At 54.6% G+C, this 57,671-nt stretch carries 55 protein-coding genes (1 of these 55 cut by a window edge); 39 read left to right on the top strand and 16 right to left on the bottom strand.

The genetic code is table 11. The annotated features are described in order from the left end of the window. Positions 1-227: 227 nt before the first annotated feature. The 4 genes from TH5_RS04525 to TH5_RS04540 all read left to right on the top strand — a co-directional run bounded on the left by TH5_RS04525 (position 228) and on the right by TH5_RS04540 (position 4,416). Positions 228-1,472 (top strand): ABC transporter substrate-binding protein, encoded by a 1,245-nt coding sequence (locus TH5_RS04525; protein WP_114120866.1) that lies wholly within the window; start codon positions 228-230, stop codon positions 1,470-1,472. Between the two features lie 78 nt (positions 1,473-1,550). After that, positions 1,551-2,480: a carbohydrate ABC transporter permease gene (locus TH5_RS04530; protein WP_114120867.1), complete on the top strand. Its 930-nt coding sequence runs from the start codon at positions 1,551-1,553 to the stop codon at positions 2,478-2,480. Between the two features lie 2 nt (positions 2,481-2,482). After that, a complete protein-coding gene (locus tag TH5_RS04535) occupies positions 2,483-3,337 on the top strand; it encodes a carbohydrate ABC transporter permease (protein WP_114120868.1) in 855 nt (284 codons plus the stop codon). Between the two features lie 5 nt (positions 3,338-3,342). After that, positions 3,343-4,416, top strand: a complete 1,074-nt coding sequence (locus tag TH5_RS04540; RefSeq protein ID WP_114120869.1) for an ABC transporter ATP-binding protein — start codon at positions 3,343-3,345, stop codon at positions 4,414-4,416. A gap of 36 nt (positions 4,417-4,452) precedes the next feature. Here the strand turns inward: TH5_RS04540 and ddpX are convergent, their stop codons facing one another. Further along, a complete protein-coding gene (gene ddpX, locus TH5_RS04545) occupies positions 4,453-5,010 on the bottom strand; it encodes a D-alanyl-D-alanine dipeptidase (RefSeq protein WP_114120870.1) in 558 nt (185 codons plus the stop codon). Positions 5,011-5,029: 19 nt separating this feature from the next. Here ddpX and tsaB point away from each other — a divergent pair, with 19 nt between their 5' ends. Both tsaB and TH5_RS04555 read left to right on the top strand, forming a co-directional pair. Beyond that, positions 5,030-5,848 (top strand): tRNA (adenosine(37)-N6)-threonylcarbamoyltransferase complex dimerization subunit type 1 TsaB, encoded by an 819-nt coding sequence (tsaB, locus tag TH5_RS04550; protein ID WP_114120871.1) that lies wholly within the window; start codon positions 5,030-5,032, stop codon positions 5,846-5,848. Next, on the top strand, positions 5,845-6,384 hold the full coding sequence (locus TH5_RS04555) for a GNAT family N-acetyltransferase (RefSeq protein ID WP_114120872.1): 540 nt from the start codon (positions 5,845-5,847) through the stop codon (positions 6,382-6,384). The genes tsaB and TH5_RS04555 overlap by 4 nt, the downstream gene beginning before the upstream one ends. Before the next feature lie 104 nt (positions 6,385-6,488). On the opposite strand, the gene TH5_RS04560 is transcribed toward TH5_RS04555, so the two are convergent. Continuing rightward, positions 6,489-6,734 (bottom strand): sulfurtransferase TusA family protein, encoded by a 246-nt coding sequence (locus tag TH5_RS04560; RefSeq protein WP_114120873.1) that lies wholly within the window; start codon positions 6,732-6,734, stop codon positions 6,489-6,491. Between the two features lie 196 nt (positions 6,735-6,930). Here TH5_RS04560 and TH5_RS04565 point away from each other — a divergent pair, with 196 nt between their 5' ends. The 30 genes from TH5_RS04565 (at position 6,931) to TH5_RS04710 (ending at position 40,778) form a co-directional block, all read left to right on the top strand. Then, on the top strand, positions 6,931-7,353 hold the full coding sequence (locus TH5_RS04565) for a Fur family transcriptional regulator (protein WP_062949922.1): 423 nt from the start codon (positions 6,931-6,933) through the stop codon (positions 7,351-7,353). A 164-nt stretch (positions 7,354-7,517) separates the two neighbouring features. Continuing rightward, positions 7,518-8,309 (top strand): GNAT family N-acetyltransferase, encoded by a 792-nt coding sequence (locus TH5_RS04570; RefSeq protein ID WP_114120920.1) that lies wholly within the window; start codon positions 7,518-7,520, stop codon positions 8,307-8,309. After that, positions 8,306-9,208 carry a lysophospholipid acyltransferase family protein gene (locus tag TH5_RS04575; RefSeq protein ID WP_114120874.1) on the top strand — a complete coding sequence of 301 codons (903 nt, stop codon included), beginning with the start codon at positions 8,306-8,308 and terminating at the stop codon, positions 9,206-9,208. The genes TH5_RS04570 and TH5_RS04575 overlap by 4 nt, the downstream gene beginning before the upstream one ends. A 143-nt stretch (positions 9,209-9,351) precedes the next feature. Further along, positions 9,352-10,737 (top strand): tRNA (N6-isopentenyl adenosine(37)-C2)-methylthiotransferase MiaB, encoded by a 1,386-nt coding sequence (miaB, locus tag TH5_RS04580; protein ID WP_167443466.1) that lies wholly within the window; start codon positions 9,352-9,354, stop codon positions 10,735-10,737. Further along, a complete protein-coding gene (locus tag TH5_RS04585; protein ID WP_114120876.1) occupies positions 10,734-11,828 on the top strand; it encodes a PhoH family protein in 1,095 nt (364 codons plus the stop codon). The genes miaB and TH5_RS04585 overlap by 4 nt, the downstream gene beginning before the upstream one ends. After that, a complete protein-coding gene (gene ybeY / locus TH5_RS04590) occupies positions 11,812-12,414 on the top strand; it encodes an rRNA maturation RNase YbeY (RefSeq protein WP_114120877.1) in 603 nt (200 codons plus the stop codon). Before TH5_RS04585 ends, ybeY begins: the two co-directional genes overlap by 17 nt. Then, positions 12,411-13,391, top strand: a complete 981-nt coding sequence (locus TH5_RS04595) for a hemolysin family protein (RefSeq protein ID WP_341866556.1) — start codon at positions 12,411-12,413, stop codon at positions 13,389-13,391. Before ybeY ends, TH5_RS04595 begins: the two co-directional genes overlap by 4 nt. Beyond that, on the top strand, positions 13,384-14,964 hold the full coding sequence (lnt, locus tag TH5_RS04600) for an apolipoprotein N-acyltransferase (protein ID WP_114120878.1): 1,581 nt from the start codon (positions 13,384-13,386) through the stop codon (positions 14,962-14,964). Before TH5_RS04595 ends, lnt begins: the two co-directional genes overlap by 8 nt. A gap of 99 nt (positions 14,965-15,063) precedes the next feature. After that, positions 15,064-15,534, top strand: coding sequence for a helix-turn-helix domain-containing protein (locus TH5_RS04605; protein ID WP_062960265.1), 471 nt, complete (start codon positions 15,064-15,066; stop codon positions 15,532-15,534). Positions 15,535-15,844: 310 nt separating this feature from the next. Then, on the top strand, positions 15,845-17,017 hold the full coding sequence (gene metK, locus TH5_RS04610) for a methionine adenosyltransferase (RefSeq protein WP_114120879.1): 1,173 nt from the start codon (positions 15,845-15,847) through the stop codon (positions 17,015-17,017). Positions 17,018-17,148: 131 nt separating this feature from the next. Further along, on the top strand, positions 17,149-17,865 hold the full coding sequence (gene trmB, locus TH5_RS04615; protein ID WP_167443467.1) for a tRNA (guanine(46)-N(7))-methyltransferase TrmB: 717 nt from the start codon (positions 17,149-17,151) through the stop codon (positions 17,863-17,865). A 228-nt stretch (positions 17,866-18,093) separates the two neighbouring features. After that, complete coding sequence (locus TH5_RS04620) at positions 18,094-18,603, top strand: RNA polymerase sigma factor (RefSeq protein ID WP_231886991.1); 510 nt, start codon at positions 18,094-18,096, stop codon at positions 18,601-18,603. 104 nt (positions 18,604-18,707) lie between these two features. Next, complete coding sequence (locus tag TH5_RS04625) at positions 18,708-19,634, top strand: FecR family protein (protein ID WP_114120922.1); 927 nt, start codon at positions 18,708-18,710, stop codon at positions 19,632-19,634. 194 nt (positions 19,635-19,828) lie between these two features. Continuing rightward, a complete protein-coding gene (locus tag TH5_RS04630; RefSeq protein ID WP_114120881.1) occupies positions 19,829-22,471 on the top strand; it encodes a TonB-dependent receptor in 2,643 nt (880 codons plus the stop codon). 196 nt (positions 22,472-22,667) lie between these two features. Further along, positions 22,668-23,390, top strand: a complete 723-nt coding sequence (locus tag TH5_RS04635; protein ID WP_114120923.1) for a heme acquisition protein HasA — start codon at positions 22,668-22,670, stop codon at positions 23,388-23,390. Positions 23,391-23,506: 116 nt separating this feature from the next. Next, positions 23,507-25,258, top strand: coding sequence for a type I secretion system permease/ATPase (locus tag TH5_RS04640; RefSeq protein ID WP_114120882.1), 1,752 nt, complete (start codon positions 23,507-23,509; stop codon positions 25,256-25,258). Next, the gene (locus tag TH5_RS04645; protein WP_114120883.1) at positions 25,255-26,595 is read left to right on the top strand and encodes an HlyD family type I secretion periplasmic adaptor subunit; all 1,341 of its coding nucleotides are present in this window, start codon (positions 25,255-25,257) and stop codon (positions 26,593-26,595) included. Before TH5_RS04640 ends, TH5_RS04645 begins: the two co-directional genes overlap by 4 nt. Positions 26,596-26,695: 100 nt before the next feature. Beyond that, on the top strand, positions 26,696-27,298 hold the full coding sequence (locus tag TH5_RS04650; RefSeq protein ID WP_114120884.1) for a biliverdin-producing heme oxygenase: 603 nt from the start codon (positions 26,696-26,698) through the stop codon (positions 27,296-27,298). Positions 27,299-27,454: 156 nt separating this feature from the next. After that, entirely contained in the window at positions 27,455-27,994 is a 540-nt protein-coding gene (gene rimP / locus TH5_RS04655) for a ribosome maturation factor RimP (protein ID WP_114120885.1), read from the top strand. Positions 27,995-28,003: 9 nt separating this feature from the next. Next, positions 28,004-29,563 (top strand): transcription termination factor NusA, encoded by a 1,560-nt coding sequence (gene nusA, locus TH5_RS04660; RefSeq protein ID WP_114120886.1) that lies wholly within the window; start codon positions 28,004-28,006, stop codon positions 29,561-29,563. Between the two features lie 19 nt (positions 29,564-29,582). Then, positions 29,583-30,173 (top strand): RNA-binding protein, encoded by a 591-nt coding sequence (locus TH5_RS04665; RefSeq protein WP_062949892.1) that lies wholly within the window; start codon positions 29,583-29,585, stop codon positions 30,171-30,173. Between the two features lie 80 nt (positions 30,174-30,253). After that, positions 30,254-32,914: a translation initiation factor IF-2 gene (gene infB / locus TH5_RS04670; RefSeq protein ID WP_114120887.1), complete on the top strand. Its 2,661-nt coding sequence runs from the start codon at positions 30,254-30,256 to the stop codon at positions 32,912-32,914. A 17-nt stretch (positions 32,915-32,931) separates the two neighbouring features. After that, positions 32,932-33,351, top strand: a complete 420-nt coding sequence (gene rbfA / locus TH5_RS04675) for a 30S ribosome-binding factor RbfA (RefSeq protein ID WP_114120888.1) — start codon at positions 32,932-32,934, stop codon at positions 33,349-33,351. Continuing rightward, positions 33,351-34,277: a tRNA pseudouridine(55) synthase TruB gene (gene truB, locus TH5_RS04680; RefSeq protein ID WP_062949887.1), complete on the top strand. Its 927-nt coding sequence runs from the start codon at positions 33,351-33,353 to the stop codon at positions 34,275-34,277. Before rbfA ends, truB begins: the two co-directional genes overlap by 1 nt. Before the next feature lie 17 nt (positions 34,278-34,294). Then, positions 34,295-34,564 carry a 30S ribosomal protein S15 gene (gene rpsO, locus TH5_RS04685; protein WP_007088414.1) on the top strand — a complete coding sequence of 90 codons (270 nt, stop codon included), beginning with the start codon at positions 34,295-34,297 and terminating at the stop codon, positions 34,562-34,564. A 222-nt stretch (positions 34,565-34,786) separates the two neighbouring features. Continuing rightward, complete coding sequence (pnp, locus tag TH5_RS04690; protein ID WP_097053356.1) at positions 34,787-36,913, top strand: polyribonucleotide nucleotidyltransferase; 2,127 nt, start codon at positions 34,787-34,789, stop codon at positions 36,911-36,913. A gap of 106 nt (positions 36,914-37,019) precedes the next feature. Beyond that, entirely contained in the window at positions 37,020-38,414 is a 1,395-nt protein-coding gene (locus TH5_RS04695) for an NAD(P)H-dependent flavin oxidoreductase (protein ID WP_097053411.1), read from the top strand. A gap of 213 nt (positions 38,415-38,627) precedes the next feature. Continuing rightward, a complete protein-coding gene (gene irrA / locus TH5_RS04700; protein ID WP_097053355.1) occupies positions 38,628-39,065 on the top strand; it encodes an iron response transcriptional regulator IrrA in 438 nt (145 codons plus the stop codon). Between the two features lie 247 nt (positions 39,066-39,312). Beyond that, complete coding sequence (locus TH5_RS04705; RefSeq protein ID WP_097053354.1) at positions 39,313-39,750, top strand: rubrerythrin family protein; 438 nt, start codon at positions 39,313-39,315, stop codon at positions 39,748-39,750. 62 nt (positions 39,751-39,812) lie between these two features. Further along, positions 39,813-40,778 (top strand): serine hydrolase domain-containing protein, encoded by a 966-nt coding sequence (locus TH5_RS04710; protein ID WP_114120889.1) that lies wholly within the window; start codon positions 39,813-39,815, stop codon positions 40,776-40,778. Positions 40,779-40,815: 37 nt separating this feature from the next. On the opposite strand, the gene TH5_RS04715 is transcribed toward TH5_RS04710, so the two are convergent. From TH5_RS04715 to TH5_RS04725, 3 genes are read right to left on the bottom strand one after another with little or no spacing between them, the layout of a single operon-like run. After that, positions 40,816-41,619 (bottom strand): ABC transporter ATP-binding protein, encoded by an 804-nt coding sequence (locus TH5_RS04715; protein WP_114120890.1) that lies wholly within the window; start codon positions 41,617-41,619, stop codon positions 40,816-40,818. Then, complete coding sequence (locus tag TH5_RS04720; protein WP_082832772.1) at positions 41,613-42,674, bottom strand: FecCD family ABC transporter permease; 1,062 nt, start codon at positions 42,672-42,674, stop codon at positions 41,613-41,615. Before TH5_RS04720 ends, TH5_RS04715 begins: the two co-directional genes overlap by 7 nt. Before the next feature lie 5 nt (positions 42,675-42,679). Beyond that, on the bottom strand, positions 42,680-43,804 hold the full coding sequence (locus tag TH5_RS04725; protein WP_114120891.1) for an ABC transporter substrate-binding protein: 1,125 nt from the start codon (positions 43,802-43,804) through the stop codon (positions 42,680-42,682). 189 nt (positions 43,805-43,993) lie between these two features. Between TH5_RS04725 and TH5_RS04730 the strand changes: the two genes are divergently transcribed. Next, positions 43,994-44,782: a class I SAM-dependent methyltransferase gene (locus TH5_RS04730; RefSeq protein WP_114120892.1), complete on the top strand. Its 789-nt coding sequence runs from the start codon at positions 43,994-43,996 to the stop codon at positions 44,780-44,782. 17 nt (positions 44,783-44,799) lie between these two features. On the opposite strand, the gene TH5_RS04735 is transcribed toward TH5_RS04730, so the two are convergent. The 4 genes from TH5_RS04735 to TH5_RS04750 form a co-directional block, all read right to left on the bottom strand. Then, positions 44,800-45,150: a putative quinol monooxygenase gene (locus TH5_RS04735; RefSeq protein ID WP_114120893.1), complete on the bottom strand. Its 351-nt coding sequence runs from the start codon at positions 45,148-45,150 to the stop codon at positions 44,800-44,802. Positions 45,151-45,238: 88 nt separating this feature from the next. Beyond that, positions 45,239-45,694, bottom strand: coding sequence for an OsmC family protein (locus TH5_RS04740; protein WP_114120894.1), 456 nt, complete (start codon positions 45,692-45,694; stop codon positions 45,239-45,241). Further along, positions 45,691-46,323 (bottom strand): GntR family transcriptional regulator, encoded by a 633-nt coding sequence (locus TH5_RS04745; protein ID WP_114120895.1) that lies wholly within the window; start codon positions 46,321-46,323, stop codon positions 45,691-45,693. The genes TH5_RS04740 and TH5_RS04745 overlap by 4 nt, the downstream gene beginning before the upstream one ends. Positions 46,324-46,544: 221 nt before the next feature. Continuing rightward, positions 46,545-48,896, bottom strand: a complete 2,352-nt coding sequence (locus TH5_RS04750; protein ID WP_114120896.1) for an alpha/beta fold hydrolase — start codon at positions 48,894-48,896, stop codon at positions 46,545-46,547. A gap of 294 nt (positions 48,897-49,190) precedes the next feature. Between TH5_RS04750 and TH5_RS04755 the strand changes: the two genes are divergently transcribed. Both TH5_RS04755 and TH5_RS04760 read left to right on the top strand, forming a co-directional pair. Further along, positions 49,191-50,468 carry an MFS transporter gene (locus TH5_RS04755; protein WP_114120897.1) on the top strand — a complete coding sequence of 426 codons (1,278 nt, stop codon included), beginning with the start codon at positions 49,191-49,193 and terminating at the stop codon, positions 50,466-50,468. Between the two features lie 104 nt (positions 50,469-50,572). Beyond that, on the top strand, positions 50,573-51,136 hold the full coding sequence (locus TH5_RS04760; RefSeq protein ID WP_062960252.1) for a CHAP domain-containing protein: 564 nt from the start codon (positions 50,573-50,575) through the stop codon (positions 51,134-51,136). 131 nt (positions 51,137-51,267) lie between these two features. On the opposite strand, the gene bioB is transcribed toward TH5_RS04760, so the two are convergent. From bioB to TH5_RS04795, 7 genes are all read right to left on the bottom strand, one after another. Beyond that, positions 51,268-52,260 (bottom strand): biotin synthase BioB, encoded by a 993-nt coding sequence (bioB, locus tag TH5_RS04765; RefSeq protein ID WP_114120898.1) that lies wholly within the window; start codon positions 52,258-52,260, stop codon positions 51,268-51,270. Next, positions 52,260-52,835: a biotin transporter BioY gene (locus TH5_RS04770; protein ID WP_114120899.1), complete on the bottom strand. Its 576-nt coding sequence runs from the start codon at positions 52,833-52,835 to the stop codon at positions 52,260-52,262. Before TH5_RS04770 ends, bioB begins: the two co-directional genes overlap by 1 nt. Positions 52,836-53,120: 285 nt before the next feature. Then, complete coding sequence (locus tag TH5_RS04775; RefSeq protein ID WP_114120900.1) at positions 53,121-53,759, bottom strand: GntR family transcriptional regulator; 639 nt, start codon at positions 53,757-53,759, stop codon at positions 53,121-53,123. 87 nt (positions 53,760-53,846) lie between these two features. Then, on the bottom strand, positions 53,847-54,593 hold the full coding sequence (locus TH5_RS04780; RefSeq protein ID WP_114120901.1) for a proteasome-type protease: 747 nt from the start codon (positions 54,591-54,593) through the stop codon (positions 53,847-53,849). Between the two features lie 19 nt (positions 54,594-54,612). After that, positions 54,613-55,431, bottom strand: a complete 819-nt coding sequence (locus TH5_RS04785; protein WP_114120902.1) for a transglutaminase family protein — start codon at positions 55,429-55,431, stop codon at positions 54,613-54,615. Between the two features lies 1 nt (position 55,432). Further along, the gene (locus TH5_RS04790) at positions 55,433-56,380 is read right to left on the bottom strand and encodes an alpha-E domain-containing protein (RefSeq protein ID WP_085642849.1); all 948 of its coding nucleotides are present in this window, start codon (positions 56,378-56,380) and stop codon (positions 55,433-55,435) included. Positions 56,381-56,397: 17 nt separating this feature from the next. Continuing rightward, positions 56,398-57,671, bottom strand: partial view of a circularly permuted type 2 ATP-grasp protein gene (locus TH5_RS04795; RefSeq protein WP_062960243.1) — the 3' portion only. The gene runs 130 nt beyond the window's last position; 1,274 of the gene's 1,404 nt are visible here — the last part of the coding sequence; its start codon lies off the right edge, out of view — the gene reads right to left on this strand; its stop codon occupies positions 56,398-56,400.

Below are 57,671 nucleotides of genomic sequence, written 5' to 3' on the forward strand. Positions count from 1 at the left end.
ATTGTTTCCTTGCCCTGTCGCGGATCGCATTCGTTGGCAGATCCAAAATCGTAACGTTTCGGAAATTTCGGCAAAAAAATAATGCCGGATCTATTTCGCCTTATTATGGAAGGGTTTTGTTGATTGACAAGAGTGAATAAAGCGCTTATCAAAAAAATCGAAACGTTACGAATTTTCGACCATCAAGAAGTCGGGCGCGAACGTATCCATTAGGGAGGACATCTGTTATGAAGAAATTTCCAAAGGTCGCAGCACTTGCGACATTTCTGAGCGCCGGTGTTTCTGTCGGTGCGCTTCACGCCCAGACAGCCGAAGTTCTCCATTGGTGGACTTCGGGCAGCGAACAGGCAGCTTTGGGCGAAATCCGTGCCGCTTTCGAAGCACAGGGCGGCAAATGGGTAGATACGCCTATTGCTGGTGGTGGCAATGCGCGCGCGGCTGCTGTCAACCGTATGCTGGGCGGTGATCCGGCGACTGTTTTTCAGTTTTCCATCGGACAGCAATTGCGTGAACTGGCCGATCAGGGGCTTTTGGCCGATGTGAATGCGGTGGCTGACGAAGAAAACTGGGATGAAAAGCTGCCGCCGCTGATCGTTCAGGCGGCAAAATATGATGGCGACTACATCGCGGCCCCGATCAACATCCACGGCGAAAATTGGATGTTTTACAATACCGAAGCGCTTGAAAAAGCCGGGATAGAGGTTCCGAAAAGCTGGCCGGAATTTATTGATGCGGCCAAAAAGCTTGAAGATGCCGATATTGTTCCGATCGGTCTTGGCGGGCAGCCGTGGCAGGAACGTATCCTGTTTAACAGTGTCCTTTTGGGCGTTGGCGGGCGTGAATTTTACGCCCAGCTATACAGCACGCTGGATGATGAACTTCTCGCATCGGACACCATGCTCAAGGTGTTTGAAACATTTGCTGCGCTTAAACCCTTTGTCGATGAAGCAAGCCCAGGCCGCAACTGGAACGAGGCGACCAATATGGTCATTCGCGGCGATGCGGCGTTTCAGTTCATGGGTGACTGGGCCAAGGGTGAAATCATTGCTGCCGGGGTCGAACCGGGTACAACGGTTGGCTGCGCCTTCGCCCCGGCTGTCGATACAGCCTATATCATGACTGTTGATGCCTTTGCCTTTTCCGCCATGGATAGTGACGAAGCCCGGGCCGCCCAGCAAAAGATGGCGCAGGTTATGCTTGAACCCGACGTTCAGATTGCCTTTAACAAGAAAAAGGGCTCGATCCCTGCCCTTCTTGATGTGTCGGGCGACAGTTTTGATGCCTGTGCACAAAAAGCCATGGCAGCATTGCAAGACAAGAAAACCCATCTGGTCAGTACCGGGCTGTTTGGTGTTCCCAGTGCCGTTTCCGGGGCAATTGATGACAGTATCTCCAATTTCTGGAACAGTGCTGACATGAGCCCGCAACAGGGACAGGAAGAATTCCGTCAGGCGATTTCCTACGCCAAGTAAGGCGACCGGAATGACACGGCTTTGCAGGTGCGCCGCTGTCTCATGCAGCGGTGCCTTTACAAAGAAGCGAGATTATTCATGGCCGAACCGGCACAGGGTGCGTTGAAGACTTCGCACGACGGCAGATGGCGCTGGCGTCCGCAATGGACGGCAAGAATGGCGCTGATCCCTGCCATGACGATTACCATCGTCTGTTTCTATGGCTTTATCATCTGGACCTTTGTCATCTCGCTGACGCGCTCGCGTCTGTTGCCGGTTTATAAATTTACCGGCTTTGATCAATATGTACGCCTGTTTGCCAATGAACGCTGGTGGACGGCAATGCAGAATATCGCCATCCACGGCTTCCTGTTTATCGGCGGATGTATTGTTTTCGGTTATTTGCTGGCGATCCTGATTGATCGCGGTGTCAAGGCCGAAGGCATGTTTCGCACGGTCTTCATGCTGCCGCTTTCGATGTCGTTCATTGTGACCGGGGTCATCTGGCAATGGGTGATGAATCCGGGGCTGGGGCTTCAGGATGCGGTGCGCGAACTGGGCTGGACCACGTTTGAATTCAACTGGATCGTGCGTCAGGACCGGTCGATCTATACCTTGGCAATTGCCGGGATCTGGCAGCAGGTTGGGCTGTGCATGGCACTGTTTCTGGCGGGGTTGCGCAATGTCGACCCCAATATCTGGAAGGCATCACGGGTGGATGGCATTCCGGTCTGGCGTGTCTATCTGCATGTTATTACGCCGATGATGCGGACCGTATTCTTTACGGTCTTTATCCTGATGAGCGCGATTGTCATGAAGGCCTATGATCTTGTCGTTGCGCTGACCGGTGGCGGGCCCGGCTTTTCATCAGATTTGCCGGCGAAATTTGTGGTGGATCATATCCTGAATCGTCAGGAGCTGGGTCTTGGTGCCGCAGGTGCGTTCGTTTTGCTCTGTACCGTGATCGCAGTCATTTCCCCCTATATCCATTTTGAATTGCGTAAAGCACGCGACGGCGGGGGGCATTGATCATGCGATATAACCGTCTTGCGCTTTACGCGATGCTGGGGATCGCTGCCCTGATGATTCTGGCGCCAGTCTTCATCATGGTGTCGACGTCGCTGAAATCTATGGATGAAATCCGCGATGGCAGCATCTTTGCGCTGCCAGCAGAACCAAATTTTGATGCATGGGGCGAGGCATGGTTTGGCGATTGCACCCAGACCGTCGGTGAGGATTGCGGTGGTTTGTCATCCTCTTTTCTGACATCGGTCAAAATCGTCATTCCGGCGCTGTTTTTGTCAGTCGGGCTTGGTGCAGTTACCGGTTATGCTCTGGCGGCGTGGAAGATGCGTGGGGCAAATCTGATGTTTGCGGCCCTTCTGGTTGGCATGTTCATCCCGCCACAGGTCACACTTTATCCCTTGATCATTATGGTGCGCGAGTTGGGGATATTTGGATCCATTCCGGGACTGGTTCTGGTGCATGTCATCTGGGGTGTTGCCTTTACCACCATGATGTTTCGAAACTTTTTCAAAACCGTTCCACAGGATCTGCTGAAAGCTGCACGGATTGACGGGGCCGGTTTTTGGCCCTTGTTCTGGCATGTGATGTTGCCCCTGTCGTTACCGATTCTGGGCGTCGCGATGATTTTGCAGTTCACATACATCTGGAACGATTTTCTGCTGGGTCTGACCTTTGGCGGGCGATCCGGACAGCCGATGACGGTTGCGCTTAACAACCTTGTCGGATCGCAGTTCGGCGAAAAGGAATATAATGTGGATATGGCTGCCACCATGCTGACAGCGCTTCCGACATTGGCGGTTTATCTGCTGTCGGGGCGGTTGTTTGTTCGCGGAATTGCGGCTGGTGCAGTGAAAGGATAACGGACATGAACGGCGTTGAATTACGTGGTGTGACCAAGGCCTATGCCGGTCTGACCGTGATGAAGGACATCAATCTCGAAATCGAGGATGGCGCGTTTCTGGTTCTGCTGGGGCCGTCAGGGTGTGGCAAATCGACGATTCTGAACATGATTGCAGGTTTGGAACCCGTTACCGGTGGATCAATCCACATCGCTGGTCGTGATGTGACGGAACTGGAACCTGATGAACGCGATATCGCGATGGTGTTTCAGTCATATGCACTCTATCCGACCATGTCGGTGCGCAAGAATATCGGTTTCGGCCTTAAAATACGTGGCATGCCGAAGGCTGATATCGAAAAACGGGTCGACGAGATTGGCGAACTTTTGCAAATCACCCCGCTTCTGGACCGAAAGCCATCGCAATTGTCCGGTGGCCAGCAGCAGCGTGTGGCAATTGGCCGTGCGCTGGTACGCGAACCATCAGTATTCCTGTTTGATGAGCCTTTATCGAACCTTGATGCCAAGTTACGTGCTGATATGCGTGTCGAACTGAAACGTCTTCATGAACGGCTTGGCCGGACAATTGTCTATGTCACCCATGACCAGATCGAAGCCATGACGCTGGCAACCAAGGTGGTGGTTCTGGACAAGGGTTCCATTCAGCAGGCCGATACACCGGAAAATGTCTATCGCCGCCCGGCCAACAAATTTGTCGCCAGCTTCGTCGGGGCTCCGACCATGAATTTCATTGACGGCAAACTGATACAGGATGGCGATGGTATCGCGTTCGATGGGGGATCGGGTCAGTTGCCTTTGGCAAGTTTGCCGACCCGCGCACATGATCTGATCGGGCAACCCGTGACCTTGGGCGCGCGTCCCGAACATCTGATGTTTGATGATCTTGGGGCCAATGCACGGGTGCTTCTGGCTGAGCCGACCGGACCGGATCAGTATGTCCGTCTTGCGGTTGCCGGATCGGAAGTCACCGCGCGTACCGGCCCGGAACAGCATTTCAGTTCTGGCACAGATGCGCGGATCATGATTGACGGTGCACGTGTGTCGCTGTTCGATCCCGAAAGCGGACGTGCAGTTCTTTAGGTTGCCAAATTCCGCATTCAGGGCATCTACCCGATATTATTTCATCATGCTTTGCGGCAGGGAGCTGTCGGAAAACAGCGGGTATTTGCTGCGTGCGTTAGGTAACTGATAGTGCCACCATTCATGATCGTAATATTCGAATCCGGCGCTGACCATGACGCCAAGCAACAGCAAACGGTTGGCTTCGGCGTCTTTTGAAAGCCCGTCCGCTCCGTGATAGGACCGGATATGCATTTCATCAAACCCTGCCCCCATATCCAGTTCCTTGCCGTTTTCGTCCAACAGCGTTAGATCAATGGCAACACCACGGCCATGTGGCGATCCAATATCGGGATTGGCGATGAAATCAGGATTGGGTGTATGGTTCCAAAGGGCCCGCTGGGCTTCTTGTGGGCGGAAAGCATCCAGAATGCGAATGCCTTTCCCGTGACGTCGTGCCATGGCGACCGCCTTTTTCAGGCAGTCCGCCGCATCGCGATGAAGATAGCAGGCAGGCCGTGAATAAATTGGTGCCCCGGTGAAATTGCGATCCGTGGCATAAACAATATCGATTTCGACATCATATTCTTGTGGCGTAATTTCGATCAGCGCCATTGCCGGAGGCCCCCTGTTCTTGTCGTTTACCGATTACATCAAAAAGATGCTTACCGGTCAGTTGCGTAGCAATTCCCATAGCGCAGATCACACCGCATCGCAAACGCCATCCGGGGCCATTGAAAAAACCGGTCCGACGCTTTTGGCAATCGATACTGCGTCAACATCGCTTTCAACCGCCGTTCTGATAAATGGCGTAGTCAAGGGCGAGCTTTACGAAGACATGGAACGCGGTCAGGCCGAAAACCTGATGGGTTTCATTGCCAAAAGTCTGGATCAGGCGGGTATCGCCTTTGATGAAGTAGATGGCATTGCGGTGACCGTCGGACCTGGTGCCTTCACCGGTATGCGGATCGGGCTTGCCACAGCACGTGCGCTCGGCCTTGCGCGTAAAATTCCGGTGGTCGGTGTCAGTTCGCTTGAGGCGGTGGCTTATGGGGTTTCCGAACGCGATCAGCAGGGACGCAATATTCTGGTTGCACTCGACAGCAAGCGGAACGAGATTTTCGCGCAGGCTTTTGATGGGAAGAAATGTCCGCTCAGTGCGCCGGAATGTGTTGCACCCCGACAGGCTCTGATGATGGCCCCACCGGGCGATACGCTTCTGGCCGGCGATGCTACCCCACGCCTTTTGACTGCGGCTGCCCACGCGCCGGATGCGTTTTATGATTGCACGGCGCCGGGGCTACCGCGAGCCGGGAATGTGGCGCGGATTGCAGCGGCGCGCTGGGGAACGAATGAAAACCTGCCGCCTGTGCCAATGTATCTGCGTGCACCCGATGCGCGCCGTATCGAGGATCAGGGACCGGCAAAAAACAGACCGGCAGACGAAGGATGAGTCATTCTTCCCGCCAGCCGGAACCTGTGGACAGGATTGAAATCGTCCCCTTGACGGCGGCGTTTTGTACTGTTGCCAGTGCGCTTCATGCCGAAGGGTTCGAAGATCACGATCACTGGTCGGCGGACGAGATGATTGCGCTGCTTGATGTTCCCGGTGCTTTCGGATTTCTGGCCTTTGCACCGGGGAACGAGGCGGAGAACCGGCTCGATACGCCGCTTGGTTTTATACAGATACAAGCGGTGCTGGACGAGGCGGAAATCAACACCATCGTAGTTGCCAAAGAAGCCCGCAAACGCGGTGTCGCCAGAAAGCTGCTGTTTGCGGTTTTTGAGCGATTGTGTGCAGCCGGTGCCGGTCGTGTCCTGCTGGAGGTTGCCGAGGATAATGCATCGGCAATTGCACTTTATCGTCATTGCGGCTTTACCGAGATCGGGCGGCGTAAAAAATACTATCGCCGCAAGTCCGGCCGCGAGGTAGATGCGCTTGTTATGGAACGTGATCTCGGAACTTGTGTTTTGGGCTGGAATGCTTGATGCAAGCTGGATGCATTCTATTTTGGTATATCCACATCAAATGTGTGGTTTTGGCTGCCAAGCTGTTATAGTCTAAGCATCGATGACGGCGTACCGGATCGGTTTCATCCCTTGCGGATGGTTAACCGATATGTTTCCGGGGCGTTGGCAAGTTCGACAATATCGATGACTGTGTCGCCCATTTCGGTGACGGAACGCGGAACGTTTTTTAATGGTTCGCCTGCGCCCAGTGTGACCTCCAGAATCTGGCCCCGTGTCATGGTTTCGAGTTTCAGACGGGTGCGAACAAATGTCATCGGGCAGACATCGTTTGTGATGTCGATCTTATGGTCGGGCGTGGTGTCGTCCATATGCTGTCTCCTGATCGGGCACCGGAAACGTGAAGTAGCGTTTCATTGGACAGGAGGCAAGCCGGAGAGAACAAAATATCGCGATTTGTACCTTGCGATATGTGACAGTTTTCTCGATATTTAGCCCACATGAGAGCAAAAGCCTGGGAGCATCCTGGCTTGGGGACAGGCGGAACCGGAAACGAGAAACAAGACTATGCTTGCAGAATCAACCATCGAGCAGAAGTGCATCGACGCGGGTCTGAAAATGACCGGCCAACGCCGGGTAATTGCCCGAGTCCTGTCGGAATCAGAAGATCATCCCGATGTGGAGCTCGTTTATCGCCGGGCGACGGAAATTGACCCGAAGATTTCGATTGCGACAGTTTATCGGACCGTTCGCCTTTTTGAAGAGGCGGATATTCTCGAAAAACACGATTTCGGCGATGGCCGTGCGCGTTACGAGGAACTCACCGAGGAACATCATGATCATCTGATCGACATGCGGTCGGGTAAGGTGATCGAATTTTCGAACGAAAAAATCGAAAAGCTTCAGGAAGAGATCGCCAAAGAGCTTGGTTTCAAGCTTGTCGGTCATCGTCTGGAGCTTTACGGCGTTCCGATGAAAGACGAAAAGTAACCGATTTCTGACAAACCGGTTGCGAAAATCGCAGATTTCAAGCCACCCGCTCGACAAGAGCGGGTGGTTTTCATATTCCTGTTACGCGTTCTTAACAAAGCCTTCACTCGCCCCTGATGCGAAACTTGCGCAAAATCTGCGCAGATGAACGAAAGGGAGTTGCGATGAGCGACGATCGACAGCAGCGGCTAGAGGTACGCCTCGCCGAAACCGAGGACGAAATCCTCGCCAGTCAGAAACTGCGCTACAAGGTGTTCTATGAGGAGCGTGGAGCAAAGCCCAGTGCCGAAATGGCCGCGGCCGAGCTCGACTTTGACCACTACGATCCTTTGTGCGACCACCTGCTGGTAATCGATCACAATCGCGGTCAGGGAGCTGACGGTGTTGTCGGAACCTATCGCCTGCTGCGTCAGTCGGTTGCCAATCAGCATGGTGGCTTTTACAGCGCCGATGAATATCATATCCAGTCGATGCTTGATGCCGCACAGGGCAATGGCGAGATCATGGAACTTGGTCGTTCCTGTGTTGAAGAAGCCTACCGCACGATGCCGACCCTTCAGCTTCTCTGGCAGGGCATTGCTGCTTATGTTTTCAAATACGATATCAAGCTGATGTTTGGCTGTGCATCGTTCCATGGCACCGATCCGGATGCCTTTGGTGATGTTCTGACCTATCTGCATCACAACCATCTGGCACCCGAAGAAATGCGCCCGCGTGCGGTCGAAGGCCGGTACGAACCAATGGCGCGTACGACCATTGATGCAATCGACGCCCGCCAGGCGCTTCGCGATCTGCCGCCATTGATCAAGGGCTATCTGCGATTGGGTGGTTTCGTTGGTGACGGTGCGGTGATTGATCATCAGTTCAATACCACTGACATCTGCATTGTGTTACCGACGGAAAAGGTAACGGATCGTTACTACAAGCATTATGAGCGGACCGCGAGGGTATCGTGAACTGTTATGCGTGTGCAGCCATCCGGCTGTTGGCCTATGCCCTGCTGACTTTGATCCTGATCCCGGTTCAGGTGATGGCGATTGCATTTCGACTGCGATTGGCTGATGACCTGCCGCGGGTTTATCATGCACTTTGCCTGAAAATCCTGCACATCGAGCTTCGGATTTCCGGGGCAGAGTTGATGGACGGGCCGGGTGTGATTGTGGCCAATCACGCATCCTATCTTGATATTCCGGTTCTGGGGGCCTTGGTTCGCGGCAGTTTCATTGCCAAGACCGAGGTCGCCAGCTGGCCGGTTTTCGGAACACTTGCCAAGTTGCAACGATCCACCTTTGTCGAACGTCGCCCGGTTCGTGCACGCGAACAGAATGACCAGATTTCCCAGCGCCTTGCCGACGGGCACAAACTGATCCTGTTCCCGGAAGGCACCAGCAACGACGGTAACCGTGTACTACCGTTCAAATCGACCCTGTTTGGTGTTGCCGAACGTACCATGCCTGATGGGTCGCAGGTAAAAGTCCAACCGGTTTCGATTGCCGCCACCCGTCTTGACGGTGCGCCGATCGGGCGAGATTTGCGGGCATTCTATTCTTGGTATGGGGATATGGACTTGGCGCCGCATTTGTGGCAGTTTCTGGCGCTTGGCAAAGTAACGGTTGAGCTGGTTGTTCATCCGCCTGTGACGCTGGCAGATGCCGGGTCGCGCAAGGAACTTGCCCGGATGTGTGAAACAGCTGTTGCGCGTGGACATCACGCAGCACTGACCGGCATGCATCAGGGTGTTCCGGTTCCGCTGATTGATAATGGGCGTTCGGATGACCTGATCGGTTTTTCGCCGCTGGCCATTGTTTCCGAAGACTTTCGTTTGTTCGGACCTGATCGTCAGTTCGGTTCCTGACCGTTTTGCCATATAATCGGGTTGTGTGAATTGGGTTTCATGTAACCGGAATTTCAGATATCGAAGATGTCCGGTCTGCGGTGTGAGCTTTCGCACCGCTTTTCGGCGTATTCGGGAAAGCAAAAACGGATCCAGAAGTGAGCGTGACGAAGAAGCTTTTTGTAAAAACCTATGGCTGTCAGATGAATGTTTATGACAGTCAGCGCATGCAGGATGTATTGGCGCCGCTGGGCTACCAGCCGGTCGACGACGCCGCAGGTGCGGATATGGTTATCCTCAATACCTGCCACATCCGCGAAAAGGCGGCTGAAAAGGTCTTTTCCGATCTGGGTCGTATCCGCAAACACAAAAAAGCCAAGGAAGCGAACGGAACTGACAAGATGATTGTCGCCGTTGCCGGTTGTGTTGCGCAGGCCGAAGGTGCCGAATTGATGCGTCGCGAGCCGATGGTTGATATGGTGTTCGGGCCACAAACCTATCATCGTTTGCCGGAAATGGTGGCACGCGCCAATCGTGCTATCGGGCGTGATCGCATCATCGATACCGATTTCCCGGCCGAGGAAAAGTTCGATCATCTGCCCCAGCAGGTTTCAAGGCAGGGTTATTCAGCCTTTCTGGCTATTCAGGAAGGATGCGATAAATTCTGCACCTTCTGTGTTGTGCCTTATACGCGCGGTGCGGAATATTCCCGGTCGGGCATGGATGTCGTCAATGAAGCCCGACAGCTTGTTGGCAAGGGCACGCGCGAAATCACCCTTCTGGGGCAGAACGTCAATGCCTATCATGGCGAAGCCCCGAATGGTGGTGAGTGGACGCTTGGCCGTCTGTTACGCGAACTGTCCGAGATCGATGGACTGGATCGCATCCGTTACACCACCTCGCACCCGCGCGATGTTGATGATGATCTGATTGCTGCCCATCGTGACCTGCCAAAACTTATGCCGTTTCTGCATCTTCCCGTTCAGGCGGGATCGGATCGCGTGTTGCAGGCGATGAACCGCAAACATGATGGCGCGTTTTATCGCGAAATCGTTGCTAAACTCAAAGACGCCTGCCCCGATCTTGCGCTGTCGTCCGATTTCATCGTGGGTTTCCCCGGAGAATCCGACAAGGATTTCGAGGACACGATGCAAATGGTGCGCGATATCACCTTCATTCAGGCGTTCAGCTTTAAATATAGTCCACGTCCCGGTACCCCGGCATCGGCAATGGAATTGCAGGTTCCCGAACCGGTAAAGACCGAACGTATCATGCGTTTGCAGGCGCTTCTGGCCGAGCAGCAGCTTGAATTCAACCGTAACTGCCTTGGCAAGGAAATGGATGTCCTGCTGGAACGTTACGGCAAACTAGAAGGACAGCTTGTCGGAAAAAGCCCCTATATGCAGCCGGTTCATGTCAGCGGTTTGCCAGAATCCGCATTGGGACAGATCGTAAGGTTGAAAATCACCGAAGCGCTGCCTAATTCCCTTGGCGGTGAACTGGTCGATGCCCCGGTTCAAAACCGGGATTCTGAAAGGAAAATTGCGTGACTGCCACCTCAGCCAAGGCAAAAAACACGGCAAAAGCCAAGTCTTCGACCAAAGATACCGATCAGATTGAATTTGCAGACAATGCACTTGCTCAGCTTCTATATGGGCCACAAGCCGAAAATCTGACCCGCCTTTCCGAAGGTACCGGTGTTCAGGTTTCCAGTCGTGGATCGGTTGTGACCCTCGCCGGGCAAGGCCCCAAAGTTGCCCAAGCCAAAAAGGTTCTGGGTCAGCTTTATGCGCGCTTGCGCGACAAGGAAATAGATCATGTCGATGTCGAAACGGTTGATGGTGCCATCCGTTTGTCCGAACCCGACGAAGCTGATCCCTGGACCGGGCAGACCAAGGATATGTTTGGTGGATCACGTCTGACCATCCAGACCAAGAAGCGCCGGATTTCGCCGCGATCCAAACGCCAGAAGAATTATGTCGAGGCGATGCTTGATCACGAACTGGTCTTTGGCATTGGCCCGGCCGGTACCGGTAAAACCTATCTGGCGGTCGCAATGGCGGTCCAGTCGCTTATTCAGGGACAGGTTGACCGTATCGTTCTGTCACGTCCGGCGGTCGAGGCTGGCGAACGGCTTGGCTTCTTGCCGGGGGATCTGAAGGACAAGGTCGATCCTTATCTGCGCCCACTTTATGATGCGCTGCATGATACTCTTCCGGGGGACGTCGTGATCAAGCGGATGGAAAGCGGCGAGATCGAAGTTGCCCCGCTTGCCTTCATGCGCGGCCGTACGCTTGCGCATGCCTTTGTCATTCTGGACGAGGCACAGAATACGACGGCGATGCAGATGAAAATGTTTCTGACTCGTCTTGGCGAAGGATCGCGGATGGTGGTGACGGGTGACCTGACCCAGGTCGATTTGCCCGATGGTACCAAATCCGGCCTTCGGGATGCGCTTGAAACCATAGCGGATGTCAAAGGGGTTGCGACGATCAAGTTTGATCAGCGTGACGTTGTTCGGCACGCGCTTGTCACCAAAATTGTTCAGGCCTATGACGCGGCTGATGCCTTGCGGGATCGCCTTAAAAAAGGCTATCGCGGGATCAAGGAAGAAAGTCAGGGTGATGACCGCACCGCTTGATCTGGACCTAGATGTTGAAGCCGGCAATTGGGCCAAGGCCGAGATTGATGCGATTGAAAACGCTGTGCGTGCGGCTCTTGATGGGGCTGCGCATGATGGTGCACTTTGGGAAGAAGATGCCATTCCAACCGATGGAACACTTGACGAAGGGGATGGCGCATCGCTTCTGAGCATTGCACCGGTGGTCGAAGTTGGTGTTCGGCTGTCCGACGATGCATCGGTCCGGATATTGAACCGCGATTATCGCGGCAAGGACAACCCGACCAATGTTTTATCGTTTGCAGCGCTTGAAAATACGGATGATGCAGCAGATTTCATGATGTCGCCTGAGATGCCCCTGATGCTGGGCGATATCGTCATTGCACGTGAAACATGCCAACGCGAAGCCGTTGAACAGAACAAGACACTGATAAATCATCTTGTTCATCTGACGGTGCATGGCACGCTGCATCTTGTCGGCTATGATCATATGGTTGATGATGAAGCCGAAGAGATGGAAGAACTTGAGCGGCAAATTCTTGCCGGACTGGGGATTGATGATCCCTATGAACCGATCGAAGATCAAGATATCGAAACAGGACAATGAACGAGAATAGTCAGCGCGACGACGACCAAGAGAGTACGAGCCCTCGCCAGGGCGGGGAGAATGGTCAGGATTCCGATAACGGATCCTTGTGGGGAAATGTCGCATCGGCATTAGGCCTTAAGCGCGGCAAGCCAAGGAATGGCGAGGCATCGCTTTCCGACACACTTGAAGAACTTGCCGAGCGCAGTGAAGAAGATGACGAGCCCGTCTCGCTTCACGAACGGTCACTTTTTGAAAATATCATCGCACTCCGCGATATGACGGCCGAGGATGTCATGATTCCGCGGGCCGATATCGTTGCGGTCGAAAAAAGCATCACGCTTGACGAGCTTGTTGACGTGATGGTGAAAAAAGCTCATTCACGCCTACCTGTTTATGGCGAGTCCCTCGATGAAATTGCCGGTATGGTTCATATCAAGGATGTGCTGGGCTGTGTCGCTGCCGGCAAGGAATTCAAGCTACAATCCCTTTTGCGTCGGGTGTTGTTCGTATCGCCCGCCATTCGGGTGCTTGATCTTCTGTCCGAAATGCGTTTGTCGCGAACGCATATGGCATTGGTCGTCGACGAGTTTGGCGGCATTGACGGGCTGATCACGATCGAGGATCTGGTCGAGGAAATTGTCGGCGAAATTGACGACGAGCACGACATTGACCAGACACCAAAGCTGATTCGCCTTTCGGATGGCTGCTATATTGCCGATGCGCGTTACGAGGTCGAGGACCTGGAGGAAAAGCTGGGCTTTGGCCTGCTGGACGAGGATGAGGACGAAGATATCGATACGCTGGGCGGACTGGTCTTTTCGCTGGCGGGGCGTGTTCCCGCCCGAGGCGAACTGATCGAGCATCCGACCGGTATCCAGTTCGAGGTTCTTGATGCCGATCCACGCCGTATCCGGCGCTTGCGCATTCACCTGATCCGTACGGAACCGGCAGCGATCAGTGACGAAAGTTCCAAACAGGGCTCATCCAATGATTGATAGACTGGCGGCGCGTCTGGCCAACCTTTCGGGTTGGCGCAGGCGTTTTTTGTGGCTGGTGTCCGGGGCGGTTGCGGTATTGGCGTTGCCGCCTTTCTTCTTTTTACCGGCCCTTCCGATAGCTTTTGCCGTGCTGCTTTGGTCGCTTGACGGCGTTAAATGCAATAAAGGCGCACTTTCGGCGGGTTGGTGGTTCGGAACCGGGCATTTTGCTGCCGGTTTTTACTGGGTCAGTCACGCCTTTCTGGTCGAGCCGGAAATTTATGGCTGGATGATCCCATTTGTCTTGCTCGGACTGGGTGGCGGGCTTGCGATCTTTCCGATGGTTGCCGTTTGGGCGAGCTGGCGGCTGACGCGCGAGATTATCGGGCGTGCCGTGATGCTGGCAGCTTTGTGGGCGGTTGCTGAATTCCTTCGCGGTCATCTGATGACCGGTTTCCCATGGAACCTGCTGGCCCATGTCTGGGCGGTCGATCCGGCTCCGATGCAATTTGCCTCAATCATCGGGGTTTATGGACTATCGGTGATCACTGGCCTGTTTGCGACTTTGCCTGCGACTTTCGTTGCAGGACGTGCCGGGCGATTGACAGCTTTTGCGGGCATCATGATTGCAGTGCTGTTGTGGGGTGGTGGTGCGCTTCGCCTTGCTCTGGTGGGGCCAGCGGATGCCGAGGTTGCCGTTTCTGAAGATTTGCCTGTGGTGCAGGTCGTGCAGCCCAATATCCCGCAGCGTGAAAAGTGGGTACCGGAACTTCAGGATCAGCATTTTGCAAAACTGCTGCGACTGTCGCGTCGCCCGGCCGATATGGCGCCGGACCGCAGACGTATCGTGATCTGGCCCGAAACGGCTGCGACATTTTTTGTCGAAGCCCAACCGGTACGCAGGTTGCAGATGGCGTCGGTTCTCGGACCTGATGATATTCTGGTTACCGGGGCTCCACGAACCTATCCGCGGGATACGGATGAATTCAAAGTTTGGAACGCAGTTCAGGTTCTTGACAGCACAGGAGAGATTGTTGCGAGTTTCGACAAGTTCCACCTCGTTCCGTTCGGCGAGTATGTGCCGTTCCGCGACTGGATTCCGATCCCGAAACTGACCGCCGGGCGCACGGATTTTTCATCCGGAGATGGGCCACAGACACTTGATGTTAGAGGTTTTCCAAGTTTCTCGCCCCTGATTTGCTATGAGGTGATTTTCCCGGGTGCGGTTATTGAGAATTCCAATCAGCCCGACTGGTTGCTCAATGTTACCAATGATGGCTGGTTTGGTAAAAGTGCCGGCCCATATCAGCATCTGGCAGCTGCTCGGTTTCGCAGTGTCGAAGAAGGGCGCCCGATGGTTCGGGCGGCCTATACCGGAGTATCGGCAATGTATGATGCATACGGGCGGGAACTGGCGACACTCCCCTTAAGTGCAGAGGGTGTCATGGTTCACCCCCTTTCGGGGGTGTATAACCATACCACGGTATATTATTTGTGGCGCGATATTCTATTTTACGGTATTGTAACCTTTCTAGCCGTTCTCGTTTTGGGATATAGTAGGTTTTTCAAATCCCTTAAAGCGGCTGTGTGAAGCACCGAACCGCTCCCTGATTGTCCCACCAAAAATAAGAGCGGGTAGGTCGGAGTGAGAGAAGGACAACACAAAATGTCGCCTAAGGATGAAAACACGATGGTCAAAAACACCCGTGGCAGAGGTCGGGGCCGGACCGCAAGTGGCAAGCCGAACCCAGTTGATATTCATGTTGGTGCGCGCGTTCGATTGCGCAGAACGCTGCTTGGCATGAGCCAGGAGAAGCTTGGTGAGGCCATCGGCCTGACATTCCAGCAGGTTCAGAAATATGAACGCGGTGCAAACCGCGTTGGCGCCTCGCGCCTTTATGATTTGTCGCGCGTTCTCGAAGTGCCGGTTTCATTCTTTTTTGATGACATGCCAGACGAGATTTCCTCGAAATCCGTGCACGAGCGTCGCGAAATGTCGGAAAGCCCGGATCCGTTCGATAACGATCCGATGAACCGCCGCGAAACGCTTGAACTTGTGCGAGCATATTATCGGATTACCGATCCGACGCAGCGAAAACGTGTTTTCGAGCTGGTCAAATCAATGGGCATTCTTGTTGCAGACAACGAAAACGCAAAATAGAAAACCCAGAACTATAAATTTGAAAAGCGCATTTATGGCTTCCGGCCAGATGCGCTTTTTGCCCTTATCAGCCCATTTTGATCCTCGAAATGCAATTGACGCGTTACGCTTATGCGTCGATCTTTCTTGACCCGAAAATGTCATTGGGGCAAAACCGCAGTTCGGGTGACGTGCCCGACTGGATACGTGGACGGATTTGGACCGCTTGCCACCACGCAAAAAAAGGCTAAGTGGGCGCTATTGATGCAGGACTGCATCAATGCCCTCCGGTCCAGTTTATGGAACCCTTTTTTCGCCGGAGAAGGTTTGAATGTCTCTTTCCGAATATCTTTTTACCAGCGAATCCGTCTCTGAAGGCCATCCGGACAAGGTTTGCGACCGCATTTCCGATACTATCGTTGACGCGTTTCTTGCGGCTGATGAAGATTCGCGCGTTGCCGTAGAGACTCTGGCAACCACCAATCGTGTCGTTCTGGCTGGCGAAGTTCGCGGTCCTGAAAGCATTTCCAAGGAAGTGATGGTCGAATCCGCACGCGAAGCGATTCGTGCCATCGGTTATGAGCAGGAAGGTTTCCATTGGAAAACGGCCGAAATCGAGTGTCACGTCCACGAGCAGTCTGCTGACATTGCCCAAGGTGTTGACTCTGCTGGTGAGAAAGACCTCGGCGCGGGCGACCAAGGCATCATGTTCGGTTATGCCTGCAACGAGACGGACGAGCTGATGCCGGCTCCGATCCAGTTCTCGCACCGTATCCTGCGCAAAATGGCTGAAGATCGTCATTCTGGAAAATCTGCGGAGTTTGGCCCGGATGCCAAAAGTCAGGTTACCCTGCGTTATGTCGATGGCAAACCGGTCGGTGCGACCTCGGTTGTGGTTTCTACCCAGCATGTTGACGGTCTGAGCCAGGCTGATGTCCGTTCGCTGGTCATGCCTTATATCGAGACGATCCTGCCGGAAGGCTGGATGCCATCGGAAGACGAGATTTATATCAACCCGACGGGCCGTTTTGTCATAGGTGGTCCTGATGGCGATGCCGGTCTGACCGGTCGTAAGATCATTGTTGATACCTATGGTGGCGCGGCACCTCATGGGGGCGGGGCGTTTTCGGGTAAAGATCCGACCAAGGTTGACCGTTCGGCCGCCTATGCCGCGCGTTACCTTGCGAAAAACGTGGTTGCTGCCGGTCTTGCAGAACGTTGCACCATTCAGGTTGCCTATGCGATCGGTGTTTCCAAGCCGCTGGCGCTTTATGTCAACAACCATGGCACCGGCAATGTTGACGAAATCAAACTGGGTAGCGTTTTGCGCCAGTTGATGGATCTCAGCCCGCGGGGCATTCGTGAACATCTTTCGCTTTGCCGTCCGATCTATACCCCGACCTCTGCCTATGGCCACTTTGGTCGTCAGGCAGAAGAAGACGGTCGTTTCTCTTGGGAGCGCACCGATCTGGTTGGTGAACTGAAATCGGCATTCGGTGCCTGATTGGCTAAAAAGCCAAAGCACGATTTGCCAAAATCGTGTGACGTGATATGAGGCGGGCGGCCCCGATACAAATCCGGGGCCGCCCGTTTGATTTTGAGCCATTTTTCAAACCCGTCCTGACAGTTAAGACAATGCGCAACAGCAATCGCCCGTTACCGACCCCGGATCGTCCGAATTTTTATGGTCGTCGCGGCAGCCGTCCGCTCAAGGATTCGCGCCGGGCACTGGTTGACGAGTTGCTTCCGAAAATCGGGATTACCTATCCAGATCAGGCCGGTGTCGATCCGAACGACTATTTCGGGGAAAAGCATGATCAGCTTTGGCTTGAGATTGGCTTTGGCGGTGGCGAACACTTGGCTGGTCAGGCTCAGGCCAACCTGCAGACCGGGATTATTGGAGCTGAGCCGTTTATGGACGGGGTTGGCAGTCTTCTGCGTCATATCGATGAGTGCGCTCTGACCAATGTCCGGATTATTGCGGACGATTCTCGTCCCCTGCTTTACAAGCTGGTTGATGCCTGCTTTGATCGTGCATTCTTGCTGTTTCCGGATCCATGGCCGAAAAAGCGTCATGCCGAACGTCGATTTATTGGCCCCAAAAACCTTGCATTGCTGGCGCGTCTTCTCAAAGACGGGGCCGAGTTCCGGGTTGCCAGTGACGATATGCAGTATATTTCCTGGACGCTGCAACATATGCACAATCATCCGGATTTCGAATGGCTTGCTGAAAGCCCCGAAGACTGGCGCAATCCGCCCGTTGATTGGGTTAAAACCCGGTATGAACAAAAAGCGCTGCGTCATGGTAAAAAATGCAATTATTTGCGGTTCCGGCGTAAAAACCGCTCTTGACCGCCCGATGCAGAAGTTTTGGCTAGCCCGTGCAAAAGTGTTCTCCTTTTGCGCGGGTTTCCTTTGGGTGAACAACATCACCACATAATTTCAATAAGTTGAAATTTTAATTGAGAATGATTGTCATGTGCGATATTTATGTTGTTCCGCTGATATGACGCCGCCGCAAGCTGCTTGTGCCAAATACCTGCATCAAGCGCTCTGCCGATAATTCCAAAGGTCCGAGCCGTGACGCACTGGGATGTCAATATACTGTTCCGTACCTATCGGTCCCGACTGCTGCATTTTGTGCAGCGGCGAAAACTTTCGTGGCATATGGCCGACGATATCGTGCAGGACACGTTCCTTCGGGTTGTAGCCACGCCATCGCTGCCTGATCCGCAATTTGCCCAGTCCTATCTGTTCAGGACAGCGCAGAATCTGGTGATTGATCATTTCCGGCGGGAACGGATACTGACCTTCGTTCAGGAACCTGACAAAGCATTTGAATTCGTTGCCGATGACGCCCCTTCCCCTGAACAGATCGCATGGTCACGACAGGAATTACGACAGTTGCAGGCATCGCTGAATGCTTTGCCAAAAAACCTTCGGACTGTTTTCATTCTCGCCCGACTTGAAGGTAAGACCTATGGTGAAATTGGCGAGCAACTTGGGATTCCGACGCAAACCGCCTTTAGCCGCATGGTCCGCGCTCTGACACTTGTCAAAGAGGCAATGGATAAATCGGAAAAAAATTGAATATCGGATCAGAAATATGCGCATCAGGTTCGTCCCAATAGTCGGGGTGTTTGTGTGATGCGCGCAAAGACCATCTGATCAATGAAGCATGGAATCCGGCATTCATGGCTATGACAGGTGAAAATCACGTCGCAAATCTGCCCGATACTGTAGCGGAACAGGCGATCTATTGGTTTGCCCTGTTGCTTGATGGCAGTGAAACCGAAGAAGATCGTCGGGCGTTTGCTCGCTGGCTTGATGCTGATCCGGCGCATCTTGAAGCTTTTCGCGATATCGAACGGCTTTGGAGCGGCAGCACCAGCCTTAATCTATCAACTGACAACAAGGTCGGCCGACGCGCCTTTATGACGGGAACGGCGGCAGCGGTGGTTATCGGTGCGGGTTGGGCATTCGCTCCGCATCATCCTTTTGCCGATATACGGACTGCGACCGGTGAACGGCATCGTTTTTCCCTTCCCGATGGTGTGGAGGCCGAACTGGCAAGCGACACCGTGATGTCCTATGTCACGCGTGACGGGGTAAACGGTGTCGAACTTCATCGCGGTGAAGCCTGGTTCAATCATTTGGCAACTGGCAGCGACTTTTTTGTTGCGGCTGCCAGTGGCACAAGCTGGTCGCGGGGGGGGAGGCTCGACGTGGCTGCTTATGACGGGGATGTCACCGTAATCGCCGAGCAAAATCCGTTGATTGTTCGTTTGGGTAGTGCGCAAAGGCAATTGGCCGCAGGAAATGCTGTGCGGTATAGCGACTTGCAAATCGGGAGACCTTACGAGGTTGATATTTCGACAGAGTTGGCCTGGCGGAACGGCCAGCTTGTCTTTATGGGGCAGCCTCTTGGGGAAGTCGTTCGTGTTCTGCAGCGCTGGCAGAGCGGCAAGATCATGATCATCGGCGAAGAACTCAAATCCCGCCCGGTAACCCTTGTGGTCGACCTTGAACGGTCAAAGGATGTTCTGCCGGTTCTGGCCAGTGTCCTTTCGATCAGTGTGCATCGGTTTACAGATTACCTGACCGTCATTCGCGCCGCCTGACCCTCTCAAAATTCAAGATCACCAATCAATGTCACTCTTCGGTTCGGTCAGAATAAATTGATAATAAAAATTATTATCAAAAAAATGCATTGAATATCAGATATCTGAATTTCAGTTTCGTCTAACTGAGTAACGAAACAACGAATGCGACGCAATCTCATGAACATGCATTCGTGACTCAGGAGACAAAAAGAATGCTCTCGAACGGGGTGGGTCGGAAGGCTGTTACCGACCTCAAGTTTTTACACCGGCTTCTACTGGCAACATCTTTAACTGGGCTGGTTCTGATACCGATGCAGGTTCTTGCACAATCGCAACTTGAAACAGAGACAGCGCAGGCATCCAATACAGTATTGATGATTGGCGACAGCTTGTATCGTTTCGATATTGCATCGCAAGCCTTGCCTGGGGCATTGCTTGCGTTTTCGCGAATCTCGGGGATAGATGTCGTTTTTGATGGTAGCTTACCTGAGGGTGTATCAGGGATGGCTGTTGTTGGCGAAATGACCGCGGCTGCAGCTTTGGACCGTTTGCTTTCGGGTAGCGGCCTTGTCTGGTTGGCTGTCAATGAGACGGCGGTCACGATCACGCCAGCTGACACATCAGTAAATCAGGACGGTGCTACGATAACGGCCCCGGTTACTGTGATTTCAAGCCAGCAAAATATCGGTTATAACGGGACACCCGACTGGGTCTATGACACGCCGGGTTCCGTGAGCGTGGTCACACGAGAAGCCGTTGAGAAACGTCCGCCTCGCAACACCAGCGATATTTTTCGCGATATGAGCGGTGTTAGTTCAACGACCAATAACCAGTTGCCTGGTTTCGTGCCAAACATCCGAGGGCTACAGGATTTCGGTCGTGTAAATGTCATGGTCGATGGCGCCCGCCAGAACTATCAGCAATCCGGGCATGGCCCGACATCCTATACGTATTTTGACCCTCAGTTACTGTCTGAGGCTGTTGTAGAAAAAGGCCCTACAAGCGGGGTTGGTGGTGCTGGTGTTATAGGTGGTGTTGTGTCGTTAAAAACGATCAATACCGAAGACATTTTGGAAGACGACGATACATATGGTGGTCAGGCCACCGTAACGCATGGCACAAATGAATATATTTTTGCCGGGAATGCTGCCGTATCTGCGCGATTTTCGCCGAAATTGGACGTAACGGCAGCAGTTGCGAAGAAGCATCTTGGCAGTTATGACGCCGGTGCCAGAGACCCCCTATATTCGTATTCCTATTCAGCTGCAGGTAATCGAACAGACGAGCGAACAGACTCTCAGGATAATTATGTCAACTTTGCCCAGAAGCAATATTCTGGTTTGTTGAAAGCCAATGTTCAGGCAACAGAATACCAATCAATTCATCTTGGCTATGTAGGTTATCACAATGATTTTATAACCGGTGTGGGTGCGGATGACACAGCGGCCCATTCCATTAAAAATCAGACAATGACAGGTGAATATAACTGGTCGCCTGATTCAGACTGGATCAATTTCCAAGCTAAGATCAGTTATAACCGTGCTGAAAACGAGCAAAGTCGCGATCCTCGATATAATGCGGACGGGTCTGTGAATTATGATGGTTTTTCTAACCATTTTGAAACTGATACCATCGGTGTGAGCCTCCAAAACACGTCCTACTTTGATTTTTCGCCAGCCTTTTTCGATGTTACCTACGGGGTAGAACATTTTCGCGACAAAACTGAAACCCAATCTGTTCCCTACGGACTTGGTGATGCTGATACGTCGTGGTTTGAAGGGGCAACACCGGCCGGTGAACGCGATGTTTCCAGCGGATTCCTGGAAGTTGATAGTAGTTTCGCAGATACAGTCCGTTTGATCACCGGACTCCGGTATGATCATTATTCCCTCGAAGGTGATACTGTCGCATATCGTCAGGATTTCGGGCTGATTCCGACTCCACCTTTCTTTGGATTGGTCAATACAGCAATTCCGTTGACCGTGGATCAAAGCGAAGGAAAACTCTTGCCTTCGGCGACCTTGTCATTCGAAGCTTTCCCAGCTGTTAAGCCGTATATCAGCTATAAAAAAGGTTATCGTCCGCCGCAAATAATCGAAACAATGATGCACGGGTTTCATGTCGGTACAGAGGTACCTTTTTTGCCAAACCCGAACCTCAAAGGCGAGAAAAGCACTACCAAGGAAATTGGTGTAAATGTGAAGCTTGATGATGTGATCAAGCCGGGCGATGGATTTCGCATGAAGGCGGCCTATTTCAATACACGGGTTGAGGATTATATTGCTCAGGCATTCGTTTACTTGCCAGGGACCTTTATTCTGCCGGGGGTGAATAGCGGCTATGTCAACCTGATCGACCCTGTCGAGTTTCAGGGTAGCGAGTTCGAACTCGCTTATGATGCAGGTAAATATTATATCGGGGCTGCGTATACCTTCACTCTCAATGATCTGACGGGTAATTATGATCCGTTTCCGCTGGGGCAGAATGCAACACCCGGCTCTTCAGGCTCTGATGCTTTAATGGGAACGAATAGAGCGCTGGTTGCTCTTTTTACACCACCACGTCATCGCGTGACTGTGGATCTCGGTGCGCGTTTGCTCGACCGGGATCTGACGGTGGGAATGCGTGCGACCTATGTCAGCGAAGCTACCGGATATGGGGCCTCGTTAGAGAACGAGTATAACGCTCAATACAATCTGTATGACTTGTATGCCAGCTACGAGTTTAACGACAATCTTACGTTGCGGTTCAATGTCGATAATCTGTTTGATGAGGGATATATCGAGTCCATGAGTGCGGGCGGTACTCCCGCACCTGGCAGGACAGCTACACTTTCAATTACAGGCAGCTTCTAAAAAATCTGTTTGGCCAAGCTGATACCCATCCGGCTATGCTTGTATGGTCGGATGGTTAATTGTGCTTATTTAAACTATTGATATTAAATAATTTTTCTCATTAAAGATATTGATTCTCATTTGCGATTGTGGAATTGTTCCTTGGTTTCCGGACTCTGTTGTGCGGAATTTTCCAACATGTGATAGGAGCATGAAAATGGCTGTCCAAATTGATCTGAATGATGCGAATTCAGATGGTACCGGCATCAACCTTCAGGCGTATCTTGCAAGCTTCGATACTGATTTCGAATCCAGTGTCTTCGACTTTGGCACGTTTGTCGGCGGTGGGATTTTTGACGGAACGCAATACTACATGTCAGATGCCGATAGTGATCAGGCATATATTGTTGGCGGTGACCTTCAGTATGACTTCTTTGGTGGTCATGTCTTGAAGGGTGACGTCGATAGCGTTCAGTTTGGTGAAGATGTTTCAGAAAGCGGAGGTTCTGCCAGCCTTGCCGCAACCGATATCGATATTTCGAACCTCGGCATTACCGGTTCGACGAATACCGATGATACGCATCTCGTCGTAAATGGTCTTCGTAACGGCGACAGCACTGCCCTGCGGAACTATCTTGATACGCAGTCTGTTGAGATCAACGGCAGCTCTGGCGCCGATGTGATCGGCGGTTTTGCCGGTGACGACGTCCTGACCGGTAATGGCGGTGCGGATACTTTCGAATTCGACACTTCGGGCAATTTCGGTGACGACACCGTTATCGATTTTACCGATGGCACCGATCTTCTTGATATCGATTTCAACTCGGTAACGGTTGCTTCGGCCAACGGCGGTGCAGATACCCTGATCACCCATGCCAATGGCACCATCACCCTGACCGGCGTCGATTTCAACGATATCGACGCGACCGACTTCGTTTAACGAAGACGGCTCGCTCCGCAAGCTGCGGAACGAGCACAAGGTCTGTCAATGCAGGGCACCGCGTAACAGCGGTGCCCACCTCATCCTATCTTTTTCTTCTCCGGAATGGAAACAGCGTGTTTGAACAGGTCCATTCGCATCATTTGCGCAAATCGCCCGTATCCTCGCCGCTGGCGGCCGCCATTCGATCCGTGCGCGGTGCGTTCCTGTCGGTCGCAGCACTCAGCGGTGTGTCAAATATCCTGATGCTGACCGGACCGCTTTTCATGCTGCAGGTTTATGACCGGGTTCTGGCGAGCCGTAGTGTGCCAACGCTGGTTGCGCTCGTGGTTTTGATGCTGGCGCTGTATCTGTTTCTGGGCACTGTCGATGCGCTTCGGGCGCGTATGCTGGTGCGGATCGGCTGGCGGGTGGATGAGCAGGTCGGACCGCTGGCGCTGGCAACCACTCTTGATCAGGTGCTGCGAAATGATAACGCAGCCGTAATAAGACCGCTTAATGATCTTGATCAGATTCGCCAGTTTCTGGGCGGAGCCGGCCCCATCGCGATTTGTGATATGCCATGGATGCCGCTGTTTCTGGGCATCGTTTTTGTTTTTCATCCCTGGCTTGGTTTTTTGGCCCTCGTTGGCGGTATCCTCCTTGTGATCCTGACGCTGATCAGCGAGCTTGCCACCCGGAGGCAGGTCGAACGCATGAACCGTCAGGCCGTTTCACGGGCCAGTCTGGTCGAAGCTGGTCGCCGCAACGCCGAAGCCATTCGCGCCATGGGAATGCAGGGAACGTTCAATGCCTGTTGGGCGCAGTTGAATGACCGTTATCTGCGCGATAATACCGGTGTCGGCGACGTCAATTCGACCTTCTCGGCCTATATCAAGGTCATTCGCCTTGCGATGCAGTCCGGTGTTCTGGCACTTGGTGCCTATCTGGCGATCCTTCAGGAAGTGACACCGGGTGTGATGGTTGCCGCATCAATCCTGACAGCTCGGGCATTGTCCCCGGTCGAACAAGCGATTGGCAACTGGCGCGGATTTGTTGGTGCACGTCAATCGCGCCATCGTCTTGAACGCTGTTTTGCCGATACACAAAAAACGTCTGAACGCCTCGAACTGCCTGCCCCGCAAAAAAGCCTGCAGGTTTCCAATCTGATCGTCCGGGCCCCTGCAACGCGGGCGGAGGGCAAGCCGATGGCACCTGGCCGGGTGTTGTTGCGCATCAGTGACGTGACCCTGAAAGCAGGTGACGGGCTTGGCATTATCGGACCCAGCGGATCGGGGAAATCGACATTCGGTCGAGCATTAGTCGGGATTGGAACGATCCAGAACGGTACCATTCGTCTGGACGGGGCGGAACTTGATCACTGGGAATCGGACCGGCTGGGTACGCATATCGGCTATCTGCCGCAGGATGTTGATCTGTTTGACGATACCGTCGCGCGCAATATCGCAAGGCTGCGCCGTGACGCGGACCCGGCGGCGATCGTTAAGGCCGCACAATCGGCCGGGGTGCATGACATGATCCTGTCCCTGCCCAAGGGATATGACACGCTGGTCGGAAGTGGCGGTGTGGTTTTATCAGGCGGGCAAAGGCAACGGATCGGATTGGCACGCGCCCTGTTCGGTGATCCGTTCCTGATTGTGCTTGATGAACCCAATTCCAGCCTCGACAGCGCCGGGGAACAGGCCCTGATTGAATCTGTCCGTCTGGCCCGGCAACGCGGGGCGATTGTCATCATGATCGCCCATCGCCCCGGCGCTCTTGCAACGGTCAATTTGGCGATGGTCATTCAGGACGGACGACAGGTTGCGTTTGGTGCGCGTGACGACATTCTGCGCAAAACCATGCGCCAGGTCGGAGAAAGTGCATGACCAGAAAACCGTTACACACATCGTCGAAAACCGCTTTGGACCTCAGTCCTGCGCTGCAAAGTTTACGCCGCCATACCCTGTTTGGTGTGACAGTCATTTTGGCGCTGTTCATCGGTTTGGGAAGCTGGATGGCGATGGCAAGTCTCTCCGGGGCGGTGGTTGCGTCCGGCAAGCTGGTTGTGGAAAGCAATGTAAAGGATGTGCAGCATCCTGACGGCGGCATTGTCGGCGAAATCCACGTACGTGACGGTGATCAGGTACAAGCTGGTGACCTTCTGATTCGGCTGGATGATACGATGGCGCGTGCAAGCCTCGGTATTGTAGACAGTCAGATTGATGCCTTGCGGGCGCGCAAGATGCGCTTGATTGCCGAACGGAACGATGCTGAAACCATTACCGTGCCCGATCCGTTCATTTCACGGATGAAGGACACGACAGTTACCGAACTGGTCGCGGCCGAAACAAAGCTTTTCGAAGCACGGCGCAGAAGCCTTGAAGGCGAAAAAGCGCAGCTTCAGCAGAAATTGTTGCAACTTTCGGAAACGATTGTCGGGCTTGAGGCGCAGAAAACTGCTAACGAAGAAGAAAGCCGTCATATTCGCGATGAACTTGACGGGCTTGAAATGCTTTACAAAAAGCAACTTGTACCGATTACCCGTGTTGCGGCATTGCGTCGTGAACGTGCCAGTCTGGGGGGCAAGCACGGAGAGCTGATGGCACAGATTGCCGCGACCGGCATGCAAATTTCGGAAACCGAAATGTCGATCCTGCAGCTTGACCGGGACCGTCAAACTGACGTTTTGACTGAACTGGGCGACATTGATCAGCAATTGGCAGAATTGATGCAAAAACAAGTTGCCTTGCGCGACCAGCTGCGTCGTATCGATATTCGCGCGCCTTATGGCGGAACGATTTATCAGATGGCGGCACATACTGTTGGCGGTGTGGTTGCAGCCGGGGATCGGATCATGGGTATCGTCCCCGATCAGGATGAACTGGTAATCGAAGCTCGGACCAGCCCAAACGACATTGACCAGGTTCATTCGGGACAAAAGGCGATGCTGCGTTTTACCGCCTTTAACCAGCGCACCACGCCGGAGCTTGCCGGAACGGTTTCTTTTGTGGCAGCGGATTTGTCACGCGATGAACTGACCGGCGAAACCTACTACAATGTCCGGGTGCAAATTGCCGGTGGCGAGACGGAAAAACTTGATGGGCAAGGTCTGATGCCCGGCATGCCGGTTGAAACCTTTATCGCAACGGGGGATCGCACTGCACTTAGCTATCTTGCCAAACCGCTTACCGATCAGTTTGCCCGCGCGTTCCGCGAAGAATAATTTTTCACCGGTTTCGGATATCGAACGCCCCGGATCGTTTCTGGTTTAAAGGGCTGCGAATTCATGTGGCATTTGCGGACAGGGACGAAAGGTAATCGGGATGACTTTGGATATAACAGCAGACGGTGTGATAAAAACCCGCCTTCAGAATCTCAAACAGGCAACAACCGGCGACCATCAGCACATCGATGACATGGTGATGGAAATGGCGCCGTTTGAAAGCCGCGATAACTATGCCCGGTTTGTCGGGATGCAGTATGTGTTTCACCGCGCTGTAAAACCGCTTTATGACGCCAGTGACCTGAACGACCTGATACCCGGGCTTTCGGTTCGCAGTCGGTTCGATCATGTCTGTGCAGATCTTGCAGATCTGCAATGCAGCCTACCTGAAAATACCAAACCATTTCCTGTCCCCAAAACCGGAATGGGCCGTCTGGGATGGTTATATGTTTGTGAAGGTTCGTCGCTTGGGGCGGCATTTTTGCTGAAAGCAGCCGGAAATATCGGACTGAATGCCGAGTTTGGTGCCCGACATCTGGCTGGGCACGAAGACGGTCGCGGCAAGCATTGGCGCGAATTTGTTGATCAGGTCAATGGCTTGGCTTTAAGCACTAAACAAGAACAGGAAGTGATTGCTGGTGCTATTGCTGCCTTTGACTTTTTCCGCACCCTTTTGATCGAAGATCGCAAGCTTGCCGCATAGGCGCAAATCCCTTGGTTGAAAGGCTTGCAGAGACAGGATCGTGACTTGATTTCTGGCAAAGTCGGCTGTATAAAGCCGCCAAGCTTTTTGTAAATTCTGACAAAGAGTGGGCCCTCCGCCCGCTCTTTTGTGCTTTTTGGGGTATGGCATCGCTATATGGCTGAGCTGATCGGACAACAGTTGAAAGACCCGCTGATGATGCGGATCACGGACATTATTGAACCGTCGATCAACGCGCTGGGTTTCGAACTGGTACGTGTCTCCATGATGGGCAAGGACAGCAATGTCTTGCAGATCATGGCAGATCGTGCGGATGGCAACGGCAGCATCAATGTCGAGGATTGCGCCGAAATCAGCCGTACGGTTTCTGCCCTGATGGATGTTGAGGACCCGATTTCGGGGGCTTATCACCTTGAAGTCAGTTCACCGGGTATTGACCGCCCGCTGACCCGTGCCAAGGACTTTGATGTCTGGCGCGGGTTCGAGGCAAAGGTCGAACTGGTGATGGCCCAGAATGGCCGTCGCCGTTTCAGCGGAAAGCTGGATGGAATCGAAGATGATGCGGTCGCCCTGATTGTCGATGGCGAACGTGAATTGTTGCCGTTGGCTGATATCGCCAAGTCGAAATTGGTGCTGACGGATGAATTGATCGCGCATGTCACCGGCAAAGGCCGGTCTGACGAAAACGCAGAATAGAGGTTGGATATGGAAGCAACTTCGGGAATGCCGCGGCCAGAACTTTTGCAGGTCGCAGATGCCGTTGCCCGTGAAAAGGGCATTGATCGTGATGAAGTTCTTGGTGCAATGGAGCAGGCCATCCAGAAGGCCGGCCGTTCCAGATATGGCCATGAGCATGACATCCGTGCCCATATCGACCGTAAAACCGGTGAAATCAAACTGGCCCGTTTCATCGAGGTCACGGACGATATCGAAAACGACTTCACCCAGATGTCGTTGGAACAGGCGCGTATTCGCAACGAAAATATCCAGCTTGGCGAATTCCTGATTGATCCGCTGCCGCCGATCGATTTCGGACGTATTGCTGCGCAGACTGCAAAACAGGTCATCGTGCAGAAAGTCCGTGACGCGGAACGCGAACGTCAGTTTGAAGAATATAAAGACCGTGCCGGTGAAGTGATCAACGGCGTCGTCAAACGTGTTGAATTCGGTAACGTTCTGGTCGACATGGGCCGTGCAGAAGCCATTCTTCGCCGCGAAGAACTGATCCCGCGTGAAACCGTCCGTCAGGGGGATCGCGTTCGTGCGCTGATCCTCGATGTGCGCCGTGAACAGCGTGGTCCGCAAATCTTCCTGTCGCGTACCCATCCTACTTTCATGGCAAAACTGTTTGCCCAGGAAGTTCCGGAAATCTACGACGGCATTATCGAAATCAAATCGGTTGCCCGTGATCCGGGTTCGCGCGCCAAGATTTCGGTTCAGTCATCGGATAACTCGATCGATCCGGTCGGGGCATGTGTCGGTATGCGTGGTTCGCGCGTTCAGGCCGTTGTTGGCGAACTTCAGGGCGAGAAAATCGACATCATCCAGTGGTCGGAAGATCCGGCAACCTTTGTTGTGAACGCATTGGCTCCGGCCGAGGTCACCAAGGTTGTTCTTGATGAAGAAACCAATCGTATCGAGGTTGTCGTTCCCGACGATCAGCTGAGCCTTGCCATTGGCCGTCGTGGTCAGAATGTGCGTTTGGCGTCCCAGCTGACCGGATGGGATATCGATATCCTGACCGAGGAAGACGAAAGCGAACGTCGCCAGGAAGAAGCCCGTAAACGGGCGGAGATGTTCATCAAGGCACTTGATGTTGATGAAGTCATTGCCCATCTCTTGGTCGCCGAAGGCTTTACCTCGATCGAGGAAGTTGGTTACGTGCCGCTGGCCGAACTGGCAGAGATCGAAGGTTTCGAAGAAGAAATCGCCGAAGAGCTGCGCACCCGCGCACGTACCTTCCTTGCCGAAGAAGCCGAACGTCTTCAGAAGCGTCGTGAAGAGCTTAAGGTTGCCGATGACCTCGTTGAATTTGGCGGGCTTTCACTGGCCGTTGTTGTTCGCCTGGGCGAGAATGACGTCAAAACCCTTGAGGACTTCGCCGATCTCGCAAGTGACGAACTGATCGAATATGTCGGTGATGCGGACAATATGACCATGGACCAGGCCAACGACCTGATCATGGATGCACGTCGTCAGCTTGGCTGGTTCGAAGGGCTTGAAGAAGAAGTTTCCGAGGATGCCGAAGAAGGCGAAGAAGCCTGAGGGCTGATCGGAGGACACCATGTCGCATCGTAAAGGCGGCAAGGTAGCCGAGGTTCCGGAACGCCGGTGTATCGTCACCGGCGAAGTCCGGCCCAAGGAAGACCTTCTCAGGGTTGTGATCGGACCGGATGACACGGTTGTTCCCGATCTTGAGGAACGGTTGCCCGGACGGGGATTATGGTTGTGCCCGTCGCGGGATGTGATAAATACCGCCTGTGCAAAAAATGCCTTTGCCAAGGCGGCGCGGCAAAAAGTCGTGATTGACCCTGCGCTGGCAGACCGGATCGAGAAGCTTTTGCTTCAGAAAAGCCTTGATCTGCTGTCGCTTGCGCGCAGAGCCGGTCAGGCGGTTGCTGGCTACGAAAAAGTCCGGGCCCAGATTGACGAAGGCGCGGCAATGATATTGGCAGCCCGAGATGGTGCTGCGGACGGAAAATCCAAGATCGAGGCGAAAGCCCGGGATCTGCCGATTTATACCGTTCTGGATGCTGCCGAGATTGGCGCGGCCTTTGGTCGCGAGAAAGCAGTACATGTGGCTGTTGCGCCGGGTGGACTGGCAAAACAGTTAAGTCGCTCGCTCGGGCGGCTAGAAGGATTTCGCGCGGTCTGAAGGCAGGCTTGCGCAGAACGGACAGGACAGGACAGGCAAAGGATGCCGGTCCCGCAGGAAATGAGGAAGTTGGACGGATTATGAGTGATCGCGATCAGGAGAAGAAACCGCTGAGCCTCAACAGATCGAAACTTGAACTGAGCAAGACGGTCGAGGCTGGGCAGGTACGTCAAAGCTTCTCGCATGGACGGTCCAAATCTGTGACTGTCGAAGTGCGCAAGAAGCGGACTTTCGAAAAGAACGAATCCGGTCGCTTCCGTGAAGTGAAAAAGGATGCGGTTGCTGAACAGCAGCAGCAACCTGCTGCACCGGCACCGGCTACCAAACCTGAACCGGTTGCCAAACCGGAGCCGGTTGAAGACCATAGCAACCTGACCGATAGCGAGCGCGCAGCCCGTATGGCCGCCCTGAAAGCAGCCGAAGAGCGCCGCAAGCAGGAAGAAGCCGACGCAGCTGTACGTGCTGCCGAGGAAAGCAAACGCAAGGCAGAAGAAGCCGAACGTCGCAAACAGGAAGAAGCCGAGGCAGCAAAAGCTGCTGCGGCAGAAGCTCCTGTGCTCGAAAAGGAAGCCCCGGTTTCTGTTGAAGAAGTCGAAAAGGCCCTTGAAGCATCGACCACCAAAGGCAAATCCAAGCCGAAGCCTGCTGCTGTTGCGAAAAAACAGGAAGAAATCATTCCTGGTGAACCGGCAGAACCGCTGGTTCCGGAAGAACGCCGTCGTGCCGATCCTTCCACCGTCAAGCCGAAAAGCCGCAAGGAACTGGACGAGGAAGAAGCCCGTAGTGCAGCCGCACGCAAACGCGCCGAAGAGGAAGCTCTTGGTCGTGCCGCGCGCACCAAGGGTGACGAAGGTCGTCGTCGTGGCAAGCTTTCGATCAACAATGCGATGACCGGTGACGAAGGCGGTCGTCGTCGTTCGATGGCCTCGATCAAACGTCAGCAGGCGAAAGCCAAGGCCCGTATGCAGGGTCAGCAGAAGCCGAAAGAGAAAATCGTGCGTGATGTTATCGTTCCGGACGTTATCACCGTTCAGGAACTCGCCAACCGTATGGCCGAGCGTGCTGCCGACGTCATCAAGTGCCTGATGGGCCTTGGCGTTATGGCAACCATCAACCAGAGCCTTGATCCCGATACCGCGCAGCTGGTTGTCGAGGAATTCGGCCACAAGATGAAGCGCGTTTCGGATGCCGACGTTGAAGAAGCGCTGGTCACTGCAGACGACAACGAAGATCAGCTGATCGGTCGTCCGCCGGTTGTGACCGTCATGGGTCACGTTGACCATGGTAAAACCTCGTTGCTGGATGCCCTGCGCAAAACCGATGTTGTCAGTGGTGAAGCCGGCGGCATCACCCAGCATATCGGTGCCTATCAGGTGACGATGGAAACCGGTTCGAAGATCACCTTCATCGATACACCGGGCCACGCCGCCTTTACCGAAATGCGTTCGCGCGGTGCCAAGGTTACCGACATCGTCGTTCTGGTTGTTGCTGCTGACGACTCCGTCATGCCGCAGACGATCGAAGCCATCAGCCATGCAAAAGCGGCTGGCGTGCCGATGATCATTGCGATCAACAAGATCGACAAGCAGGGTGCAAACCCGACCAAGGTTAAAACCGAACTGCTTCAGCACGAAGTCGTCGTCGAGGAAATGGGCGGTGAAGTTCAGTGTATTGAAGTTTCGGCAAAACAGGGTCTTGGCCTGACCGAACTTGAAGAGGCCATTCTGCTGCAGGCCGAGGTTCTTGACCTTAAAGCCAACCCGGCACGTGTTGCTGACGGTGTTGTCGTTGAAGCCCGCATGGAAAAAGGCCGCGGCCCGGTTGCCACGGTTCTGGTTCAGCGCGGTACGCTTAAAAACGGTGATATCTTTGTTACGGGTGCCGAGTGGGGCCGCGTTCGTGCGCTGGTCAATGATCATGGCGTTCGCATCGAAGAAGCCATTCCGGGCATGCCGGTCGAAGTAACCGGTCTGAACGGTGTGCCGTCTGCCGGTGATGACTTCGTCGTTGTCGAAAACGAAGCCAAAGCGCGCGAGATTTCCGATTATCGTCAGCGTCGCATCCGCGAAACGCAGGCTGCCGCGATGAAGAAATCGGCACTCGAGAACATGTTCTCGAGCTCGGGCGAGGTCAAGGAACTGCCGATCCTTATCAAAGGCGACGTGCAGGGTTCTGTCGAAGCGCTTATCGGTACCTTGCAGAAGCTGGGTAACGAGGAAGTCAGTGTCCGCGTCCTGCATAGCGGTGTTGGCGGGATCAACGAGTCTGACGTTACGCTGGCGCGTGCGTCGAATGCGCTGATCATTGGCTTTAACGTTCGTGCCAATCAGCAGGCCCGTGAACAGTCCCGTCGCGACAATGTCGACATTCGCTATTACTCGATCATCTATGATGTCGCAGACGATATCAAAAAGATGCTGTCGGGCATGCTGTCGCCGGAAGTCCGCGAGAAGTTCCTGGGTTACGCGGAAATCCGCGACATCTTCACTATCTCGGGCAACAAGATTGCCGGTTGTATGGTTACCGAGGGTACCGTCAAGCGTGGTGCGGGTGTTCGCCTGCTTCGCGACAACGTCGTGATCCATTCGGGCGAGCTGTCGACACTGCGTCGCTTCAAGGATGAAGTAAAAGAAGTCCGCGAGGGCTATGAATGTGGCATGTCATTCGCCAAATATAATGACCTGCAGGTCGGCGATATGATCGAGTGCTTCGAGCAGGAGGAAATCGCCGTCGAACTTTAAGACGGTGGATTGACGATATGGCGAAGCAACCGGCCAAAGCACCAAGTCAGCGACAGTTGCGCGTGGCGGAGGAAATCCGCCAGGCCCTGTCGCAGGCACTTGAGCGCGGAGATATTTACGACCCGGACCTGACCCGGCGCCCGGTAACCATTACCAGCGTCAGTCTGAGCCCGGATATGCGCAATGCCATGGTATCCTTTACGCCGCTTGGCGGGGGCGAGGCGGAAACCTCGCTTAAGGCGCTAACGCGTCAGAAGGGCCATTTGCGTACTCATGTGGCGCGTACGGTTCATATGAAATACGTACCGGCATTGCGTTTTGTTGAAGACAAAAGTTTCGATGTCGCCGACCATATCGGTGCCCTCCTGCGTGACCCGCATGTTGCACAGGATCTAGCGGCGGACCGGTCGGACGACCATGAGAATGAGGACGACTGATGGCGCGTCGGCGTCGCGGTAGAAGCATCAATGGCTGGCTGGCAGTCGACAAACCCCTGGAAATCACGTCTTCGACGGTGGTCAATCAGGTGCGTCGTCTGCTTGATGCGGCAAAGGCCGGTCACGGCGGGACACTCGATCCATTGGCGAGTGGTGTCCTGCCTATTGCATTTGGCGAGGCGACAAAAACGGTTGCCTATGTCATGGATGGTAGCAAAAGTTATCGTGTGACGCTGAAATTCGGCGAAGCACGCAGCACCGACGATGCCGAAGGCGAAGTTACGGCCACCTCGGATCATCGTCCGGATGCAGACGAAATAAAGGCCGTGCTGGGCGAGTTTATTGGCGAAATCCAGCAGGTGCCGCCAAAGTTTTCGGCGATCAAGGTCAATGGCAAGCGTGCCTATGATCTTGCGCGTCGCGATGAAGACGTGGTGCTTAAACCGCGTCCGATTCTGATCAAGGATCTTCGACTGGTCGATATGCCGGATCGCGATCATGCCGTTCTCGAAGTTGTTTCGGGCAAAGGGGCATATATGCGGTCTTTGGCGCGCGATATCGCGCTGCGCCTTGGTTCTGTCGGCCATATATCCGCCCTTCGCCGGACATCGGCGGGGCCGTTTCCTGAAACGAGTTCCATTCCGCTTGCGGAGTTGCTCGAAATGGATCCGGATGCGGTGTTGGAGAAATTGCTTCCGGTCGAGACCGCGCTGGACGACATCCCGGCGCTGGCCCTGACCGAAGTCGAGGCGCAGCGGCTATCGAGTGGACAACCTGTCGGGTTGTTGCCGGTGGCAAAACGCAGTGCCCTCGAAAACCCCGTCGTGCAGGACGATATCGTCTGCGCCATGCTCCATGACCGCGCGGTTGCGTTGGCGGAGATAAGTGGCGGCGAAATCCGGCCTGTACGTGTTTTTAATCTCTAAAGGCGAAAGGATGCCTGATGTCGATTACTGCTGAACGCAAAGCTGAGCTGATCAAAGAATACGCTCAGAAAGACGGTGACACCGGTTCCCCCGAAGTCCAGGTTGCAATCCTGACCGAGCGGATCAAGAACCTGACCGAACACATGAAAGAACATAACCACGATTTCCACAGCCGTCGTGGTCTTCTCATGATGGTTGGCCAGCGCCGTCGTCTGCTGAAGTACCTGCAGCGCAAAGACCAGTCGCGTTACGAGACCGTTATCGAACGCCTCGGTATTCGCCGCTGATATCGAACTGCGGCGGAGGTGGTTGATCCCCTCCGCCGTCGTTTTTTTAATGTCCCGAGCGGATCGGGAAACACGAGGAAGCAGGGTCGGATGGGCCGACCTCTTTGCTTGGTCCGGACCCATTAATTATGCAGCTTTTATGAAAGCCTCATAATTAATGTGTTCGGAACTCGTGTATGACTATCCGGGTCCGCTGAAGGTTTGTAAGAGGAAGAGAAAATAATGTTTAATGTCGTCCGCAAGGAAATGCAGTGGGGCAATGCCAAGCTGGTTCTCGAAACCGGCAAGGTCGCGCGCCAGGCCGATGGTGCTGTCATGGTCACCTATGGCGAGACCGTTGTGCTTTGTACCGCTGTTGGCGCGAAATCACCGCGCCCGGATATCGACTTTTTCCCGCTGACCGTGAACTACCAGGAAAAGGCATTCGCTGCCGGTAAAATCCCGGGTGGTTTCTTCAAGCGTGAAGGCCGTCCTTCGGAAAAGGAAACCCTGGTTTCTCGTCTGATCGACCGTCCGATCCGTCCGCTGTTCCACCCATTGTATCGCAACGAAACCCAGATCGTTTGTACCGTTCTGTCGCATGACATGGAAAACGATCCGGACGTGGTCGCCATGATCGGTGCTTCTGCTGCGCTGACCATTTCCGGTCTGCCGTTCCTCGGCCCGATCGGTGCCGCACGCGTCGGTTACAAAGACGGCGAATACATCCTGAACCCGGCGACCGAGTCGATTAAGGAAAGCGACCTTGATCTGGTTGTTGCCGGTACCCGTGACGGTGTGATGATGGTTGAGTCCGAAGCCAGCGAGCTTTCGGAAGAAATCATGCTTGGCGCTGTTAAATTCGGTCACGAACAGTTCCAGTCGGTTCTCGATCTGATCATTTCGTTGGCCGAAGATGCCGCGAAAGAGCCGCGCGATATCGCAGAACTGCCGGAAGGCTATGATGCGCTGGTCGAAAAAGTTGCTGCCCTTGGCACCGATGGCCTGACCAAGGCATACAGCCATGTCGTCAAGCAGGAACGTTCGGCTGCTGTTTCCGACGCCAAGGCTGCCATTGCCGAGAAACTGGCTGAAGAAGAAATTGCTGATGCCCTGAAAGGCAAAGTTTCTTCGATCATCAAGGATCTGGAAAAAGACATCGTTCGCGGTGCGATTCTGAAAACCGGCAAACGTATCGATGGCCGTACCGGTGCCGACGTTCGCCCGATCCTTGGCGAAGTTTCGGTTCTTCCGCGCGCACACGGTTCTGCGATCTTTACCCGTGGTGAAACCCAGGCACTTGCCGTTGCCACCCTTGGTACCGGTCAAGACGAGCAGATCGTCGATGCGCTGGACGGGGAATATCGTGAAAACTTCATGCTGCACTATAACTTCCCGCCCTACTCGGTCGGTGAAGCTGGTCGTATGGGTTCGCCGGGCCGTCGTGAAATCGGTCATGGTAAACTGGCTTGGCGCGCCCTGCACCCGCTGATGCCGGGCAAGGATGCGTTCCCTTACACCATCCGCATCGTTTCTGAAGTCACCGAATCAAACGGTTCGTCCTCGATGGCGACTGTTTGCGCAACTTCGCTTGCGATGATGGATGCCGGTGTTCCGCTGGCACGTCCGGTTGCTGGTATTGCCATGGGTCTAATCAAGGAAGGCGATGATTTCGCCGTTCTGTCCGACATCATGGGTGATGAAGATCACCTTGGCGATATGGACTTCAAGGTTGCCGGTACCGAAAACGGTATCACCTCGCTCCAGATGGATATCAAGATCACCTCGGTGACCCCGGATATCATGCAGATCGCACTGGGTCAGGCCCGTGACGGCCGTCTGCACATCCTTGGCGAAATGTCCAAAGCGCTTCCGGAAGCCCGCGGGGAAGTTTCGGGCAATGCACCTACCATCACCCAGTTCTCGATCCCGCGTGACAAAATCCGTGACGTTATCGGTTCGGGCGGCAAGGTCATTCGTGAAATCTGCGAAGAAACCGGTGCAAAGGTCGATATCGAAGACGATGGCTCGATCACTGTTGCACATACCGACGGTGCAAAAGGCAAGCAGGCTGTCGATTGGATCAAATCAATCGTTGCAGAACCTGAATTGAACCATATCTATGATGGTAAGGTTGTTAAGGCTGTCGACTTTGGCGCATTCGTCAATTTCTTTGGCGCCCGCGACGGTCTGGTCCATATCTCCGAACTGGCGCAGGAACGCGTCAAACAGGTTTCGGATATCGTCAAGGAAGGCGATGCGGTCAAGGTCAAGGTCATTGGCTTTGATGATCGCGGCAAGATCAAGTTGTCGATGAAACGCGTTGACCAGGAAACCGGTGCCGATCTCGAAGCCGGCGACGCTGAATAATCCGATCTGATAGACCGGACGGCGATAACAACAACACGCCGTCCGGTTTTCCAAATGCGATGCCGGGGCATCGCTGGCGATGAAAAGCCGAATGGGAGAGACGAATTTGAAAGCCCTTAAACCGCTCGTCATGTCGGGAAAAGAGGTCTTGCCGCTGATTGAAGGTGGCAAAGGTATCGCTGTTTCGACGGGTAAAAGTTCCGGCGCGTGGGCAGCTGCTGGTGGCATCGGGACGTTTTCCGCCGTCAATGCCGATTCTTATGACGAAAATGGCAATTTGGTTCCGGTCGAATATGCCGGAAAAACCCGTGGTGAACGCCATCAGGAACTGATCGCCTATGGTATCCGCGGCGGTATCGCCCAGGCACAGATCGCACATGAAGTGCGCGGCGGTGAAGGTCGCCTGCATATGAACGTTCTGTGGGAAATGGGCGGTGCGGAAGAAATTCTGCGCGGTGTGCTTGAGGGTACCAAGGGTCTTGTCCACGGGGTGACCTGTGGTGCGGGCATGCCTTACAAGGTGTCGCAGATCGCAGCCCAGTACGGGGTTCATTATTACCCGATCGTGTCATCGGCGCGTGCTTTCCGCGCATTGTGGCTGCGGTCGTACAAGAATACTCCGGAATGGCTGGGCGGTGTGGTCTATGAGGATCCGTGGCGCGCTGGCGGTCACAACGGTCTTTCGAATTCCGAAGATCCGCTGGTGCCCGAAGATCCGTTCCCCCGTGTTGCAGCCCTTCGCGAATACATGAATTCAGTCGGTCTGAACGATGTTCCGATCATTATGGCCGGTGGCGTCTGGTTCCTGCGTGACTTTGAAGATTGGCTCGACAATCCGGAAGTCGCCCCGGTGGCCTTCCAGTTCGGGACCCGTCCGCTTCTGACCAAGGAAAGCGAGATTTCCGAAGAATGGAAAAACCGTTTGCTGACGCTGCAGGACGGCGACGTCTCGCTGCATAAATTCAGCCCGACCGGTTTTTACAGCTCGGCTGTTCGCAACGACTTCCTTGAAGATCTGCATCAGCGTTCCGATCGTCAGGTCCGTTATTCGCGTACCGCAGAAGCTGATCTTCATGTTGGTATTCCGCTGGGCCGTCGCGGTCGTCCGATCTATGTCCGCGAAGACGATGCCGACAAGGTTCGTGCATGGCTTGATGCCGGTTATACCGAAGGCATGCCGACACCCGATGAAACCATGGTGTTTGTCACGCCTGACAGTGCGCTGACGATCAAGAAAGACCAGATTGATTGCATGGGTTGCCTGTCGCAGTGCCAGTTCTCGAACTGGGAACAGCATAGCGGCACCACCGGAAAACGTGCCGATCCACGTTCTTTCTGCATTCAGAAAACGCTTCAGAACATTGCGCATGGCGCGATGGTTGAAAACGAACTGATGTTTGCCGGTCACAATGCCTATAAATTTGGTGAAGACCCGTTCTACACCAATGGCTTTGTACCGACCGTCAAAGAACTGGTCGACCGGATCGCCACAGGCGATTAAGCCAAATGTTGGTCCTGCATGGATCGAAATCAGAAAAAGGGGCCGTTTTGGCCCCTTTTTTAATGTTTTGCCGATGAAACGGCATTGAAAATTGGGATGATTGGAGTTGATCAAAATCAAAGAAAGGCGCGTCTTGGTTCCCTAATATACGCTTGGATTTGATCGGGAACCGGGAATTGACCGGTCCTGAAAAGCGTATGAAGGGACAATTTCATGACGACGAACCCGCGTCCTTACACCCATGCTTTGAACCGTCTGAAAGAAGCCGGTTTGCGCCCGACCCGTCAGCGTCTGGCATTGGCCCGACTGCTGTTTGACAATGGTCATCGGCACATCACCGCCGAACAGCTTCATTCCGAAGCCATGAGTCAGAATGTCAAGGTATCACTGGCGACCGTTTACAATACGCTGCACCAGTTTACCGAAGCGGCGCTTCTAAATGAAATCGTGATCGATTCCGGTCGGTCCTATTTCGATACGAACACGGCCCCACATTACCATTTCTATTGCGAAGAAGACGGCATGCTAAGCGACATACCCGCCGAAGCGGTTCAGCTTGCACGCGTCCCCAATATGCCGCGCGGTACTGAACTGGCATCGGTTGATCTGGTGTTTCGTTTGCGTCGCCAGTCGGCACGCAGTGCTGCCTGATTGTCGTCTGATTGACGTATCAGGCAGTGATGTGTCCCAATTGTAGCGGTGCGGTGACAACGAAATGACGGGTCGATGAAAACCGCCCGAAATGGCGCGAAACGTCCCTTCAGTGCTTGACGGGCAAGGTTTTCAAGACAAATACAGAGGCGACGGTTCCGTCTGGAACTGTCGCTCTTTTTTTGCCGATATGCGTGACAGCAAAACTGCAAGATCCAGACTTCAATGACAAAAAAGGAAGCCCGTAATGGTGCTCAAGGGAACACGGACCGAGGAACTTCTTCGTGCGGCATTTGCCGCTGAGGCCCAGGTCAATCGCCGTTATCTCTATTTTGCGCAACAGGCCGATATCGAAGGCTATCCTGAAATCGCCGAGATGTTCCGTGCAACGGCCGAGGCCGAAACCGGCCACGCATTCGGTCATCTCGAATTTCTCGAACAGGTCGGGGACCCTGCGACCGGGCAGCCTATTGGTACGACCCGGCTTAATCTTGAAGCTGCATTTGCCGACGAACAGAACGATGCCAAATCGCGTTATCCCGAAATGGCCCGCATCGCCCGCGAAGAGGGCTTTAACGATATTGCCGATTGGTTCGAGAGCCTGTCACGGGTTGAAGATGCCCATGCTTCCCGGATGGAACGCGCACTCGCATCCTTTGGCACTGTTTCCGAACCGGTGGAATGAGGTTGAAGACAATTCGACGATGCTTTTACAGATATAGCGCGGTTCTGCTGTTTGTGACGGTAATGGCACCCATTGCCGCCATGGCACAATCTGTTGCGCTTGACGATATTTTGACCGATGCCGGGCGTTTGGAGCCCTTGCAGGCGGTTATGGTTGCCCACCGTGGTGAGGTAATCGCACGGCAGGGCTATCACGGCAGTTCCCCCGATCAGTCGGCCAATATTAAATCCGCATCAAAATCGATTATCTCGGCATTGGTTGGCATCGCGATTGAACGGGGTGTTTTAACCGGCACTGATCAGAAAATCGCACCCTTGCTGCGTGATCAGTTGCCAGCCGATCCTGATCCGCGCCTGTCTGACATTACCATCGGGCATCTTTTGTCGATGCAGGCCGGTTTGGGGCGGACATCGGGGCAGTATTACGGCGAGTGGGTCGCGCAATCAAACTGGGTGCGTGCTGCCCTTGCTCGTCCTTTTGCTGACGATCCGGGCGGAGATATGCTGTATTCAACCGGTTCAAGCCACCTGCTATCGGCCATCCTGACCCGTGAAACCGGAAAAACCACACTGGAACTGGCGCGTGAATGGCTGGGGCCGCTGAATGGTTTTGCCATTACGGCTTGGGATCGCGATCCGCAGGGAATTTATTTTGGCGGTAACCAGATGGCGATGAGCACCACATCCCTTCTGGCTTTTGGCGAACTTTACCGCAATGGCGGGCGTGCTCCGGACGGGACACAGATCATCACGCAGGACTGGATTAATCAAAGCTGGCAGCACCGGACAAATTCGCGTTTTACCGGTGATGAATACGGGTATGGCTGGTTCATGCGCGATATTGCCGGACAGGATGTAATCTATGCCTGGGGATATGGCGGGCAGATGCTTTACATCGTTCCCGCACTTGAATTGACCGTGGCGATGACATCGGACGAAACCAAACCATCGGCCCGTACTGGTTACCGTGATCGGTTGCATGGTTTGATGGCCGTTATCATTGACCGCGTCGCGGCAGAGACAAGCTGAACGAATTCAGCCTGCCTGATTGGATGACTATTGCCAGTTATTGGGCGGCGATGCGTTCCGCCGGATATTCGGCAACCGTGCCGGGGGTCAATGGGCCGCGCAGGACAATATGGGGATGACCAAGCGAATTGTGTTCGACATGCCCGTCAACCTGATAAACGTCGCGCAGCAGATCACGGTCAATAACCTTGGCGCATTCGCCAAATGCCACCATACGGCCATTGCGGATTGCCATGGCGTGATCGCAATATTGCAGGGCATGGTTAAGGTCGTGAATGGCGATCAGGACAATCATTTTTTGGCGCTTGGCGATATCTCGCATGAAGGACAGGACCTCCATCTGGCGATGCAGATCGAGGGCCGAGGTCGGCTCGTCCATCAGCAGGATTTCGGGTTCACGCACCAGCGTCTGGGCAATGGCAACAAGCTGCCGCTGACCGCCGCTAAGCTCGCCCAGATTGCGCGCGGCCAGATCGGAAATTCGAAGGGCGGCCAGAATATCATCAATCCGAGCCAGTTCTTCGGCCTGAACGCGTAGTGACGATCCCTGCTTGGCGGCCAGAATAACCGACTCATATACTGAAAGAACGGCGTTCGAGCCGGTATCCTGTGGCATGTAGCAAATCGTGTTGCGGCTATAATTCGCCGTTTCGACATGCACTTTGCCGCCACCCTTGGCAAGACCGGCAACGCGTTTGAACAGGCTTGATTTTCCTGCTGCGTTCGGCCCGATGACGGCAATCACGTCGCCACCTGTCAGAACCGGCGTACTGACACCGGAAACCACATGGGTACGGCCGTAGCGGGTGCCAAGGTCTTCAAGACGAAGTGTTGTTACCATGATTTCCTCCGGCTTGCGAAAATCAGCGAGAAGAAGAACGGCACGCCGACAAGCGCGGTAATTACCCCAATTGGCAGGATCGCGCCGGGGATCAGAAGTTTTGACAGAACCGACGTTGCCGACAGGATCAACGCCCCGCATAGTACCGATGCCGGCAGGAAGAAACGCTGATCCTCACCGACCAGCATACGGGCGATATGCGGCCCGACCAGACCGATGAAACCGATGGTCCCGACAAACGAAACCGGGATTGCCGCCAGCATACTGACCAGCAACATGGTTTTGAGCCGCAGCGACTGGACATTCACCCCGAAACTTTCCGCCTTGGCATCGCCTAACCGAAGGGCGGTCAGTGCCCAGGCCTGACGGGTAAACAGCGGCAGGGCGATGGCAACGGCAATGGCCGTGATGGCAACCTTGGACCAGGTTGCCTTGACCAGGCTGCCCATCGTCCAGAACACAACTGCGGCCAATGCCTGTTCGCTGGCAAGATATTGCAGCAGGGCCAGAAGCGCGTTGAAGGTAAAGACCAGCGCAATCCCCAAAAGGACGATGGTTTCAACCGTAACACCGCGCATGCGGCTGAAAAAATGAATGATCAGCGCGGTTCCCATTGCCATGACAAAGGCATTGATCGGGATGATGAATTCGACAAAGGCAGGCAGGATCGCAACGCCAAGAACCAGCGCCAGAGCAGCGCCAAAACCGGCTGCGGCCGAAATGCCTAACGTAAAGGGGCTGGCAAGCGGGTTGGCAAGGATGGTCTGCATCTGGGCACCTGCGGTCGAAAGGGCGGCACCGACGGTCAGCGCCATCAGGGCGACAGGCATGCGGATTTCCCAGATCACGACGCGCAACTGATCGCTGGCATCCGATGGGTTTAATAAGGCAAAGATCACGTCAGACAGCGGATAATTGGCCGGTCCGGTTGCCAGATCGACAGCAAAGGACAGGAACAGCGCAATCGTCATGCCGGTAAGGATCAGGACACGACGCAGGGAGCGCGCCTTGTAATGCGCGCTCCCTGCCGGAATGGTGGTTTGATCGGAGATCATGGAAATCAGTTCTGATCGCTAACGGAAACGAAATAACCCGGCTGATACGGCGTTGACAGGAACCGCTCATGCAGTTCGCGGAACGATGCCTCCGGGTCGATATCGGCAAACAGATCCGGATGCAGCCATTTTGCCATCTGTTCGATAACCACGAACTGATAGGGGCTGTTATAGAACTGGTGCCAGACCGCATGAATTTTACCGTTTTCAACGGCTTTGATGCCGGTGAATGCCGGGCGGTTCATAAGGTTTTCAAGCTTGCGATGAGCTTCTTTCATGTCTGCATTCGGGCCGAGTCCGACCCATGCACCACCCGGTGAATAGGCTTCCCAGCTTGCGCCGGTTGCAATGACCTGATCGGGGTTTGATGCAACAACCTGTTCGGGGTTGATCGTACCGAAGGTGCCCGGAATGATTGTTGCAGCGATGTTGGTACCACCGGCAATCTCAACCATTTTCCCAAAGTTTTCATTGCCAAACGACATGCAGCATTCATCGGAAAAACCGGCTGCGCGTTCGATGAAAACGTCAGGTTTGGCTGGATTGGTCTTAGCAAGGCGATCGGTCACAATGGCGATTTTATCGTTGCGGAATTTGATGAATTCCTCGGCACGGTCCTGTTCACCGGTGATGGTGCCCAGGATGCGCATGCTGGTATCGGTGTTTTCAATCGGGCGTTCGCGGAAATCGATATAAACCAGCGGAATGCCGACCGCTGCCAGCTTTTCGTCAAGGGCCGCGTCTTCGGTGGCTCCCTTGGCTTCAAGGTTCATCACGATGACGTCGGGTTTCAGGGCGATGGCCTGTTCGATATCGAATGTGCCATCCTTGATTCCGCCGAAGGTCGGCAGATCATTAATGGACGGGTATTTGGCGGCATAGATGTCATAGGTCTGCGGATCGGCCTTTTTCAGGTCATCGCGCCAGCCAACGACTCGCTTGAACGGTTCTGCGCTATCAAGCGTTGCAAGGCCGTAAATCAGGCGGCCTTCGCCAAGAATAAGCTTTTCTGCCGGAACCTTGACCGAAACTTCACGCCCGGCCACATCGGTGATCGTGACGGTTTCTGCTGCGTGGACGGTCCCCGCGACCATCAACGCAACCGCAGCAATAGCGCCAAAAAATTTCATTCCCGTACCCTTGTTTAGGATTGCCTGACCGCGGCATTATCATTTAATGAGAATGCAAATCAATACTTTTCGCATTAATTGATTTTTTTATGGATTGGATGGTATTTGTGCCGATATCTGTCGGTGTGCGGTTCCCGCAAGATCGCGCAAACTTTTCGCAGATATGGGCCATTGGGGGACGACCGGACGATGACAACGCATTCAAGCAATTTCAATCTGCGTGACGAGATCAAGGAATACTGGTCCATGCGCGCGGCAACGTTCGACGAACAGCCCGGGCATGAGATTTTTTCAGATCAGGAACGTCTGGCGTGGCACGACCTGTTTCGCCGTCATCTGGGCGACGGGACCGGCAAAAGTGCGCTTGACCTTGCCAGTGGCACCGGCGTTATCAGCCATTTGATGCATGATCTGGGGTTCGAGGTTACCGGGCTTGATTGGTCCGAAGCGATGCTGGAAAAGGCGCGGGCCAAATCGAAACTGCGTCAGTCCAATATCCAGTTCATCCTTGGCGATGCGGAAAACACGCTTGAAGACGATAACAGCTATGACGTCATCGTCACACGGCATCTGGTCTGGACTCTGGTGGATCCGGCGGCGGCCTTTGCTGAATGGTTCCGGGTTTTGAAACCGGGGGGCAAGCTTCTGGTGGTGGATGGTGATTTCGTCTCGCCCACCTGGATCAGTAAGCTAAACAAGGCGATGACGGGGTTCCTGCAATCCATCGGGTTGAAACGCGATGTTGCCGAAATCCCGCAGCTCAAGACCCATCGCGATATTCTTGCGCGCGTTCATTTTTCCCAGGGTGCCCGTGCTGACGAAGTGACATCAATGCTGAAAACCGCCGGGTTCGAACCGGTGATGGCCGATTTCAACATGCGCCAGATTCACCGCGCCCAGTCAAAGCATCTTACGCTTGCCAAGGGTCTGGAACGTGGTGCCCAGCATCGTTACGCCATCTGCGCGACCAAACCTTAAAAGGCCACTTGGGCCGGTTATGAGCGGCCTGAAAACAGGGCAATGTCGCTGCGCATCGGGGTCCAGACGATAATCTCGCGCGGGATCGCAAGAAGCCCCGGCAAACTGTCCCAGAAGGCCTGCCGATAGGGACGGTGCATCTGTACTTCCATCAAATCTTCCAGATCGGCCCACGTTTCATACAGCATGAAACGGTTGGGTTCGTCCGGATGATGATGCAGGAAGGCATTGATGAATGTTGCCTCATAGCGCATCGCATCCAGAACCGGGTGAAGCAGGGCAAGAAAGTCATCTTCCCTGCCCGGTTTGATGGTCAGGATAACGGTGCCGGCAATCGGGCCTGTTTCGGTGTTAACGGTTGCATTCATGATCTCGGCCTTCGGTCTGATTTCGATATTGACCGGGGCAGGTTATGACAGGTCGGGAAGCAAAACGATTACCTGACAGGTAATGAGCCTAATCAAGTTTGATGCTGATTTCGGTTTTGACCGAATTGGCAAGGAAGCAGGCCTCGTGGGCGGCGTGATGCAGTTCGGCCTCGATCTCTGCCGTCGGTGCCGTGCTGGCATAGGTAACCTTGGGGCAAAGTTCGACCCGGGTGATGACTGTTTTGCCGTCCTGCATTTCCATGACGCCGGTTGCAGCATCGACATAGCTGTCGACAATGATTTTCCGACGCGATGCGAAATCAAGGAAGAACAGCATGTGGCAGCTTGAAAGGGCGGCGACATAGGCTTCTTCGGGATCGACATTTTCGGCGACGGAATAGGGCAGCGGCACGACATGGGGGGATGACGATGCGGGGACTTCGACCCCACCGTCAAACCGCCAAAGATGACCGCGGCTATAACGGCGGTCAGCAAAGTTTGCGCCGTCGCGTTGCCATCTGACTTCTGCGCCAAAACTGCTCATTGCGGGGCTCCATTTTCGGGGTGCTCGACAAGTTGTCGTGAGGTGATGCTGATGTGTTTTTCAATGATTTCAACGGCCTTGCTAACATCGCCAAGGTTACATACGGCCAGCAGGTCATTATGTTCTTCGTAAAACGCTTTGCGCGCCTGTGATCCCGGAGGCTGCCGGTGATAGGAACGGCGGGCTTCGCGGCGCAATTCGTCAATCATCTGTAACAGGCGACCATTGTCACACGGGGCATACAGGGTCCGGTGAAAAGCGATATCGAGCTCCTCGATGATGGCCGGGGCTTCTTCTTCAAAAAGATCGTCGTTCAAACGGATCGCCTTGCGCAGGTCGCGTTGTGTCAGATGCGGGATCGACAGGATCAGGGCGGTTGATTCCAGCGAAATGCGGATTTGTGATAGTTCGCGGGCCTCGTTGGCACTTAAGCCGTTTACCGCGAGGCTGCGGTCGGATCGTTTGGTTAGCAACCCGTTTGCCAGCAGCCGTTCCAGCGCCTGACGCACAGGTTGGCGGCTGACACCGAACCGTTCGGCCAGCCGTTCCTGTTTCAGGGTTGTGCCGGGCGCAAGGGTGCCGTTTTCGATTTCGCTTTGAAGCGTTTCAGTGATTTTATTTGGATCCATGGATCCAAAGTCGTGCAAATTTGCCGAAGAGTCAAGTGGGTTCCGTTGGCGTGAGTTCACCCGAAATTTGATGCGACAGCATCGTAAATCCCGCGCGCATTTTATTTGTATGAGGATTTAACCCGCGGCATTGTGGAGGTGGTGTGGGCGTCGGGCGTTTGCCCGAGGGATGCTCAAGGGCTCCGGGGGTTAAGGGGGGCTATGGCGGACATTCCCTCGGATTATTGGGCCGGGATGGCTGCGGTCAGGGTGCTATTGGCCGGGGCGGTTTTGGAGACGAAGTCGATCACGCGATTGACCGCATTGTCGATATCCTCGTTCAGGATGCCATGGCGATCGGAGTCCAGGACCTGGATATCAAGATGGCTGCATCCGGTGGCGTGGCGTTTGATCAGGGTCGCACTGGCGGGATCTACGACCTGATCGCCATCGCCCTGTAAAATCAGGATTGGACAGGCAACATCGGGCAGACGGTTTTGCATTTCGGCAACCGCCTGACGGAGATTGTGCAGACCGCCAATCGGAATGTTGCGGTAATTGATATCGGGATGTTCGGATTCGTTAAGCCGGAAACTGAGCATTTCCTGTGCCGAGGGTACCCAGCCCATTAGTTTGTTCGCACCATAAAGCAGCGGCACAAACATCAGATTGCGATTGCGGAATTTAAGCGGAGTCGATGCCATGACGAGCCCGACCAGTTTTTCGGGCCGGTCAGCCGCCAGAATGGCCGCAAGCGCCCCACCGGTTGAAAAGCCGACAATGATGATGTTGTCGCAAAAGGCCGACAGGATTTCATAGCCGCGCCGAACCGATGCCAGCCAGTCGCCCCACGGACGTTTTTGCAACTCGTGCGGTGATGTGCCGTGCCCGGCAAGGCGGACTCCCATCACGGCATAATCGCGTGCGGCCAGCCGATCACCAAGATTTCGAAGTTCCGCCGGGGAGGCAAGGAACCCGTGGACGACGAGAACGCCGGTGGTGAAATGTTCGTTGCCATTAGGCAGCAACAGATAGGGGCGGCTATCGGCGGTTGCAGTTTCCTGATCATTGATCGCGGCGTATTTGGGTTTCTGGTATTTGGCGCGGTTCCATTGCCATGCACGGATTTCATCATCAAAACGACGTTTGGCGAAATCGCGTGGTGTCAGATGATCGACTTCGTCCCGCGCCTTTTCAAGTGCAGTCCAGGCGGCGTTGATCGGTGCCATTTCATTGGCGTAGACCATCACCGGATTGTCCATGCGGATCTGATCAAAGGTGGCTTCTTCCTGCAATTTCGGCAGGAAGCAATATTTACCTTCGGACCGTTCGATCAGGCCAAGATGAACCGCGGCATCAATATATTCGCGAATCTGCGGGCATTTCAGATCAAAGATGCCAATATAATCAGCCGGGTTGCGCATGCCGCGATGCAAATGAATGCCTTCGGCCTGCTGGACATTCTTGATCGCCAGATAAAGTGTGCGGTCAAAATGGGCGATATCGACCTCGGTCACGCCATCAGCCAGCCACATCATGATCAGGCGCGATGCCAGATGACTGACATTGAGTGTCAGGTTGGAATACATCACACCCATGCAGTGATCGCGAAGCGGGTTGATATGGCGGCTAATGGCATATTGGGTGATGCGGTCGGGTATTTTCTCAAGCGCTTTGGCCGGACGAAAAAGGTCATCGATGCTGTTTGCGGTTTCAACCCGGTGGGCCAGCATGCGCCGGTCAATCCAGTTGAATTGATGGCGCGGATCAACCGGATCGCCAAGCCGGATATCCATATCCGTGCGTTTGAACAGAAGATTGCCTTCGATAATCAGTTCTTCGGCCATCTTGGGGCTAAGTCCGCCAGCAAAAAGATCTGCGCCCCGCGCCAGAAGGTTCTGGTCAACACGCAACGGGTGAAAGGTGATGTTGGCCGGAAACATCAATGTTGGCTTGGCAAGGGCGGCTTTGAGAGTTTCGGGCGTGGTATCAATCGCATCTGCCCAGCGATCAAGCTCGTCGTGTTTGCCCTTATCAAGCAGCATCGACAAACCGATCTTGAAGCCGTCAATGCAAAGCCCAAGCAGCGCCGCCCCGGTATGATGGGCGCGCCGTTGATCGGCAGAACGGGAATAGATGCTGTAATCCGGGCGTTTGGGATGTGGGCGTTCGGCAGCAAGAACGCGCCGGTCCTTGACCATGCCACCCTCGGGAAAGATCACGACCTTGCCGCCGCGCAGGATTTCCTCGGCCAGGAACGGCAGCAGACGTTCGTAATCGTTGGGGACACCGCCAAGTGCGCGCAGATAGCGTGAAAACCGGTTGTCTTCGACAAAAAACTCGCCCGATGCGATAGAGCGGCAGAACACTCCGGTTTCGAGCGCGATCAGATATTGCGGGATGAAGGTTTCAAACCGGGCGAAATGGTTGAACATGAAAATATCGCCCTGCGCCAAATGATCCCGGTCGCCATGCATCTTGATATTGATGTCGACTTTGGCGCGCAGCGCCGTCATGGCCCGAATGGTCCATTCGCAAGTCTGGTTGCGGATCGCGAATTGCTCGCGTTCGATTTCCCGGAAGTTCTGACGCATGGGTGTTTCCGCCCCGAAGGCCTGAATGCCAAATTGATCGGCGTTATGATTAACTGCGGTCGTTTCCTTTAGGTCCTGATGCCTAAAACAAATATGTGTTTTCCTGAGGGGTTTGAGAAGGCCAGATACACGCATCAGGCGAACAATCTATGGTACGTGCCTTTGCCTGTCCCTATACTCATCGCGACATTTCAAATACCGTTCCGTCCGGATAGCAGGCCATTTCGCCCCAAATATGGCCATCAAAGATCGCTGTTAATTTAGCTGTCCGGTACAAGATGATCCCGCCCCGTCATGAAAACTGGAAAATCCGTGCTGCCACCAACCGCCGAGCCACCCCGGAAATCAATCTTTCAGGATCGAAACTTTGTCCTGTTTCTGGTCGGGCAATGCATCACCACCCAAGGACTTTGGGTACAGAAAATCGCCATGTCGTGGCTGGCATGGTCATTGACCGGATCACCATTCTGGACCGGGTTGATTGCCGCCCTTAATTTCGCCCCTGCCTTTATTCTGGGGCCGGTTTTTGGCGTGATGGCGGACCGGGTCAATCTGCGCAAAACGGCGGTGACCCTGAACCTGATGATGGCAGCAACCGCATTTCTGTTGATGATCCTGTCGATGGCAGGGCAGATAAACCTTTTCTGGATGGTGGTTCTGGCCGGGACGAACGGGGTTTTGGCTAGCGCGATGACGCCAGTTCGGCTTTCACTGGTGCCGGTGATTGTCCAGCGGGAGTTTATGAGCCGCGCCGTGGCCTATGCGGCGATGAATTTCAATATATCGCGTCTGGTTGGTCCGGCGGTTGGTGGTGTGGTGATCGCGACATGGGGTACCGGGGCGGCATTCATGATCAATGCGGCATCCTATATCCCGATGATCTTTGTTCTGGCGACTGTCAAAATCCATGTCGAACGGGCACCTGATGCCAAAAGCAAACGGGTGCTGGCGGCGCTTGTCGACGGGGCGAATTACGCCATTCATCATCCGATGATCCGCTCGGTTCTGGCGCTATCCTGTTTTGTCGCACTGGTGGGCACGGGCATGGTGGAACTGATGCCGGTCTTTGCCGAGGCGGTCTATGACCGCGGCGTCACCGGGCTTGGCATGCTGGCATCGGCAAGCGGGGTCGGTGCAGTGGCATCGACATTCATGTTGTCGAGGATCAAATCTGATCCGGTCGCCTTTCAGCGGGTGACAATCATCGGTGCTTTTGCTGCGGGGTGCGGCATGCTGGGTCTTGGTTTTGCACCTTGGTACGAGCTTGCGGTGATGCTGGTGGCGATTACCGGTTTTGGTCTGACAGCGGTCGGAGTCGGGTCGCAAACCGCATTGCAGTTGACCGTCGATAATAAATTGCGTGGCCGGGTGATGAGCTTCTGGAGTGCGACGAGTTTTGGCGGGATTGCTGTTGGCGGCATGATGCTTGGCGCGATTTCCGAGGCAGGGCATATTCAATATACGGCGCGCGGGTCGGGGGCATTGATCCTGTGCGCGGCGATTGTCGGACTTTGGCGTTTATATCGTGTTGGTACAACTGATGCGAAATCTGCCACAGAAACGGCAAAATGATCGGGTTTTTCGGCGTGCTTCGTAAACGCTTGTTTAAAACTCGTCGGGTTACGGTGCCAGAGTCAGGACCTTTTAAATCATCGTGCCTTTTGGGGGAATATCGCATGCGGCTGGCCGTCGTTATCGGATTTTGTATGCTTGTATCGGGATGTTTTGCATCCGCAAGTACGCCGAAACCCAATAGCGGCCTTGAAAGTGACGGCGTTTCGACTGTCACCAATGTCAGCCTGCCGTCGTCGCGCCTGCTGCCTTTTGCGCCCACCGATGAATTTTTGCAATGTGTACCCTATGCACGCGCGGTTTCCGGGATCGAGATTTATGGTGATGCCTGGACCTGGTGGGATCAGGCGAAAAATACTTATAGCCGTGGCAAAAAACCCGAAGTCGGTGCCGTTCTGGCGCTCAAGAAAACATCGCGTTTGAAATACGGGCATGTTGCGGTGGTTGCCGCCATCCTCGACAGCCGCAAGATCATGGTCAATCATGCCAACTGGGGAAGTGATTCGCGTACGCGGGGCAAGGTGCATTATCGCCAGCCGGTTGTCGATGTTTCGCCCAATAATGACTGGTCGGAAGTGCGGATGATGAACACGATTGGCACATTCGGCCGGGTTTATCCGGCGCATGGATTTATCTATCAGCCACGCGAAACTGCCGAAGTTCAATAGGTCGCTTGCTCCTTCCTTCCTGCTTCTCTGCCTGTTTATAAAAAATGGCGAAGGCCCGACTGAGGGACGCTTCGCCAAGGTGAACTTTGCGCGGGTGGGTCGCACAAGTTCGGGGGTTGATTTGGGTATTGTCAGGCCGCCGACGCCGGAACCGGCCCAAGCGCGGCAAAAAGGGCGGTATCGCTATCTTCCTGCGGGTTCGGCGTGGTCAGAAGTTTTTCGCCGTAAAACACCGAATTGGCTCCCGCCATCAGGCACATGATCTGGGCTTCACGCGTAAGGTCGGTGCGCCCGGCCGAAAGGCGGACGGTTGATTTCGGCATGGTGATGCGTGCGGTTGCGACCATGCGGACCAGTTCAAGGGAATCAACAGGGGGCCGCTCGGCAAGTGGTGTTCCGGCCACAGGCACCAGTGCATTGATCGGCACGCTTTCAGGGTGTGGGGCGAAACCGGCGAGGACCTGAAGCATCGATGCCCGGTCCCGGATGCTTTCGCCCATGCCGATGATCCCGCCACAGCAAAGATCAATCCCGGCGCCGCGCACGGCGGCCAGGGTATCAAGCCGGTCCTGATAGGTCCGGGTCGAGATGATCTGACTGTAATATTCCGGGCTGGTATCGAGATTGTGATTGTAGGCGGTCAATCCTGCCCCGGCGAGGCGTTCGGCATGGCGGGTTTCAAGCATGCCAAGGGTCACGCACGCCTCCATGCCAAGACTGCGCACACCACGCACCATTTCGATCACCGCATCAAAGGCCGCGCCATCGCGCACGCGTCGCCATGCGGCCCCCATGCAGAAGCGATCCGCCCCGGCCGCCTTGGCGCGGGCCGCCATTTTCAAAACCATACCGGGGTCCATCAACTGTTCCTTGCCCAGATTGACCTCGCGGTGGTGGGCCGATTGCGGGCAATAGGCGCAATCTTCGGGGCAGCCGCCAGTTTTGATCGATAGCAGGCTGGCCTTTTGCACGGCATTGGGATCGTGATGGGTGCGATGGACCGCGCTGGCGCGGCCCATCAGTTCAAGCAGCGGCAGACGATAGATCGCCTCGATCTCGTCCACTGTCCAGTCGTGGCGGATGGTTTGATCGACTGCCGGATTTTGTGCGGGAAGACTGTTCATCAGGCGTTGCCGCCTTTATTGCGTTTGACCAGGCGGGTGCAGGCCGCACTGCCAAGGGCAACAAGGGCGATCTTGATGGTGTCGCCCAGAATGAACGGAGTGAAGCCGTATTCGGCAACCTTTTCAAGCGGCACAAAGGCGGCAAGCCATGCAAGGCCCAGAACATAGACCGGGATCATACCGGCCATCATGATGCCAAAGCGCGCCAGCGTGCCGCGCCCCTGCGCCAGTGCGCCGACCAGCCATGAGGCAATCAGATAACCCAGAAGATAGCCTCCGGTCGGTCCGACCATGTAGGCAAGCCCGATGCCGCGTTCCGGTGTTCCGGCAAAGACCGGCAAGCCTACTGCACCGGCCGCCAGATACCCCAGTACCGTTGCGCAGGCGACGCGCGGCCCGGTCGCCAGTGCAATTGCCATGATCGCCATGGTTTGCAGGGTCATCGGCACCGGCCAGAAGGGAACGGTGATCTTCGCACTTGCGGTCAGAATGGCGACCCCGGCCAGAACCATCAGAATGTATTTCATTCCCGACGATATACGGGGTTCGGCCGGTTTGGAGACTGCATTGCTCATGGTGATTTCATCCTCCTCAGGATCGGATTCAAAATTATAGATAAAAAACGAATCTCATCTATTAATTACGCCGCGACAGGAAGGTGAAATCAATCCCCAAAATAGATAATCGGGTCAAATTGGTGAATATTTGTGGATGTTTACGGTTAGTGCATTGATTTTAATACAATATTTTTATCTATAAAATAGAAGACTGCACGTGAGCAGCCGCCCTGCATTCCCAAAAGGCAGGCTGGGTTAAGTTTGAACCGTGGATTTTGTGTTCGGGAGGGGTCAGGAAAGGGTTTAAGGGCGGGTTTTGGTGCCCGGCTTGGTGCCAATCCATTTGACGTGACGGGCAAGGGTGGCGGCGGCAACATCAAACTGCCGTTCGCGCAACGCCTTGAGGATCGCGCGGTGATCCTGATCGGTGGGGGCTTCCCATTCCATGCGGAAGCCCGAAAACAGGAAACGGGCGCTTGCGGCGTGCAGATCGTCAATGGTTGCCAGCAGGCGGGGCATGCCGCACGGGGTCAGGATCAGGCGGTGGAAGGCACGATTGGCTTCTTCCCATGCCCGGACATCGGGGGCATTTTCCCCCGCGCGGTTGATTGCCTCGGCCTCGTCCAGAATGGCGCTGGTCAGGTGCGGGGCAGCATGGCGAAGGGCGAGGACTTCGAGGGATGCGCGCATTTCAGCGACTTCGCGGACTTCGGCGATGTCAAAGCTTGCAACCCGCACACCGCGGCGCGGTTCGCTTACGACCAGTCCCTGTGCTTCGAGGCGGCGAAAGGCTTCGCGCACCGGTACGTGGCTTGCGCCGAATTCCTCGGCACAATGGTCCTGCCGCAATTTCGTGCCTGGCGCGATATGCCCGGCAATAATGCGGTCGGCCAGTTCGCGGGTGATCCTGCCGGTGACGGTATTATCGATGTCGCTTTTCATGATTTTATAGATAATTTGCGCGCCCGAGTTTGTCGAGCGCGCATATCCGCAGCCGGTAAATTAATTGTTTGATATCAGAAGGTTTGTTTAGCAGTTCGGGGCACAATGTTCGTCCGGCATATCTGCGAATGCTTCGCGGAGCGCCTGCGACCAGGCGTCCGAAAGGGCCTTGAACCCGGCATCTTCGGCATCAATCCGGCGATGTTCGGAGAAATGGCATGATCCTTCGGGTAGGACGGCAAGATCAAGCGGCATGCCGACCGACAGGTTGGACCGCAATGTTGAATCCATCGACAGCAACGCGGCCTTGACGCCATCGGCAATTGGCGTTTCCGGGGTGATCACGCGATCAAGGATGGGTTTGCCGTATTTATGTTCGCCGATCTGAAGGTAGGGCGTGTCTTCGGTGGCCTCTATAAAGTTGCCCGCCGCATAGACCAGAAACAGGCGCTGTGCCCCGCCCTTGCGCTGTCCGCCGACCATGATGGAGGCCGAGCTGCTTTCCTTGCGTTGTTCGAGCGTGTCCTGATATTTGTGCTGCACTTTCTGCATCGCTTCACCCATCAGTTCGGCAACACGGAACATGCTAGGCGCGCTCAGGATACAGTTGCCGGGTTCGGTTTCCGGGTTGTCGATGGCTTCCTGAAGGGTGCTCATCACGGCCTGAGTGATGGCAAGGTTGCCGGCCGTCAAGGCCACGATGGCGCGTTCACCGGGAACTTCCCAGGTGAACATCTTGCGATAACGCGAAATGTTATCGAGCCCGGCATTGGTTCGGGTGTCGGAGAGGAATACCATCCCCTCATCGAGCATCAAGCCCACGCAGTAGGTCATCTTCTATTCTCGGGTCCGGCTATTGCTGTGATTGCGCAACGATGACTGTTACATCCAAATTCTCGTTCGCACCACCAGTATGTACACCCCGTATAGGTGTGGCACCCTGTGCATCAAGTCCAGACCCCAGGCGAATATAATAATCAGTCGGGCAGCAGCGGTTTGCCGGGTCAAACCCGACCCAGCCCAGTTCGGGAAGATAAAGTTCCGCCCATGCGTGGGATGCTTCGTGGGATTTGCCATCCTGATCGGCAAACAGATAACCCGATACATAGCGCGCCGGGATGCCAAGATGGCGGGCCGCCGAAATCATGACATGGGCGTGATCCTGACAGACACCCTGGCCATCGGCCAGGGCATCGGCGGCGGTGGTGTGAACATGGGTGCTGCCCGGCACATAGGCGACGGCATCAGAAACGGCTGCCGAGAGGGAATGCGCCCGTTCAAGCAGGTTAGCCGCACTGGTTTTCTTTTCGACCTTGGCGGCCATTTTACGGATGGCCGCACTGGATTTGGTCACCGGGGTTGAGCGGAGGAATACCGCCGGAAAGGCACGTTCCTTATGCCCGCGTAGAACACCGGCCGTATCAATGGTTTCAACTTCGCCGGACACAACGACATTGACGGAGTCAATCGGGCCGCTTGCGGTCAGGGTGCTGATGGTATCGCCATTGCCATCGATAAATTCGGAGTTGATCACACATCCCTCGGCCTTGATCGACCAGCGGACGACTTTTTGTCCGTCAAACTGGGATGGCGTCAGTTTCAGGCTTTGCACCACATAGCGTGCCGATGGCGAGAACCGGTAATGGGTGCGGTGTTCAACGGTCAGACGCATCTTACTGGCTCCCGAAATAATAGGTTTCGGCAATTGCCGAAGACAGGACCTGATTTCGTTTAAGGAAATCGGAAAGGAATTCGTGCAGACCCTGGCTGAAAATTTCTTCCATCCGGCTTTGGGTCAGCAGCGAATAGGTTTCCACAGCCAGACTATGCACCGGGCTTCGTTGACCATAATGGCGGGCCAGATGTTCCAGATGGTTGGTGATCTGTTCGGAACAATGGGCCAGTGACCGGGGGCTGAACGGGTTGAGGATCAGGAAATGCGCGATGCGATAGGGAGAATAGTCATCGCGATACACCCAGTGGAAGGCGCGCAAAGACGACGCCGCGCGCAAAACCGTGGTCCATTGGTAATTATCGACCCCGTCACCAACCATGCTGGTTTCCGGCAGCAGGACGTAATATTTCACGTCCAGCAATCGTGCGGTGTTATCGGCGCGTTCGATAAAAATGCCAAGACGGATGAAATCGTACCCGTCGTTACGCAGGATTGTTGAATCGGTTGCTCCGCGGAACAGGGCACCCTGCCGTTTGACCCAGTCGATGAATTCCGGCAGGTCGGTTTTTGCAAGGTTATGCATTGCCGTCCGGCGCAGTTCCATCAGGGCATTGTTCAATGCTTCCCACATTTCCGCGGTTATGGCAGTGCGCATGGCGCGCGCATTGGCACGTGCATTTTCAAAGCAGTTCAGGATCGAAGACGGGTTGTCGCGATTAAAGATCAGGTAATCGGCAACCTCGGCCTGCCGGAGCGGCATGTCGGGATCATAGCCCTGTGCGCAGCCCGAGGCCGAGAGAACCGACGCCCATTCCGACCGGTTGCCGTCGCCTGCGGCCGGCATCAGGGCCATGCGATAACCCATTTCCATCAGTCGGGCCATGTTTTCGGCCCGTTCCACGTAACGGGACAACCAGAAAAGGTTGTCAGCTGTACGACTAAGCATGTGTGACCTCCCTTTTCTTAATCAGCCATGATCCATGTGTCCTTGACTCCGCCGCCCTGCGACGAGTTCACGACAAGTGATCCTTCGCGCATTGCCACACGGGTCAAACCGCCCGGCGTCAGGCGAATGTCATCGCCGACAAGGCAGAAGGGCCGGAAATCGACATGGCGCGGGGCGATGCCGCTTTCAACGAAGGTTGGACAGGCAGAAAGGGCAAGGGTTGGCTGGGCAATGAAATCGCCCGGATCGGCCTTGATGCGTTCGGCATAGGTAGCCTGTTCTTCCTTGGTGGAAGCCGGGCCAACCAGCATGCCGTAACCGCCCGAACCGTGGACTTCCTTGACGACCAGTTCACCAAGATTTTCCAGCACATATTTCAGATCATCGGGATTGGCGCATTTCCATGTCGGGACATTGTTCAGGATCGGTTCCTGCCCAAGGTAGAATCGGATCATGTCCGGAACATAGGTATAGATCGCCTTGTCATCGGCGACACCGGCACCCGGTGCCGAGCAGATCGCAACTCCGCCAGATCGATAGACATTCATCAGGCCGGGAACGCCCAGAACAGAATCGGGCCGGAAACAGAGCGGATCGATAAAGGCATCGTCGATCCGGCGATAAATCACGTCAACCCGGGCGGGCCCGCGCGTTGTGCGCATATAGACGCGGCCTTCGGACACGAACAGATCCTGCCCTTCGACAAGTTCAACACCCATCTGGTCGGCAAGGAAGGAATGTTCGTAATAGGCGCTGTTCATCGCGCCCGGTGTGAGCACCACGATATTGGGTTCGCGGTCGCATCGTTTGGGGGCGATGCTTTTGAGCGTTTTATGGAGCATGTCCGGATAGCTTTCGACCGGTTCGATCCGCAATTTCGAAAACAGTTCCGGGAACATCCGCATCATGATTTCGCGGTTTTCGAGCATGTAAGACACGCCCGACGGGGTGCGGCAATTATCTTCCAGCACATAGAAATCATCCGGCCCGACGCGCACGACATCAACACCGACAATGTGGCTGTAAACCTTCCGCGGCGGATCAATGCCGATCACGGCCGGTTCAAACGCGGCGTTTTTAAACACCAGATCGGCGGGGATAATCCCGGCCTTGATGATTTCAGCGTTGTGATAGACATCATACAGGAATGTGTTGAGCGCGCGTGCGCGCTGCTTGACGCCGCGCTCAAGCTTGCGCCATTCCGTGGCGGTGAAAATGCGTGGAATAAGATCGAACGGGATCAGTCGTTCCGGATCGCCACCTTCGCCATAGACCGCGAAGGTGATGCCGA

The sequence above is a fragment of the Thalassospira xianhensis MCCC 1A02616 genome (assembly GCF_003326475.1).
In the GTDB taxonomy this organism is placed as follows: Bacteria; Pseudomonadota; Alphaproteobacteria; order Rhodospirillales; family Thalassospiraceae; genus Thalassospira; species Thalassospira xianhensis.

Bases quoted from the DNA above. Each gene is read 5' to 3' on its own strand.
- TH5_RS04745 (WP_114120895.1), bottom strand. From the start codon at position 46,323: ATGGATCCAAATAAAATCACTGAAACGCTTCAAAGCGAAATCGAAAAC.
- TH5_RS04595 (WP_341866556.1), top strand. From the start codon at position 12,411: ATGAACGAGAATAGTCAGCGCGACGACGACCAAGAGAGTACGAGCCCT.
- irrA (WP_097053355.1), top strand. From the start codon at position 38,628: ATGACGACGAACCCGCGTCCTTACACCCATGCTTTGAACCGTCTGAAA.
- lnt (WP_114120878.1), top strand. From the start codon at position 13,384: ATGATTGATAGACTGGCGGCGCGTCTGGCCAACCTTTCGGGTTGGCGC.
- TH5_RS04730 (WP_114120892.1), top strand. From the start codon at position 43,994: ATGACAACGCATTCAAGCAATTTCAATCTGCGTGACGAGATCAAGGAA.
- ybeY (WP_114120877.1), top strand. From the start codon at position 11,812: ATGACCGCACCGCTTGATCTGGACCTAGATGTTGAAGCCGGCAATTGG.
- TH5_RS04650 (WP_114120884.1), top strand. From the start codon at position 26,696: ATGACTTTGGATATAACAGCAGACGGTGTGATAAAAACCCGCCTTCAG.
- TH5_RS04750 (WP_114120896.1), bottom strand. From the start codon at position 48,896: ATGCGTCAGAACTTCCGGGAAATCGAACGCGAGCAATTCGCGATCCGC.
- TH5_RS04625 (WP_114120922.1), top strand. From the start codon at position 18,708: ATGGCTATGACAGGTGAAAATCACGTCGCAAATCTGCCCGATACTGTA.
- TH5_RS04535 (WP_114120868.1), top strand. From the start codon at position 2,483: ATGCGATATAACCGTCTTGCGCTTTACGCGATGCTGGGGATCGCTGCC.
- TH5_RS04570 (WP_114120920.1), top strand. From the start codon at position 7,518: ATGAGCGACGATCGACAGCAGCGGCTAGAGGTACGCCTCGCCGAAACC.
- TH5_RS04740 (WP_114120894.1), bottom strand. From the start codon at position 45,694: ATGAGCAGTTTTGGCGCAGAAGTCAGATGGCAACGCGACGGCGCAAAC.
- TH5_RS04525 (WP_114120866.1), top strand. From the start codon at position 228: ATGAAGAAATTTCCAAAGGTCGCAGCACTTGCGACATTTCTGAGCGCC.
- TH5_RS04760 (WP_062960252.1), top strand. From the start codon at position 50,573: ATGCGGCTGGCCGTCGTTATCGGATTTTGTATGCTTGTATCGGGATGT.
- rpsO (WP_007088414.1), top strand. From the start codon at position 34,295: ATGTCGATTACTGCTGAACGCAAAGCTGAGCTGATCAAAGAATACGCT.
- TH5_RS04705 (WP_097053354.1), top strand. From the start codon at position 39,313: ATGGTGCTCAAGGGAACACGGACCGAGGAACTTCTTCGTGCGGCATTT.
- TH5_RS04775 (WP_114120900.1), bottom strand. From the start codon at position 53,759: ATGAAAAGCGACATCGATAATACCGTCACCGGCAGGATCACCCGCGAA.
- TH5_RS04780 (WP_114120901.1), bottom strand. From the start codon at position 54,593: ATGACCTACTGCGTGGGCTTGATGCTCGATGAGGGGATGGTATTCCTC.
- TH5_RS04560 (WP_114120873.1), bottom strand. From the start codon at position 6,734: ATGGACGACACCACGCCCGACCATAAGATCGACATCACAAACGATGTC.
- TH5_RS04530 (WP_114120867.1), top strand. From the start codon at position 1,551: ATGGCCGAACCGGCACAGGGTGCGTTGAAGACTTCGCACGACGGCAGA.
- rimP (WP_114120885.1), top strand. From the start codon at position 27,455: ATGGCTGAGCTGATCGGACAACAGTTGAAAGACCCGCTGATGATGCGG.
- TH5_RS04645 (WP_114120883.1), top strand. From the start codon at position 25,255: ATGACCAGAAAACCGTTACACACATCGTCGAAAACCGCTTTGGACCTC.
- TH5_RS04715 (WP_114120890.1), bottom strand. From the start codon at position 41,619: ATGGTAACAACACTTCGTCTTGAAGACCTTGGCACCCGCTACGGCCGT.
- ddpX (WP_114120870.1), bottom strand. From the start codon at position 5,010: ATGGCGCTGATCGAAATTACGCCACAAGAATATGATGTCGAAATCGAT.
- TH5_RS04790 (WP_085642849.1), bottom strand. From the start codon at position 56,380: ATGCTTAGTCGTACAGCTGACAACCTTTTCTGGTTGTCCCGTTACGTG.
- TH5_RS04710 (WP_114120889.1), top strand. From the start codon at position 39,813: ATGGCACCCATTGCCGCCATGGCACAATCTGTTGCGCTTGACGATATT.
- TH5_RS04720 (WP_082832772.1), bottom strand. From the start codon at position 42,674: ATGATCTCCGATCAAACCACCATTCCGGCAGGGAGCGCGCATTACAAG.
- TH5_RS04565 (WP_062949922.1), top strand. From the start codon at position 6,931: ATGCTTGCAGAATCAACCATCGAGCAGAAGTGCATCGACGCGGGTCTG.
- bioB (WP_114120898.1), bottom strand. From the start codon at position 52,260: ATGAACAGTCTTCCCGCACAAAATCCGGCAGTCGATCAAACCATCCGC.
- TH5_RS04725 (WP_114120891.1), bottom strand. From the start codon at position 43,804: ATGAAATTTTTTGGCGCTATTGCTGCGGTTGCGTTGATGGTCGCGGGG.
- TH5_RS04630 (WP_114120881.1), top strand. From the start codon at position 19,829: ATGCTCTCGAACGGGGTGGGTCGGAAGGCTGTTACCGACCTCAAGTTT.
- TH5_RS04665 (WP_062949892.1), top strand. From the start codon at position 29,583: ATGTCGCATCGTAAAGGCGGCAAGGTAGCCGAGGTTCCGGAACGCCGG.
- TH5_RS04755 (WP_114120897.1), top strand. From the start codon at position 49,191: ATGAAAACTGGAAAATCCGTGCTGCCACCAACCGCCGAGCCACCCCGG.
- TH5_RS04635 (WP_114120923.1), top strand. From the start codon at position 22,668: ATGGCTGTCCAAATTGATCTGAATGATGCGAATTCAGATGGTACCGGC.
- TH5_RS04555 (WP_114120872.1), top strand. From the start codon at position 5,845: ATGAGTCATTCTTCCCGCCAGCCGGAACCTGTGGACAGGATTGAAATC.
- TH5_RS04735 (WP_114120893.1), bottom strand. From the start codon at position 45,150: ATGAATGCAACCGTTAACACCGAAACAGGCCCGATTGCCGGCACCGTT.
- TH5_RS04785 (WP_114120902.1), bottom strand. From the start codon at position 55,431: ATGCGTCTGACCGTTGAACACCGCACCCATTACCGGTTCTCGCCATCG.
- nusA (WP_114120886.1), top strand. From the start codon at position 28,004: ATGGAAGCAACTTCGGGAATGCCGCGGCCAGAACTTTTGCAGGTCGCA.
- truB (WP_062949887.1), top strand. From the start codon at position 33,351: ATGGCGCGTCGGCGTCGCGGTAGAAGCATCAATGGCTGGCTGGCAGTC.
- pnp (WP_097053356.1), top strand. From the start codon at position 34,787: ATGTTTAATGTCGTCCGCAAGGAAATGCAGTGGGGCAATGCCAAGCTG.
- metK (WP_114120879.1), top strand. From the start codon at position 15,845: ATGTCTCTTTCCGAATATCTTTTTACCAGCGAATCCGTCTCTGAAGGC.
- trmB (WP_167443467.1), top strand. From the start codon at position 17,149: ATGCGCAACAGCAATCGCCCGTTACCGACCCCGGATCGTCCGAATTTT.
- TH5_RS04770 (WP_114120899.1), bottom strand. From the start codon at position 52,835: ATGAGCAATGCAGTCTCCAAACCGGCCGAACCCCGTATATCGTCGGGA.
- TH5_RS04605 (WP_062960265.1), top strand. From the start codon at position 15,064: ATGGTCAAAAACACCCGTGGCAGAGGTCGGGGCCGGACCGCAAGTGGC.
- rbfA (WP_114120888.1), top strand. From the start codon at position 32,932: ATGGCGAAGCAACCGGCCAAAGCACCAAGTCAGCGACAGTTGCGCGTG.
- TH5_RS04540 (WP_114120869.1), top strand. From the start codon at position 3,343: ATGAACGGCGTTGAATTACGTGGTGTGACCAAGGCCTATGCCGGTCTG.
- infB (WP_114120887.1), top strand. From the start codon at position 30,254: ATGAGTGATCGCGATCAGGAGAAGAAACCGCTGAGCCTCAACAGATCG.